Genomic DNA, 41,805 nt, shown 5'->3' with positions numbered 1-41,805 from the left:
ACCAATATCTATTTCTATACGGTGACCTACCACGCCATTCGCGGCTCGAACCTGCTTGCGGTCGAGCGAGGCCAAAGCTTCAAGGGCTTCGAGAATTCGAAATACGCTTCCGGCGAATATTTCGACAAATACACGAACCAGGAATGGAAGCCGGCGACCGGACGTGTGGCCGAAATCTTTGAGAAAGCCGGTATCGCTATCCCGACGCAGGAGGATTGGCTTGCGTTAAAGAAGGCCGTCATGGAAGGCGGGCTCTATAACCAGAACCTCCAGGCCGTGCCGCCCACGGGCTCGATCTCCTATATCAACCACTCGACCTCCTCGATCCATCCGATCGTTTCCAAGATCGAGATCCGCAAGGAAGGCAAGATCGGCCGCGTCTATTACCCGGCCGCCTTCATGACGAACGACAATCTCGACTATTACCAGGACGCCTACGAGATCGGGCCGGAAAAGATCATCGACACCTATGCGGCCGCGACCCAGCATGTCGACCAGGGCTTGTCGCTGACGCTGTTCTTCCGTGACACCGCAACCACGCGCGATATCAACAAGGCGCAGATCTACGCCTGGAAGAAGGGCATCAAGACCATCTACTACATCCGGCTTCGCCAGATGGCGCTCGAAGGCACGCAGGTTCAGGGCTGCGTTTCCTGCACGCTCTGAACCCTTGAAGGACGATGACAATGAACATGCAATTCAAGCCGGCAAGCCGCGTTCGCGCCATCAACTGGAACCGCATTGAAGACGATAAGGATCTCGAAGTCTGGAACCGCCTGACCGGCAATTTCTGGCTGCCGGAAAAGGTGCCCTTGTCGAACGACATTCAATCCTGGGCGACACTGAAGCCTGAGGAGCAGCAGCTCACCATCCGCGTCTTCACCGGCCTGACGCTGCTCGACACGATCCAGAATGGTGTCGGCGCCGTAAAGCTGATGGCTGATGCCGTAACCCCGCATGAAGAAGCGGTGCTGTCGAACATCTCCTTCATGGAAGCGGTGCACGCGCGCTCCTATTCCTCGATCTTTTCGACGCTCTGCCTGACGCCCGATGTCGATGATGCCTATCGCTGGTCGGAGGAGAACGAATTCCTACAGAAGAAGTCTACGCTGATCATCGAGCAATATGCCTCTGGCGATCCCTTGAAGAAGAAAGTCGCGAGCGTCTTCCTTGAGAGCTTCCTGTTCTATTCCGGCTTCTATCTGCCGATGTTCTGGTCGAGCCGCGCCAAGCTCACCAACACAGCCGATATGATCCGCCTCATCATCCGCGACGAAGCCGTGCATGGCTATTACATCGGCTACAAATTTCAGCGCGGGCTTGAGCGGCTTTCGGACGAGCAACGCCAGGAGATCAAGGACTTTGCCTTCGATCTTCTGCTGGAGCTTTATGACAACGAGGCTAAATATACCGAAGCGCTCTATGACGGCGTCGGGCTAACAGAAGACGTCAAGAAGTTCTTGCATTACAACGCCAACAAGGCGCTGATGAACCTCGGCTACGAGGCGCTCTTCCCCGCCGAAGCCTGCAAGGTCAACCCGGCCATCCTCTCGGCGTTGTCGCCGAATGCGGATGAGAACCACGACTTCTTTTCTGGCTCGGGCTCGTCCTATGTGATCGGCAAGGCGGTCGCCACAGAGGATGAGGATTGGAATTTCTGAGCAGCGCTTTAAGTCCGCCATCCAGTCGAAGGTTGCATCGATCAAGCAAATTGAGGCGGGATATTTCGATTTACCGATGAATCGGCGGATCCAGGACAAGGGAGACTATGGTCCTCTTGGCCCGTTTTCGCGATATAGCGTGACCGGCCACACAAGGGTGAGCGGCCGGTCGCACGTTTCAATGAATGGCCAAACGACCCGACGCGCGTGATGTCGGAACAATGCGCTCGACGACTGCGCCGAACACAAGGCCTAATGTGCCCCACATCAGTATCTGAGCAACCATCGACGCGACGCGGAACTTCCAGAGCAAATCGGCCGGGAAGCCTTCCGGAACTTCATTGATCCCTGGCAGAAGCTGTCCAGCGAGAAAGACAACCGCAAAGTAAACGGCGGTTACGATAAACGTCGCATTCCAGGCTCCCCAACGAGCTATCAAGCCGCTGCGAAGTTTTGCTGCGAAGATCATGCTGATGACGGAGATCAGGATCATGCCGAAGTAAAGTTCGGTTCGAGGAGCGATCGTTTCAGGATTGCCGATCGATGGCGGATTTGCCGGATACTTGATATTCGGCACGAGATAGACCGAAATGAAACCCGTCAGGGCAACCAGGGCGGCAGAAACCCGTGGGGAGGCCGTGCCACCAAAGCGTCCGTAGGAAAACGCGAAGGTCAGTGCGAACAATCCGCCGAAAGCCGTGCAGTAGACCATGACGCCCGTCAATAGGCCCCAACTGGCCTGCATCGGTCGGCTGACGAGTTCCGGCTCTTCAGATGGCATGGCCATGCCCTTAGCCATCTCTTCTTTCGCCTTTGCCTCATCCATCTGCGATTCAAAAGCGATCGCACGGTCTACCTGCGGTTCTCCGTAGAGCTTCAAAAAGCCAAAACTGATAAGTCCGGCGATGATGCCGACAAGCATCCCGCGAACGAGTAAATCTCTTACCATTTAAAGGTCCCTCTTAGTGGCAGGGAAAACCGAGCAGATGGCGACCGTCATGCACCCATTCATGGACATACATGCCATGGATGATTGACGTTGCGCCTTCTTCGGCGCCGACAAAGTAAATCGCCAGCAGGCAGAGAAGGCCAGCAAAAATTGCCCACGGGACAATATCCCGCAATGGTATGGGAAGAGCAGGTGAAACGGTTGGTGCGAAAGCAGCGCTTGTCATGGTGAACTCCTGGGGATTGCGCGTCCTGGGTTGGTACATGCCTATTCAGGTTGAGGGTCTGGCTCGCGATACAGCCCCATAGGGCCGCATCTCTTACAGTGGCGCGACCGCGCCGGATTTTCACCGGCTTCCTCGACCTTGAAGATGCAAGACCACCATGAGACCAAGGCTGGCGGAGTGTCAATATCGGCAGCTTAAGAAGGGCGCTTGTAGTATTGGGCAGAGACGCTGTACGCCATTGATTTTCTAATTTTGCGCGCGTCCGCATTGCCGCGTCGGATTGGATTTTTGCCGGAAGCTGCGATATAAATCGTCATCGACGTTTCATCGGGTGACTCGAGATGATCAACCGCCGCCAGTTTCCGCTACGTGCCTCCGCGCCGGCCTTTGCAGCTGCCTGGGTACTGATCATCGCCGGTGCCAGTGTCGCCCTCAGCACGGTTTTTGCCTGCATCACGCCTTTTGTGGCATTGGCTACTGTCTCAGTAATCATGCTGCCGCGCCGGATGGCTTTCACTGCTGTGCTGCTCGCCTGGTTAGCCAACCAGATGGTTGGGTATTTTATTCTTGGCTATCCGCGTAATTGGGACAGCTATGCATGGGGCATCGCCATCGGCTTCGCAGCCCTGGCGGCGTTCCTGGCAGCCACGCTTGTCGCGCGGGTCAAATCTGCAGCTTCCTCGCTTGGGCTGCGGCTTTCGCTGCCGCACTGGTCGCTTACGAAGGCATCCTTTTTGCCGCCACGGCATTTCTTCCTTCTGGAGACGGTGCCTTTTCCTTATCCATCATCGCAAAGGTCGTGCTGATCAATCTAGTGGCTGCCGCCGGCTTGGTGTGCTTGAACGGCGTTGCGGCGATTGCCCGCATTCTCGTCGTCAGGCCGGTGTTACATTTGGCGCGCTAGCAAGCCGCGAACATCTATCGTTTGATTTCTCCCGGCGGTGCTTGCGCCCGGCCAACCGGAAATGCGGCTCCTGCCACTTGATCGAGCGGAATAATGTTCCATTGATCGGCACGGCCAACGGCATTCCTCTTAGAGCGCAGGATTTCGCACTAATCTTGTTCTGTCCCCAAGAAGTCTGATCGGCCGCGTTCGCGCGGAGTGAACGGGTTTCACCCTTTAAGGAAGATCGAGAGCTCCCGAGCCACCGTTTCCGGATCCTCCCGCTGTGGGAAGTGCCCGACGTTCTGAAGGACAATCCGGTCGAAGGGACCGGAAAACTTCTTGTGCAGATCTTCTGACAATTCCGGCGGATTGACACCGTCATCCATGCCCTGAAAATAAACCGTGGGGAGAGAAAGGGATCGCGTCTCCCTGATACGGTCTTCGAGCCAGACGCTTTGCGGATCGGGCTCGGCTTCGCCCCACCTAACTCTGTAGCTGTGGAGGGTAATGGCTACCCAGTCCGGATTGTCGAAGGATTTCGATACGGCGGCGAACGTCTCCTCGTCGAACCAGCCGTCGGGGCTCCAGTTTTCCCATTGAAGCCGCGCGAAGCCGTGCGGATCCTTCTTGATTGCGTCGGCGCCGCGCTTCGTTGCCATGAACCAATGATACCAATAGCGCTGCGCCTGCCGGAAGGGCGGCATCTTCAGTCCGCCCATGCGCGGTAGCGAGGAAAGAAGCGCCATCCTATCGACCCGGTCCGGCCATCCAATGGCAAGAGCTTCGGCGATATTCGAGCCCCAGTCGTGACCGACGACGGAGAACCTCTCGATGCCGAGACCGTCCATGAGGGCGATCGCATCCATTGCGAGAACCGCGCCGTTCGCGGTGCGCAACGCCTTGTCGTTCCGGAAAACGGTTCCGCCGAAGCCGCGAAGGTAAGGCGCAATGAGGCGAAGGTTTCGGTCCTGCAGGTTTGACGACACAGCCTTCCAAGTGGAGGCGTCGTCGGGCCATCCATGCAACAGGAGAACGGGATAGCCGCCGCGTGCTCCGGATTCGTCGAACGCAATCTGCAGGTCGCGAATGTCGAGGTGCGGCATGACGATACTCCTGGTTCGACTAAGCAACACATAGGGCCGGCGCTTGGTTCCGGTGAATGGAACATTACAGCGCCACCTTGGTTGATGCCCTGGGCGGTGACGCCCGCACGTCGAAGGCCGCAGCCATGAAATTCCAGCACCGATTTCCGATCAGCCGACGATCCGTACTTGCGGAAGCAAGCGCGACGCTCGCGGCGCCGGTCTTTTCAAGCGTCGTCTGGTCGATTTCGAACATGCAGGAGGACACGCAAATGGACGATCCCACAACGAAGTACCCGAAGCCGCCGTTCCAGAAGCAGAGCCAGCCGTTTCCCGGCCTTGCCGGCAAGATGAACCCCAAGCCGGATCATGGCGAGATATCCTATAAGGGCTCCGGCCGTCTCGCTGGGCGCAAGGCGCTGATCACCGGAGGCGATTCCGGAATGGGACGCGCCGCAGCCATCGCCTATGCCCGCGAGGGCGCAGACGTCGCCATCAACTATCTGCCCGACGAGGAGCCCGATGCGAAGGAAGTCATCGCCCTCATCGAGAAGGAAGGCCGAAAGGGCGTGGCGTTGCCCGGTGATCTCCGTGACGCCGCCTTCTGTGAAAAACTGGTCGACGATGCGGTCAAGGCGCTGGGCGGTCTCGACATCCTCGTGAACAACGCCGGGCGACAACAGCAGGCTAAGTCGATTGACGACATCACCTACGAGGCCTTCGACGCGACGATGAAGACTAACATCTATGCGACGTTTCTTCTGACGAAGGCTGCCCTCAAACACATGAAGCCAGGTGCGACGATCATTCAGACGGCGTCGGAGCAGGCCTACGACCCGTCGGAGAACCTCGTCGATTACGCGATGACCAAGGCGGCAATGATGAACTTCACCAAGTCGATGGCGAAGCAACTCGGTCCGAAGGGCATTCGCGTTAACGGCGTCGCGCCCGGTCCGATCTGGACGCCGCTTCAGGTCAGCGGCGGAGCGACGATGGAAAAGCTCGAAAAGTTCGGCGGCGACACACCGATGGGCCGTCCCGGTCAGCCCGCGGAACTTGCATCGATCTACGTGCAGCTCGCAGACCCCCAGGCGAGCTACGCCACGGGACAGGTTTACGGCGCGGCGGGCGGCGGCGGCCAGCCGTAAACTCACCTGCTTCACCGAAACGCCGATCGATGCGTGGCCGTCTACGACACCGAGGAATGACGGTGGTCGGTGGGGCTCCCGACCTTCACTTCATTCGTAACTACCAGCCGTCCACCGACGCATGCGAAGCCGAACCCTCGTCATCCTTCGTCTACAGACCTGGCGTTACCATCACGCCCACGGCGGCGAGAGCGAATACCGGTTTCGATACGGCCAAGGGAGCAGCCCTGATCGGCGCTCGTCTCGCCGATGCCGTCGCCTGTGGGGTGCTGTTTCTCGCCAATCCCGACCTCGTCGCGCGGTTCGCAGATGACAACGAGCATTTCAACAGACCCGATCCGTCGACCAAGGAACGTCTCGCTCCATGATAAGCCAATCCACGTGGTCCACCGCACTTTCTCATCAACCTAGCTGTCGCGCTTGGCCGCCCATATCAACAAGGCATCAAGTGCCGGGCACAGATCTTGGCCCCAACTGGTCAGGCTGTATTCGACCTTGGGCGGAACCTGATGGTGGACGATGCGGCGGACAACTCCATCCGCCTCAAGCTGCCGCAGTTGCTGGATGAGCATTTTCTGCGAAACATCTGGAATCGCGCGCTCGAGATCAGAGAAACGCAGCACCTTGCCCCCGAACAGATGGAAGAGAATTACCAACTTCCAGCGTCCCTCCAGTATCTTGAGGGTTTGCTCCACATCCTCGGCAGCAGATACCGGCGTGTATGCTTCCCTACTTTTCGGTGGGTACCTTACTTTTTTGTCCGTTCTTGTCATTACGATACCATACACATAGCTTTCTCCCGAGCAATGAGGCCGAAGGCCAACTGTGTTCAGATAGAGAGGTGTTTCATGACGATAAAGCTGCCAACGCCGATATCGGCATACTATGAGGCGGACAGGAACGCCAAGAAGGATGTAGCAGATTGCTTTACCGAGGACGGTGTCGTCATCGATGAAGGGAATACATACGTCGGCCGAGATGCAATTCAAGAATGGAAGGAGACCTCGGCGAAGAAGTACAAATACACCGCGGACCCCTTTGCGGTCGACGTAAAAGAAGGGCGGACGATCGTAACCGCTCACTTGGTTGGCGATTTTCCCGGGAGCCCGTTGGATCTGCGATACGCTTTCACTTTGCGGGGTGATAAGATCGTATCGCTGGAGATCACCCTGTGACTTTCGACCTTGGACTTGTTGGACATCGGGCGTTTGTGACGGGCGGCACCAAAGGGGTGGGGGCGGCGGTTGTCGAGACGCTGCGAATTGCGGGTGCAAGGGTCGTTGCCACCGCGCGTTCGGCTCCCGATGCGTTTCCCGACGGTGTGAGCTACGTCGCAGCGGACCTGACAACTGCAGAAGGCTGCCAGATGGCCGCGCAGGCGGCACTCGATCGGCTTGGCGGCATTGACGTCGTAGTCAATGTCATTGGTGGATCAGAAGCTCCTCCTGGAGGCTATGCTGCGCTAAGCGACGAACTATGGCAGACCGCGATTAACTTGAACCTGATGACTTCTGTGCGGATAGATCGCGCGCTGCTGCCCGCAATGTTGGAACAGGGTGCGGGCGTCATTGTCCATGTCACGTCTATTCAAAACAAACTGCCGCTTCCCGAATCGACCACGGCCTATGCAGCTGCTAAGGCAGCGCTTTCGACTTATAGCAAAAGCCTCTCCAAAGAGGTGACGCCTAAGGGCGTGCGCGTGGTCAGGGTGTCGCCGGGCTGGATCGAGACCGAAGCGGCCGTTCGTTTTGCCGAAAGACTCGCAGAGCAGGTCAAGACTGACTACGAGGGAGTGAAGAAGATCATCATGGACTCGCTCGGAGGAGTGCCGCTCGGCCGTCCAGCGAGACCGCAGGAGGTTGCCGATCTGATCGCCTTTCTTGCATCTCCTCGAGCCGGATCGATTACAGGGGCCGAGTACGTCATTGACGGGGGAACCGTCCCGACAACGTAACGAACCAGCCATTTCGATCCTGCGTCCGCTCACCAGCGGCTCAAACTGGCGCGCGGTCGGTGTCACCTAAGCCATCCAGGTGTTTGGGACAAAAGCTGAGATTGCCGCTTCCCGCCCCAGTCGAATCGCAGGCGCGGCGCGAACGCTTGGTCAACTTCAAAAGTGCGCTTGTCTGGGCACAAAAGGAGCAAGGTGTCTGAGTGTTCACCCACCTCCCACACATTCCGATACAACGGGACCGGCTGTGGCGATCTACGCCGCCATTGCGGACAGCTCAGCGCCACTTAAATACCGCTAAGCAGCCGGTAACTCGATCAGGGGGCGGTAGTTTGTTTGTGATGCCCTCGATCGTCGTCTCGAAAGGCATGCTTTTCTCCACCAGCCTTATCGTTTCACTCAAATGGCACCCCGTCCGGCCTCTTTCTTCCTCTCAAATCATGCAAGTATGCTCGGGGCGCTTTTCGTCATTTTTGTCTGCGTTGACGGCCATTGAAGTTTCTTCTCTTGGTTAACGACGGATTGGTTTCCTTAGGGCGAGCCTGTTGCAAGGACATTTCCTTGGTCAGATCGTCGAAGGAAAAAATCTTCCACTTCGCTGCCATGAGCAAATCAAGCTCGACAGAAGAGGGGCCGAACCGCACGAACAGGTCTTCGGCCGTCGCGTCATCGAGTCCGTATTTCTTCTGGAAATCCGCGAGAGAATAGGCAGCACCTCTTATCGGCCGGTGCCGTGCGAAAGGCCGTTGTGTTTCCATATTTGATGATCTCCCAATTTCGATCCAAGCAACTCGATTGGCGAGCTGAAAGTTCCTTTGAGGATGAAATATTCAGGGAAAGGCAGCGGCTAACTCGTGATGGCTGTCGATGGTAACTGAAGAGGAACATTTTGATGGTTGAGCAATTCTCCTTTCAGCTCACAAGAGCTCGCATTAAAGGAGAATGCTATGAGAACGAATCTTATTGTTTCAGCCGCCGCTTTCGGCCTTCTCGCTGGTTCAGCCTTCGCGCAGTCTTCCACAGTCACAGGCGCCGCCGGTGGTGCCGTGACCGGAGCAGTCGTAGGTGGCCCCGTCGGCGCTGCAGTCGGGGGCGTCACCGGCGCGATTGTCGGCAGCGCGATCGACCCGCCCCCGCAAAAAGTCGTCACTTACGTTCAGGAGCAGCCCCTGCCTTCCACCGAGGCTGTCGTGCAAGACCAAATCGTCGTGGGTCGCGCGCTGCCGGAAGCGGTTGTCGTCACACCGGTCCCCGACAACCCGACCTACGCCTATGCCGTCGTGAACCACAAGCGCGTCATCGTCCAACCACAGACGCGTAAGGTCGTTCGCATCCTAGAATAGTGCCGAGGGGCCTCCGGAAGAGGCCCCTTCATTCCATGCGAATCCGACGCGCTATGCGGCCAGCAACGGTAAACTTGCGCTCCGCCGGGTGCGTCTCCCATGCTACATTTTCCTAACATCGATTTGAAACGCCGATGCCGATCGTGGCCACGAGATTGGGATAGAGTTCGTGCAGCACTGACAATTGGTCAATTGTTCGAGAAGCCCAGGCGCGCAACTAAAACGATACAATGCTGAGAGTGACGGCAATTTAAAAGCGTGCCAGTAAGTCACACTGACGAACCGATCCGGAATGATGAAATATAGAAGAGCTTAGGGTCCGATCCCATACCAACGCACCCGTTCATTTGCGGGTGCTTGGGACGACGTCGATCTCTTTGGCGGCTTCCCGCCATTGAGACATTGACGCGACGCAACCCTCGGAACCCATCCCACAGGCGCCTTCCTTTACGTAGCCCGACCCTCTCTGGCTCACACTCCGATGAAGCCCTTTCCAAGCCGATGCAAAGCGCCCCAAACGGAGGGAACATTCTAGCACCCGAGGTGTTGTCTCTGCGTAGTCGAAACTCGACATGAAACCGGAGGAACTCCATGAAAATATTGGCTTTTACCGTAGCCGTCGCATGCCTTGCAGCCCCTTCGGCATTTGCGCAAAGCCAGACGCCCACAACGTCTCAGACGACCCCTGCGGTATCTAGCTCAGGTGAGACAAACCCGGGGGCACCCGTTGCCGGCAAGAACAGCTTCACCGAGGCACAGGCGAAGTCGCGAATGGAAGATGCAGGCTATAAGGACGTTTCCGGATTGAAACTGGACGACCAGGGCGTGTGGCGGGCAACGGCCACCAAGGATGGCAAGCAGGCGAACGTCTCGTTGGACTTCCAGGGCAACGTCGTGATGGCAAATTGATCGCAGCCGCGATCCGATCGAGACAACAACGAAGAGGATACACCCATGAAATATGTCAGCGCACTTTATGACAGCTATGATGACGCAAGATCGGCCGTGAAAACCCTAGAAGATTCGGGCGTGCCCTCCGACCATATCAGCATCGTTTCCCGCAAGGACGGGAAGCAGGAGGTTGAGGGCCAGGGCAACAATGCCGCTGAGGGCGCCGGAACCGGTGCCGGCATCGGCGCAGTTGCGGGTGGCGCCGGCGGCCTGCTTGCAGGACTTGGAATGCTGGCTATCCCAGGCGTCGGTCCGGTCGTCGCGGCGGGGTGGCTGGCGGCGACCGCCGCAGGTGCGGTCGCCGGCGCCGTGGTCGGTGGAGCGGCTGGCGGCATCGTCGGCGCGCTGATCAACGCCGGCGTTTCGGAGAAGGATGCCGAGATCTACGCGGAAGCGTTGCGTCGCGGCGGCTCGGTCGTGATTGCCAAGGTCGAGGACGACATGGCCGTCCCATCGCAGACGATCCTCAACAATCTTCGCCCTGTTGTCCTCGAGGACCGTCGGGCGAAATACGTCGCCGAAGGATGGTCGCGTTTCGACGAAGCGGCCGATCCTTACACGCCCGATCAGATCGCCGCCGAACAACGGCGCTATCGCAACGATCCGCGCATCTGAGCGCACGAGAGGGGCGGTCCTCATGCCGCCCCCTCTTTTCTCGAAAGGCAAGGCGGCGGAAGAGACTTTTGTCCATGCTCGCCAGTCGCGAGCGGGGCCGCCTCGGTGCAAGACCCGGCCGCCCACGGATAGACGATCGGCACATCTGGCCGCAGATGAGGCAGCTTCACCCTCCTGACTTCGCTCAGATGAACGAACCCTCCTGGCCAGTCAGGCGCCACAAAGCCGTGGCCCCTTACTCATCTTGAACCACTTGACTTTGCCCTCTCGCGATAATGTTTCCCCTTTGTCGACTTGCGGCTATACATCGCGATCAGTCTGCGGGATTGGCTTTACTCGCATAAAACTCGCTTGTGGGGTTAAGGCGCTGCTGCATGTCCTTTCCCGCCTTGAAAAACGGGACCCATTTCTCCTCGACAAAACCGACATGCTCGTCTTGGGATTTCTTCCTGATTTGGACCGGCGATAGCGCACGCTGAAGGTACCGAAGCCTCGGACTTCAACCCTGTCGCCGCGCATCAGCGCCTGAGGCGGATTGATCGCCTTGTTGCTGACGTTGGAGAACCATAGATGGCATCCGAGAAGACTTTGAACGATCTCTTTCTGGAAACTTTGAAAGACATCTATTACGCCGAGAAGCAAATCCTGAAGGCCTTGCCCAAGATGGCGCGCGCGGCACAAAACGAAGAAGGCAAGCAAGGCTTCCTTCATCACCGCGACGAAACCCAAGCTCATGTCGAACGCCTGGAGCAGGTATTCGAGCTTCTCGGCAAGCCTGCGCGCGGAAAAACCTGCGAAGCAATCCAGGGCATCATCGCCGAGGCCGATGAGATCATCGAGGAATTCAAAGGCACGGCAGCACTCGATGCTGGCCTGATCTCCTCGGCGCAAGCCGTCGAGCATTACGAGATCGCGCGCTATGGCACGCTCATCGAATGGGCCAAGCAGTTAGGACTAAAGGAGGCCGCCACGTTGCTGCAGCAGACGTTGCAGGAAGAGAAGGCCATCGATCAGAAGCTGACGAAGCTTGCGGAAACCGCCGCCAATGCCAAGGCGACGGTGGCGTAAGGCACGGCGTTTCTCCGGTGCGTTGCGGACGCAGCGCACCGTTCAGTCAGCCCCGACGTTGGACCCTTCTCGTTGTCCAGGACGCGCGACGAAATTTTCAGCACGATATTCGGGCCAGAAGGGTTCCATTTCCGCTCGATGAAACCATGGAGCGAGCCCACCGGCGCCCGTTCAGGGGATCCGAACCCTCCAGGACCTTCAGGCGGCCCCAGGACCGATCAATAGAGCGTGGACCGGAAACGGTCCATGCCTTAGAGAAAGTAGGCGCCGCCCCGAGAGCCTCATGGAGGACAGCGAATGCGCGCCGCAAGTCATTCCTTCTACGCTCTGGCAACCAGCGCTGCGCTGTAGGATGCAGGCGTACAGACGGCTCTTCATCGTTCATAGATCAAAAGAGTGTGCTGAACGCGTCAGAGGATATGACTGACAATACAGGTTACGCTTATGGGGCGCGCCTCGTTGCCATCAAGTTTACGATGCCTGCATATTGTCCGACCATAACGAACTAAGCGTTGGAACTTTCTCGCGTCTGCCAAGTTTATCGAGGTTAACGAAGGCGGGCACGGATGCGCACTGAGAAAGTGGGGGGCGCCGACGGCTTCTGCGATTTTCCTTTCGCAGAGGCTTGGAGGAGCGCTCCGGAGATCATTGAGAGGCTACCCATTGCAGTTTACGCCTGCGATGCGAACGGACGAATACTGTGGTTCAACAGGCGCGCCGTGGATCTATGGGGGCGAACGCCGCTACCTGATCATGAAGGCGAGCTCTATTGTGGCGCTTACAGGCGCTTTTTTGGCAGTCGCCTGATCCCGCGCGAGGAGACGCCGATGGCGGCGGTCCTGCGCACCGGAGTTCCAGTTCGCGACGCTGAAGCAAAGATCGAGCGGTCGGACCTTACCTCGATATGGGTAGCGATCGATATAGAGCCGATCCTGGATGAGGACGGTCAGGTCCTCGGAGCCATCAATTGCTTCCGCGACGTCACCGAGCAGCGTCGGGTGGAAGAGCGTGTTCGCCAGCGCGATCAACGGCTCGCAACGACCTATGAGCGTGCAGGAATGGGTATAGCTGAGGTGAGTGCTGGGGGCAAATTCGAACGTGTGAACGAGCATCTCTGCGATCTGCTGGGCTATTCGGCGGAGGAGTTGGTGGGGAGATCGATCTTTGATCCCGCTTTGACGGAGGACGTGGAGGCCGACCGCCAACAGTTCGAGCGGCAAGTTCGCGGCGAGATCGAAAGCTACGTTCACGAGAAGCGTTTCATCCGCAGAGACGGGACAAAAATCTGGGCGGCCGTCACCTCATCCAGCGTCCGCGATGCTCAAGGCCGCTTGCTGCGCGCAGTGCGCGTCCAGCAGGACATCACGAAACAGAAGGAAACTGCGGCCGCTCTCGTCCAACACCTGGAACAGCAGGAAGCGCTCTACGAATTTACGGATAGGCTCCAGCGCACCGCCGCCCTTGAGGACGTCTATGAGATAGCCATCACGACCATAAGACGAGCGTTAAAGGCCGACCGCGCCTCCATCGTTCTCTATGACGGCGAAGGAGACCTTCGCTTCGTTGCCGCTCATGGGCTGTCGGAGGCTTACTGCAAAGCGGTGGCAGGGCATTCTCCCTGGTCTCGCGATATGTCAGATCCCCCTCCTGTAGCGATCGAAGATATCGAACAATGCGACATGCCGGACGCCTTAAGAGCTTCCGTTCGCGGCGAAGGTATCGCAGCTCTCGCTTTCGTCCCCATCACGGCGCGGGGACAACTGCTCGGCAAGTTCATGGCCTATTTCGATCGCGCGCATGCCTTTGCTGACACGGAAATCCGGTTTGCGCAAACGGTGGCGCGGCAACTCGGGTTTGCGATCGAGCGGCTAACGATCGAAGCCTCCCGCCAAAAAACCGAACGCGCCGCGAGACAACTCGTCGCCATCGTCGAATCCTCTCACGACGCGATCGTCAGCAAGGATCTCAATGGCACCATCGTCTCGTGGAATGCGAGCGCGGAAAGGCTGTTCGGTTATAAGGCAATAGAGGCGATCGGCCAAAACATCACTCTCCTCATTCCAGATGACCGGCTGGAAGAAGAACCGGAAATCATTGGCCGGATCAAAAGGGGCGAAATCGTCGACCATTTCGAGACCGTGCGCCGCCGCAAGGATGGCAGCCTTGTCGACATTTCATTGACGATCTCACCAATTCGGGACATCCAGGGCCGCATCATCGGCGCCTCGAAGATCGCGCGCGACATCAGCGACCGTAAGGCCGCCGAGGCCAAGCTGCGCGCGAGCGAACGCCAGATGAAAGATCTCCTGGCGGCCATACCGGCGGCGATTTATACGACCGACGCTGAAGGCAAGATCACCTTCTTCAATGAGGCCGCCGTCGAGCTCTCCGGACGTGTGCCCCAGCTCGGCACCGACGAGTGGTGCGTTACCTGGAAGCTCTATTGGCCCGATGGTACGCCGCTGCCGCACGACGAGTGTCCCATGGCGATCGCCCTCAAGGAGGGTCGCGCCATCCGCAATGTGGAGGCGGTCGCGGAGCGTCCTGACGGAATCCGCATCCCCTTCATCCCCTATCCAACACCGCTGCGCGATGAGAACGGCAAAATCGTCGGCGGCATCAACATGCTGGTGGATGTCAGCGAACGTAAACAGGCCGAAACCCAGCAGCGGCTTTTGTTCAACGAACTGAACCATCGGGTGAAGAACAACATGCAGATGCTGCAGTCCCTACTCAGTATGGCCGGCCGCAAAGCTGCGAGCCAGGAGGCACGGGAGGTCTTACGTGAGGCCGGCAATAGGGTCGCGGCCATGGCGGCTGCGCAGCAGACCCTCTACGGGACGGTTAACTCCACCCATTTCAACGCGCGCAATTTTATCCGCGCAGTCTGCGAAACGATCCGGCAAACGTTTCCGAACAATGTCAAAGTTCAATCCGATGCCGAAGACGTCGAGATTTCCAATGATTCGGCAATGCCGCTGGCGCTCATCCTCAGCGAGCTTCTGACAAACGCGGTCAAATACGGAGTTGCCGGAGGAACCGTTCGCGCTGGTCTTCAGCGCGACGGCGAAGCTCTCGAACTCTTTGTCGAGAACGATGGGCCTGGGTTCGACCTTGCTTCCGTTCGCGACCGCTCGTCGGGGCTGAAGCTTGTCCAAGGGCTCGCACGACAACTCCAGGGCGAATTGACCGTCGCTACAAATCCCAGAACTCGCTGCGGCATTCGATTTGCAATAGGCAATTCAGCATTACATGCCGATCAACGTTCCGGAACTTATCCTCATGACTGAAATCGCTGCTCCATCGCACAACGACTCCTCACCTCCTAACAACATCCTCGCATCAGAGCCGCTGGACACAGCGCTGATCGGACGGATCCTGGTCGTCGAGGACGACTACCTGATTTCAATGGAAATCGAGAATACCTTGACCACGGCAGGATTTGATGTCGCGGTTGTTGCCTCGGGCGAAGAGGCGCTTCTCGTCGCAGCAGCGGAACGTCCGGCTCTTGCGGTTATGGATATCCGCCTCGCCGGGCGGATGGACGGTGTCGACACCGCGCTCGAGCTATTCCGCACTCACGGTTTGCGCTCGATATTTGCGAGTGCCCATTCCGATGCTTCCACTCACGCGCGTGCGGCACCGGCAGCGCCGCTTGGCTGGCTGGTAAAGCCCTATACCCCGGGATCGCTGCTGGCAGCAGTCCGTGCCGCGTTCCGATCTCTCCAGCCGCCGCCCTGAGGCCAACGCGGGCAAGATAACGGAGCGGCCGAGGCTAGCTCCTTTCTGTTCGGGTGAAAGGCGAGGTGTCCATAACGCGGGCGAAATCCAGCTAACGGGGAAACTGTATTCGTCGAGGAAAGATGGGTACCGCTTTTCAAAGCAGGCAGAGAAATACTTAGCCGATTGATAAGCGCCGCTAGATTTCATGGCAGGTGCAACGGTTGCGCCCGCTGCAGTGCCTCCTGATCAATTCGAACAGCCGGGCTGCGGATCTGCGCTCCACGCCGTCTCGTTGGCGGTCACGCAATAGTAACGCCCCAGCAAGGACCCGTGAATGATGGCTGCTGCCCGCGGGGCTGAAGACCAGATCGCGTTGCTGGAGGACAATGCGGCGCGGAAAGAGCAAATGTCTGACTTTCAAGGTTCCCGAGGTCGATCCCGGGCAGCCTTGGCTATGGCGCCATCCATGTCGAAGCTAAACCGCGAGCAGGATGTGCTGTCGAGCTGGAGGAGGAGGGGAGAGGGCGATCATAGCCTTGGCTTGCGCCCCCTCGACTTTTGCGCTGGCGGAGTGCTGCCGCCATATTCTTCCCACCAAGCCGCCAGGGCGGCCATCATCGGTCCGAGTCCGCGAGCCTTTTCGGTCAATTCGTATTCGACGCGCGGAGGCACCTCGGCGAACACGGTCCGGGTGACCAGTCCATCTGCCTCAAGCTCTCGAAGCTGCGCCGTCAGCATATGCTGTGTGATCCCGGCAATGCCCTTGCGAAGCTCGCCAAAGCGATACGTTCGCTGATGGAGAAGCCACATGATCTCCAGCTTCCATTTTCCGGAGAGCATGCCGAACGCCCGGCGCATCTCGTCCTGCATGGTGAAGTCATTATCAGCCATAGTATGTTTTTCCATACTTAGTGTCTATATTTCATCCTACTTGAGTTATTTTATCAAGCGCATAAATTTTCATACAAGCTCTTGGTGATGATGCCAATGAGCAAATGTTGAAGCGCAAAAGCAGCCAACCCGCCCACGGGGTGCAATGGCCGGAAGAGAATATGACCTCTACAGTAGTGTACTGGATCAGCACGGGCTTGTTGTCGCTGCTCTACCTCAGCTCGGCGTTCCTGTACGTGATCAAACCAACTTGTGTCCGACAGACTCTTCTCGAACTCAACTACCCAGCGCCTTACCTCGTGCCGTTAATGATCGCAGTGAAGGTGCTCGGTCCGGCCGCGATCCTTTCGCGTATCAGCGTGCCTTTGAGCGATCTCGCTTACGGCGGCATGTTCTTTCACCTGTTGCTGTCCGGGTCGGCTCATCTCCGTGTGCAGGCCAAAAGGTGCGCTCCCCGCCCTGATCGGGCTCGCGCTTCTAGCCGCGTCATTCAGCACACAGAACGTCGCCCGCGGCGTGCCGTCGCCTTACTCACAATTCGCCATGCGCTGACGCATGGCTGAGCCCTCAACCCAACTGGAGATTAAGATGGGAAGACTCAACGGAAAGATCGCGCTCGTAACCGGCGCAAGCCGCGGCATCGGCCGTGCAACCGCCAAGCTGTTTGCGGCAGAAGGCGCCAAGGTCGCGGTGCTGTCGCGGACTGTTGCCAATGTCGAGGCGGTCGCGGCCGACATCAAAGCCGCCGGCGGCACAGCTCTCGCCGTGCCCGCCGATGCTGGCGATGCCGATCAAATCAAGGCTGCTGTCGATAAGGTGATCGCAGCCTTCGGTGGGCTCGACATCCTTGTCAACAATGCGTTCGATCCAACCGTTAGCTATTCGTCGATCGCTGATCTTTCGACTGACCAGCTCCAGCGGAATTTCGACATCGGGCCGATCAGTTATCTGCGATTTATGCAGGCTGCCTATCCGCACCTGAAGGCCAACGGTGAAGGCCGCGTCATCAATTTCGGCTCGATGGCTGGCGTCACCGGTTTTACCGGCATGGGGCCATACAACATGGCCAAGGAGGCGGTGCGGGCGCTGACGCGAACGGCGGCGCGCGAATGGGCGACCGATAAGATTACGGTCAACAGTGTGCTGCCCGTGGCGGACACGCTCGGACCGGAGGGAAACCTTCCTCCACCGACCAATCCGCTCGGCCGCTATGGATCGCCGGAAGAGGACATCGCGCCTGTCGTGCTCTTCCTGGCCAGCAAGGATGCTCAGTTCCTAACCGGCTATTCTCTGACCCCCGACGGCGGGTTCATCATCGATAGCGCCCGCTAACACGACAGGCGTCACCCACTTCTCTGCTCGCCCCCGTCGCTGCGGCGACCGCATTGGGCCTGGCAGAGCGGTGGCCGCGGTAACGTCCCTTCCCTGCACCAAAAAGGAATTGAACATGAAAATTCATGCAATCACCATTGACACAGCAAATCCTCAGAAACTGGCAGCCTGGTGGTCCGAAGCCCTGGGGATCGAGGTCGAGGCCGATTATGGCATGATAGTCCAGTTGGCGGCCTCGACTGCTTTCCCACAGATCCAGTTCCAGAAGATTGAAGATGTGCCAACGCAGCGGAATCGCGTCCATGTCGATATCAAGACGCCTGATCTCGACGGGGAAACCACTCGCCTCGCAGGGCTTGGGGTCACGGTTGTACAGAAGTTCGACCTGCCGCAAATTCGGTATACGACCCTGACTGATCCTGACGGCAACAAGTTCGATCTCGTCGCAGAATAGCTCTGCAACGCGAAAAAGCGGGGCGACGCTCATTAAGCGGCGCCGCTCCGTTCTCCGCTGTAACGGCATGCCGGCGCCCGCCCGTATCCCCTATCTCATCTCATTGGCGGCAAGCTTTGCTGTTACAGTTACCGGCGATGCCAGTGATATTGAAGGGCCGATCGAATAGCCGCTTCTCGGCGAGTGTCTGCTTGCGGCTCGAGAACGCCGACCTCTCACGACCAGCCCGACAAGCGCCCGCCGGTGGATTTCCAGCGGCTTCCAGGAAGAAGATACATCGGCTCGTAGTCGATTGAATTCTGTCGTCTGTTGGCGATGTCCAACTCCAGAAGAGGTAAGTGGCAATTGCCGACACAACCGTGTCAGAGAATGCCGACCGCCAAACCTAACTTATTGAAATATTTTGAAGTCGTCGAAGGGGTCGTCAGTTCAGATCTCATCAAGAGCATCATTTTGCTCTTCATGCAGGCAAAGGCGTTCCCTGACAGCAAGATTTCGATTGACCGTCGGCCGATAGCTCAACTTCCTCACGCTTGTCCAAGACGGTCCATTGCTATCTGCAGCGGCTCAAGGGAGACCCTTATGATGCCGGCGTAGGGGTTTGCCATGTCGGAAATGACGAAGATCGCGCCCGCGACGGACAAGGCCGAAACAAGGATGACAGTCAGGACTGTCTTGTTCGGCGGCGCCTGAAGGCCGAATGTTGCGAACAGAAGTGCGAGCCAGGAGATCATGACCACGAAGAATGGCCACGGCAATCCTTCCGAGCCGGAATCGATCTTCAACCAATGCCCTTCCGCGATCATGCCGCTGACCTCAAGCGCTCGTGTTCGCACGAGGTTTTGTGCCTGGTCGGCGGGGACCAATCGTCGCAAATCGTCTTGCACGGCTTCGATGTCGCGGTAGGCTGGGGTGCTTTCCTTGGAACCGTCGTCTTGCGAGAAGGTGGACCAGCCGCCATCAAGACGCTGTTGCACCAATTCGCGCAGTCGCTTGCGATCGGCGTAGGTTTCTGGACCATAGTGAGCAAGTAGACGGTCGAGCAGCAGGACGTGCCCCGCGGTCGCTTCCATCTCGGAATAGGCATTGTCGAAAGTGGTCTTCGCCGAAGCGATCAACAAACTGAGCGCCAAGGCGGAGAGCGTTCCCACAACCGCCGTCGCCAACCGGATCACCTCCTTGGACTCCAGGCTGAGATGGTGAGCGGGCAGGCGGTCGCGAACAACAATGCCGCATAGGACCGCAGCGACCAGAATGACGAAGACCATGGTTCCAAGCAGCATTGATGTCATGGCTGTTCGACCCCCTCACGTTGCAAGGTTTCCGCGATCGGCTCACGGGCAACGCAATCGCTCTGAGGGGGACGACCAGCAAACCGATCCGCCATCCAATCGACCGCCTGATCCGCGGTGTCGCGGGCAATAAAACCGTGACCAACCCTGGGGATGGTCAGGAAGGTCACCCTGTTGCCGTTCTGGCACAGGCGGCGGACGTAGGAAGCGGTAACCTCCGGACGGACGATATCGTCGTTCATTCCTTGCGCAATGAAGACGGGATAAGCAGGCGGTACCGGTGGGGGAGAGTTCTCCGCAAGGAGCCTGTTCCATGGCTCGGCTGCCGTCGGATCCGAAATCGTCAGGAAGGTCTTGCCGAGCGGCCGCTCTTCCATGCGTCTTGCAAGGAGATCGAAGATGGTTTCGATGCAGCCGTTCGCGAGACGGTCCATCGTCGGCAGAGCTGCCGGAACGACCAGGGAGTCCAGCGGGATGTCGAAGACGCGCGACCAGGACCAAAGGGTCAGTGCCGTGAGGCCTTTGCCGCCGCTCGTCGCAAAGTCATCCTTCATCAGCGTGCGAAGGTCGGTCGCCGGAGCAGCCGCTGCAACACCCACGAGATCGAGATCCGGCGCGTAGGGGCGGGCAAGCAGTCCGGTATAGAGTGCCGCCTGGCCGCCCTGAGAATGGCCCCACACCGCAAATCTCGGCCTCTCCTGGCCGAGCAGATGTCCTGCGGCGCGAACGGAGTCGAGAACCGCGCGACCTTCGCTGTCGCCGATCAGATAGGGATGGACGCCTGGGCCTCCGAGGCCGGGATAATCGGTGGCAACGACCGCGAAGCCCTCCGAAAGCATCCGGTTCAGGCCCTGGACCTGGCGGAAGACGGAGTTGCGCAACGAAGGCGCGCATTGCGTCGCGACGCCGGTCGTTGGATGCGCCCAGGCAACGATCGGTCGGCTCTGGTTATCGCCCTCCTGCGGCACTATAAGGACGCCGGAAACCGCGATCGCCTCGCCATGCAGGCCCCTCGACCGATAGAGGATTCGATAGGCATTCGTGCCTTGCGGTGAAAATGGCATCGGTTCGGATCTTATGATCGTCCCCGGGCGCCCATCGATCGCTTGAGGATCGGCAAGGTAGAATGAACCGGCGGCCTGTTCCTGGCCTTCGGTATCGAAGGCCAGGACGAGCGAGAGCGCGGATGATACGGCGAGCAGGGCTGCGATTGCGACGCCGGCGCGCAGATACCAGGGCGCGCGCCGGCGCCCCACATAGCGGATAGTGGTCATGATCGTTCTCTGGGATGTCAATTTTGGGGAATCGGCCGACCGCAATTGGGTCGGCCATATTGCTCGAAGCCGGGAGGTCTACTGCCAGGCACCGTTCGGCAAACGTCCGTGATAGGGCGTGTCGCGGCAATGACCCCAGGGGCCAATCCAGTACCCGGGAGGGCAAGGGGCGGTTTCGACGACCGGCGGATAATAATAGGGGTAATAATAGGCTGGGTAGACGGGATGGCTGGCGGCGGCAGCCCCAATCACTGCACCCGTTGCCAGCCCGACGCCATACCATGCGCCGCCGTGCCAACCGCGCCAATGATCGATAAAGAGGGCAGCCGGACCTGCGCCCGACAAGCTCCCCTCCAGAACGTTGACGTCGAAGGTCAGCGTCGTTCCATCGAACTTCGGAGACTTCAGGGTTACAACGGCATCGCTGACGTCGTGTCCTTCACCGAGGACGGAAATGGTGGCATTCGGCGGGTCTTTGTCGAAGCTGTCCGGTCCCTCGGACCATTGCCCGATGAGTTCATCGGTCGCCAGATGACCGGCCGCTCTGACCGGCCGATCGGCAAAGACGATCGCGTTCCTGGCGACGCCCGTCAGGATGAGCTTGTCGCCATCCAGCCTGGCATTCTCGGAATTGATGATGAGCAGCGAAGCAATCGGATTCTGTGTCGATGGCTGGCCGATGGTTTTTTGCAGTGGAACGTGCGGCGCATTCGCCTCGGCAGCGAAGGAGCCGCCGGGCTGCAAGGCGTAAAGTGCGCCCGCTACAAGAAGATGAACGGCAATTGAGGTTTTCATGATTGTCTTGTCCTTTGCGTGAAGCTTTTTTGATTGCTCGGGGATTTTCGGCCGATTTTGTCGTCAGCCGCCGCCGTGAGTGGCCGCATAATCGATTCCGGCCTGCACCTCGGCCATGGCCGCTTCGATGAGCTGCACAGCTCGCGCCTTGTGGCCGCCCTTGTTGGACGTCGCGCGATGAAGTGACTGAAGGGCGCTATTCAAGGCGCGCATGGCGGCTTCCATATTGCCCTGCTCGGCATGGGCGGGAGCGGCAATCAGTGCGGCCGCGGGCATGATGGCGGCGCCAAGTGCTAGAGACGCCACAAGTGGGGTTCATTTTGATTTCCTTTCAACAGGGCGCGTGCGGGCTCGGGCCTCTTTGAGACCCCGAAACCGATCACGCCTTTTTGGCGTCCAACTGGACTTGAGAAAATTCTGACACGGTCGTTCGCATCCGCGATGCGATCGGCCCTGCCCGGCGATATCGTCTCTCGATCGGTATCGCGAAAGGATGTTTACAGTGGTAAGTTACCATTGTCAACATTGTTTGCAATTTTTTTGAAGAGCGCGATTTTGCGAGCCGCGCACTATTCGCTAGGCTACTCGATGCATGAAGAGCCTTGACGGCCGGGCGCCTGAGGAGGCACGGCGGTCAATTCGTTCGGTGGGTTGGTGTTGGCAGATCTGCGGACAAGCAGTCCGTCGCCCGCACAGGGCTTTACGATGCGGGAGAATGTTGCGAAGAAGCCTAGTCGATGCCCGCGAAGGAAAGGCTGTCCATGACCGCGTCAAGCAGGGTTTCCGCATTTGCTCCCGGGACAGACGCCATTACGCCGCGAAGGCGGTTTTCGAGAAGCAGCACGACGAAGCCGTGTATCAGGGATCTAACTGCGACCACGCGCGCGGCCTGCGCCAGGGACGAAACATCGTCCAATTCTCCGGTCCTTGCCGAAACTGCCTGTTCCACAGCCGAGCGCGAGACGGCAAGAGCGTCGTGTAGAGCCGGGCGGCTCGTATCGAGCTGTTCAGATCTGAACATGAGAGTAAACAGGCCAGGGTGGGTGATCGCAAAGCCAAGATAGGCGCGGCCCATTGCACGCAGGCGGGCACGCGGATCGTCTCCTGCTGCGTCGGCGCCTTTTCGCAGTGCGTCTGCAAAGCGTAGATAGCCGGCTGCCGCCAATTCGCTCAAGAGACCCGTCATGTCTCCGAAGTGATTGCGGGGCGCGGTATGCGACACGCCCACCCGCCGGGCAGCTTCGCGAAGCGAGAGCGCCTGGATTCCATCCTCTTCAAGGATGAGTTCCGCGGCTTTCAGCAGGGCTTTCTTGAGATCGCCATGGTGATAAGATTTGGTCGCTGCGTCTTCATTCTTCTTCATATTTTTCCCGCTGAAACCTTCGGCAACCAGGATGTAAACCAGGCAGCGGCTGCAAGCGCGGCAATGATGACCGCTGTGCCAAGACCTGTGGTAACGCTAGGCAGATAACTCATTGCAGCGTCGGCGGCAACGATAACGGCGAATGCCGCAGCCCAGGCAAGAGCGATGCGTGTTGCCGTTTTTCGGAAGCGCGCTGTCGAGGCGATTTCCGGCGAAACTCGTTCGCGCGCATATTGTAGCGTGAAGGGCTTGCCGACGGCGATCGAACCCGCGACGATCGCCAGCAGTCCGATATCGACGAACAGGCGCACTTGGACCACCGACGGCGCAAAGGCCGTAAAGATCGTTGCGCCGCCAAGGGCGCCAAACAACACAAGGGAGCCGACCTCAAGGATCTTTGGAGGCTTTTTTAAGATCAATTGGTCTCGCAGGACGATGGCGAGCGAAGCCGCAGCCGCAGCGATCAAGGCGGGAGATGTTCCGATCCGCTGATCGAGCACGGCAAAGAGCAGAAATGGAACGAAGGCCAGCAGCATGTTCTTACTCCATAAATGTTTACGTCGGTAAGTTACCATTGACAACATTGCTGTCAAGCTTTATCTACGTGGAAATCTTAACCCAGCCTGTCGCCAACGGCCTCGATCTGACGACAGCACGATCGAAGGTGAGTTGGATGAGCACGATCACGATCAATGCCGGCGGTGAAGCGGACCATCAGAGCCAGTTCCCGTTTTTCCCCGACAACATACAATTCTGGTACGAGACCAAGCGAGCCTTTGGCGCGAGCAGCTACGGCGGAAGCGAGTTCGGCGAGGTGATGGCGACGGTCATGCGCATCCGTTCCGGGGACTTCGATAGCTGGTATGACGAATGGAACGCGAGTGCCACTCGCGTGGCGGCGGAAGCAGAGGACCAGCTCAGGCGAGGACATCGGGTGAGTGCCCGCGACAGTTTCCTGCGCGCCTCCACATATTATCGCGCCTCGGAATTCTTCCTGCACGAAAACCCCGAGGATCCGAGAATCTATGCTGCCTATGAGCGATCGATCCAGACTTACAAGAGTTGCGCCGCTCTTTTCGATACGCCCATTCTCCCGGTCGAAATCCCATATGAGCATACGTCGCTGCCGGGCTATTTTCATCGTGTCGACGATTCTGGCCGGCCTCGGCCGCTTTTGATCGCTCACTCCGGCTTCGACGGTTCCGCCGAGGAACTTCATGCCGAAGGAGCACGTGCGGCAGTCGAACGCGGCTACAATGTTCTTGCCTTTGACGGACCTGGCCAATACGGCCCCCTTCATCGAGAGCGTCTGACTTTCCGCCACGACTGGGAAAATGTGATACGCCCGGTTGTTGACTTTGCCCTGACGTTGGACGGTGTCGATCCCGATAAGATTGCGCTTATGGGGATCAGCCTGGGTGGACTGCTTGCTCCACGGGCTGCCGCCTTCGAGAAACGTCTATCGGCTCTGATTGCCAATGACGGCGTCTATGACTTTGGCGCAGCCGCCCTGTCGGCCTTTCCCGCCGACAAGCGTGCGGCGGCAAGGCAAGCCCTTCTCGCAAAGGAGGCGCCCGAACTGGACCGTATGCTCGGCGAGGCGATGAAGCGATCGCCGACGGCAGCCTGGTCAAACACTCACGGAATGTACGCCATGGGTGTGCCGACACCCCGGGCCTTTCTAGCCCGAATGTTGGACTTCCATCTTCGCGATGGCATTGCCGAGGCGATTTCATGCCCGACACTGGTATGCGAGGCAGAAGAAGACATGTTCTTCAGCGGCCAGCCTCGCGAGCTTTACGACCGGCTCACCTGCCGCAAGACGTTCTTGCAGTTCATGGTAGCGGAAGGCGCCGGGGCGCATTGTCAGGTCGGTGCCTTTCGTCTGGCATTTGCGCGAATGTATGATTGGCTGGATGAAACCTTCAACTACGATCGCCAATCGCCAGTCGCCCGATGATTTCAATTCTCAATGAAGAAGGGCGACGTAACGCAGGACTACGGTTTTGCTCGACCCGGTCGATTGAAGGAATTTCGGTTGTGACCCGGCTCGGCTCGGCGAAGGCAAAATCTCGCGGAGCGGTAATGTCATGACACAGGATACAATGAGGGAAGAAACCGAGAGGGCACCGCCCTTGTCGCAAGCGGGCCGACGCCGGTTACGGCGTCTGGTACTGGGCATATCGTTCATCGCCGCGCTTTTCGCGCTCTGGCAAGTCCTGACGACGGTGTTCGCCTATACTGACGATGCCTATGTCACCAGCGATCTCATCCCGATAGCCCCGCAGGTCGGCGGTGTCATCGTTTCGCTGGATGTCGCCAATAATCAGGCGGTACGCAAAGGCGATCTCCTCGCGAAGATCGACGACACCCCCTTCCTCCTGGAATTGGAGAGCCGAAAGGCCGCGCTGCAGGCCGCCACCGCTGCCCTCGCAATCGACCAGGGCAATCCTCCGGTCTTGGCCGGTGGTAAGAGTCTCCCGGGGCAAATTGCAGGGGATCCGGCAATTGCGGAACACGTGTCCATGGGAATTGCCCAAGTCGTACGAGCTGCCGCCGTTGCCGAGGCACAGGCAGCATTCAAACTGGCCGAATGGCGCCTATCGCAGACCGAAATCCGGGCACCGGCCGATGGCATCGTCAATAATCTGACTGTGAGCGTCGGAGAAATGGCAAGCGCTGGCAAGCCGCTGATCGGCATCGTGAAGTCAGATGCTTGGCGGGTTATCGCCAATTACAAGGAAAATTATGTCGATAGCCTGAAGTCGGGAGAACGCGCCTGGGTCTGGATCGACACTCATCCCTGGCGGCTTTATCCTGCCCGGATCGAAGGGGTTGCGCGCGGAATTGGCCGCAGCCCTGACGAGACGGGCCTCTTACCCTATGTCGCTCCGACCACCGGCTGGATCCGGCTGAAGAGGCGATTTCCTGTGACGCTTTCACTTGTCGATCCACCTGCGGATCTGACCTTGTATATGGGCGCTGATGCACGCGTTCTGGCTCTTCCATGAAGGGGATGCTGATCGGCCTTGCGCTGGCCCTGCGCGATGAGATGGCAGAGCTCAGCCTGGATGGACCGCGCGCTCGGCTCGCCGCCAACGCGGCTCTCCCGGTCGGCGCGGCAACATTACTGGCACTGTTGCTGAGGCTTGAAGATCCCTTCTGGGCGGGTATCAGCGCCTTTGTCTGCACCCTGCCGGGCAGGCCACAAGTGCTGCGAAAGGGTGCATTTCGTATCGCCGGCACTTTTGGCGGCGCTGCGCTCGGTTTCACGCTCGCCCCGCTTGCCGCCTATGATCCCGCGGCGACGATGCTGCTGCTCTATCTGGCCGGCACGCTTGCCATCCTCGGATCGCTGTTGAGCCCGCATGGCTATGCCTGGCTTCTTGGCGGCATTACCGCCGTCATGGTAGTTCTCGGCGCTCTCGATAATCCGCTGATGGCCGAGCAAGTCGCCTTTTACCGCCTGGCGGAGGTCGTCGTGGGCACCCTCGTCGCCATGATGACGGGTTGGCTATTGGCGTCGCCGGAGGGTCAGCCGCAGTCTCCTGCGCCCGGTTGGGGGAGCCTGTTCGACGCCAACTGGCATATGCTGTCGCATGCGACCCGCGCCGGCACGATCATTGCCCTGGTGCCGCTGATCTGGCGACAATTCGAGCTGCCCAATCTTAGCCAGATGGCTATCTCCATCGCCGCGGTGATGGCAGTTCCGGCGCTCACTGGCCTTTCCGATCGCGATCAGGCGACTATTACCAGGCGCATGGTCGAGCGCGCTGCCGGTTGTGCGCTGGGCGGCACCGTGGCGATCCTGTTTCTCGTCATGCCTCTGACCCAGCTCTTTCTGCCATGGCTTGTGACGTTGATAGCGGGGACAGGGTTCTTCCTGCAAATGCAGAGCGGCCAACACGGCCTTTCAGGGCTCTCAACGCAAGCTGCGGTCGCCTTTATCCTGACGCTCGTTCACGATTGGGGGCCGCCATCCAGTCTAGTCCCCGCCATCGAGCGGCTCGCAGGCATGCTCGGTGCGATCATCTTGCTTCTGCTGATCAACCTGACGATGGGGCCTCCTGTCGGTGCCGAGAAATCCGCGTCTGCGTGATAGAGATCGCGGTAAGCAAGATTGGGGCCGTTGTGGAAGGCACGCGGCACGAAGGAGCGCAGTCAATCAGAGCGGCGTGCCGAGCGGATCTCGTCCCAAGCGGATAATTTGTCTTTTTCATTTTTGTATCTTTACACTGGAAACTTTACACTGTAAACATTCGTCCAGTCGAGAGGCGACGAAAAACTTCGCCTTCACATGAACTCGGTTTCGTTGCCTGTTTTGCGGCCTCTCTGTTTCAAGCGCAGCGGCATCCATGGCCCCTCGAACACGTTCATGCGCTCAGATTGAAATTCCCGATCGGCGGACGCTTTCGAAGCGGACGTAGAAGCGTTCGGTCGTAGGTGCCTGTCTGGGCGGCGCGATCTTGAACGGGCAAAACCACTGAGGTTCATCATGATGCAAAGAACATCCTTTTTGTCTCGCCCCCGACCTCCGTTTTCGGCCGCACGTTCCCGTTTGGGAGCGCTCGATGGGGTCCGCTTTCACCATCCTCGTCAAGTCATCCGAAAGAAATCCCAATGACTGCTCACGCATTGTCTCCTGCCCATGTACATCGCTTCATGCGCGAGGAATGGTTTCTTCCCATTGTCGCTTTCAGCGGTCTCGCTTTCATGTTTCTCGATGGAGCCCTGTTTGCGGCGTTGTCGAATCCCTTCGGGTTCGCCTTTATCTTCATTTGGCTGTTCGCCTCGGTACTTGGAGCGGCTCTCTGCGTCGTGCGACACGCCGACCACCTGGCGGAGCAACTGGGTGAACCTTACGGAACCTTAATCCTTACCTTGACCATCACGTCCATCGAGGTGATTGCGATCTCCGCCGTCATGATCCATGGCGGGAACAATCCAACACTTGCCCGCGACACGCTTCTCGCCGTGGTCATGATCATTCTCAACGGGATGGTTGGCCTCTCGCTTTTGATCGGCGGCTGGAAACGGCGCGAGCAGTCGCACAATATGCAAGGGGCAAACGCCTATCTTGGTGTCATCGTACCGCTTGCGACCCTCGACCTGATCCTACCCTCATTTCTTCGCTCCGACGGCAGCGAGGCTTCCGGTCTAAGCCAAATGATCCTGGCTGTCGTTTCCGTCGTTCTCTACGGGATCTTCCTCACATTGCAGGCCGGCCGGCACCAGCACTTCTTTGCGGAGGAAGGCGGGCAACCGCTCGCGACAGAACGCACGACGGCGCGCTCCTCGATCCTGCTGCACTCGCTGCTGCTCTTGGCCTATATGGCGCCGGTCGTCTTCCTCGTCGAGAAGCTCGCAGTTCCTGTCGACTACGTCATAGAGACGGTGCATGCGCCAGCCGCCCTCGGCGGCGTCATCATGGCCGTGCTCGTGGCGACGCCGGAAGCAATCAGCGCGGTGCGCGCCTCCATTGCCAACCGTTTGCAGCGTGCCGTCAACATCTCCCTAGGCTCGGTGCTGTCGACGATCGCCATCACAGTGCCCGCGATGCTCTTCATCGGCCACATCACCCAGCATCCGCTGACGCTCGGGCTAACTGGCAGCGATCTTGTGATGCTCATTGTGACGCTCGCTGTCAGCATTATCACTTTCGCCAGCGGCCGCACCCACGTCATGCAGGGCGCCGTTCATCTCGTGCTCTTCCTCGCCTACGCGCTGCTGATCTTTCAGCAATAGCTCAGTGGCAGGCGCTTTCCGCAATTTGGAGAAACCTATGCAATCTCAACGATTATCATCCCCTGCGACCATGCGGTCACGGGCCGGTGGCAAGAATGGACCAGCTTGCCGAGCACTGCGCTATGGCGCGCTTCTGTGCCTTACTCTTCTGGTATCTTGCGACAGAGAAGGCAATACCTACGCGCCGCCGCCGCCTGCTAAGGTACGGGTCGCGCGGCCTCTGCAGAAGGACGTGACACGATACTTCGAACTGACCGGGAATACTGCCGCGCTCAATTCGGTCAATATCGTGGCCCGCGTCCAAGGCGTGGTTGAGAGCATTGACTACACGGATGGGCAGAGCGTCGCCAAGGGTACGCCGCTCTTTCGGATCGAGGATGACATCTATCGGGCGCAGGTCGACCAGGCACGCGCGACGCTGGCCTCAGCTCAGGCCGCGCAAGTCGGGGCCAGTCAGGAATACACTCGTCAGCTAAACCTAAGCGCACAGCAAATCACCACGCAGACCGCCGTGGATAACGCGAAAGCTACACTCGATCAGGCGAACGCGACGATTCTGAGCGCGCAGGCGAGCTTGGATCTCGCGAAGATCAACCTTGGCTACACGACCGTGGTTGCTCCCTTCGACGGCACCGTCACAGCTCATCAGATAGACGTTGGCTCCCTCGTCGGTGTCGGTGGCCCGACGACGCTTGCGAGCATTGTTCAAACCGATCCGCTTTACGTTAATTTCAGCGTCAGCGAAACGCAGGTCCTGATGATCAAGCAGCAGCTTGCGGCTCAGGGAAGAAGTTTGAAGCAGGCCGACCTTCCATCGATCCCGATAGAGATCGGGCTTCAAAGCGGGAACGATTATCCGCGTAAGGGCCACCTCGACTATGTCGCGCCGCAAGTCGACCCCGCCACCGGAACCCTTAGCGTGCGAGGTGTCGTCGACAACAAGGATCATGCACTTCTGCCCGGTCTCTTCGTACGTGTGCGCGTGCCCGTCGGCCATCAAGACAAGGCGCTGCTCGTCCGTGATGACGTTGTCGGAACCAGCCAGCAGGGCAGCTATGTACTGGTGGTCGACAAGGACGACGTGGTCGAGCAGAAGTTGGTGAAGACCGGTCAGAGGGAGGGCCATCTTCGGGTCATCGAATCCGGCCTCACCGCCGGCGATCTTGTCGTCACGGAGGGGATACAGCAGGCCATTCCCGGCAACAAGGTCGCGCCACAGATGGTCACCATCGATCCTTCCGCCGCAAATGCTCGCGAAGCCATATCGTCAGCCACTGGCAAGCCGTGAAGACGCAGCTGATCAGAAACACTCACCGAAGGAAGAAATCATGATCTCCCGCTTCTTCATCGCTCGGCCAGTGCTCGCAAACGTGCTCGCCCTTGTCATTATCCTCCTGGGCGCGGTTGCGCTCCTAAAGCTACCGGTCGCGCAATACCCGAACGTTGTCCCGCCAACGGTCCAGGTCACCACACGCTATCCCGGCGCAAGCGCCAGGACGCTAATCGATACGGTAGCACTGCCGATCGAACAGCAGGTCAACGGCGTCCAGAACATGCTCTATATGCAGTCGACGAGCGCGAGCGACGGCACCTATACGCTGACGATTACCTTCGCGATCGGCACCGATCCGGATCAGGCGCAGGTGCTCGTGCAAAATCGCGTGGCGAGCGCCATGTCGTCGCTTCCGCAGGCGGTCCAGCTCCAGGGCGTCAACACCCAGAAGAAGTCGACCTCCATTCTGCAGTTCGTGACGCTTACCTCCACCGACGGGCGATATGACAGTCTTTTCCTGTCGAACTATGCCGTCATCAATCTCCAAAACGAGCTTTCACGGATACCGGGCGTCGGAAACGTCTCCGTCTTCGGCGCGGGGCAGTATGCCATGCGCATCTGGATGGATCCGAATCTATTGCAGGCCCGTGGGCTGACGCCGCAGGACGTCGTGAACGCGGTTCAGCAGCAGAGCCAGGAGGTGACGGCCGGACAGGTGGGAATTCCACCAGTCCCTGGTGGCCAGGATTTTCAGTACACGCTTAACGTCAGCGGACGGCTCAGCGATGCGACGGACTATGAAAACGTCATCGTCAAAGTCGACAATGAGAATGGCGGACGCATCACCCGGGTCCGCGACATCGGGCGAGTGGAGCTCGGAGCCCAGACCTATAGCCAGTCCTTCATGGAGAATGGCCGCCCGGCGGCGGGTATCGCGATCTTCCAGCTCCCGGAAGCGAATGCTATCGACGTCGCCAAGGCCGTTGACGCCAAGATGTCGGAGCTTTCAAAGAACTTCCCGCAGGGCCTTGCGTATCAGGTACCGTTCGACACGACCAAGTTCGTAAAGGCCTCGATCGATGAGGTCTACCTTACGCTTGTCGAAGCAGGCGTGCTGGTTCTGATCGTCATCCTGATCTTCCTGCAGGACTGGCGGGCGACGCTCATTCCGGCGACAACAGTGCCTGTCACCATCATCGGTGCCTTCGCCGCGATGGCTGTCCTTGGCTTTACGGTCAATCTCTCGACCCTGTTCGCGATTGTGCTCGCCATCGGTATCGTCGTCGACGACGGCATCGTCATCGTCGAAGGCGTGTCGCGTTATATCGAGGCGGGATTGTCGGGCAGGGCGGCGGCCGAGAAAGCCATGGACCAGCTATTCGGACCGGTGGTCGGCATTACGCTGGTGCTTATGGCCGTGTTCATTCCCGCAGCCTTCCTGCCCGGCCTTACCGGGCAGCTCTATAAGCAGTTCGCGCTCGTCATCGCTGCGACGGCATTGATCAGCGCCATCATCGCCATGACCCTCACTCCAACACAGGCGGCGCTCTGGCTCCGCCCGCCCGTGCCGATGGAGAGGAGGAACCTTTTCTACCGCGGCTTCAACAAGCTCTATCAAGGCGTCGAGCGCTATTACGCCAAAATGATCGGCGGCATGGTTCGCCATAGCGGCTCGGCTGTAATTGTCGCCCTCGTTCTCATCGGACTTTCGGCATGGGGCCTCACTCGCCTTCCGTCGGCTTTCTTACCGTTAGAGGATCAGGGATTCGTCCTCATCAGCGCGCAGCTTCCTGACGGAGCCTCCAAGGAGCGTACCGACGCCGCAATGGCGCAAATCAGCAAGATCGCGCAGCAGACACCGGGCGTCGATCAGGTGCTGACGATCAGCGGCATTTCCGTGCTCGACAACAGTGCCAGCCTGCCAAATGCGGGGGTGGCTTACGTCGTGCTTAAGGATTGGAACGTTCGCGGCAAGACGAAGGGAGAAGATCTGCTTTCGATATACAAGCATCTGAATAGCGCGCTGGCGGACGTCCTTCAGGCGAAGACGCTGGTGATTGTCCCGCCGCCGATCCAGGGCGTCGGCAATGCTAACGGCTTTACGATGCAAGTCGAAGCCAGAGACGGCAAGTTCGACTACTCCATGCTGCAAAAGGCGACGGACGCCGTCGTCAGCAACGGCAACGCGCAATCGTCGCTGCAACGACTGAGCACGTCGTTCCGATCCGACGTTCCCCAGCTTTCGGTGTCTGTCGATCGCGTCAAGGCCGAGACACTCGGCATCACCACCGGACAGGTCTTCTCCGCCCTATCGGGCTATGTCGGATCGAGCTACGTTACTCAGTTCAACAAGTTCGGCCGCACCTTCCAGGTCTACGCGCAAGCTGCACCCGAATTCCGCATACGTGCAGATGACATCCGCAACTTGAAGGTCAAGGCCGGCGACGGCACGATGGTGCCGCTCGGCACTGTGGTGGATGTACAGGAGACGCAGGGCCCTTCGCTCATAAGCCTCTACAATCTCTATCCGAGTGCCACTATTGTCGGCGGGGCGGCGGCGGGCTTCAGTTCGGGGCAGGCGCTGGATGTCATGGAGCAGATCGCCTCGCAGACCCTGCCACCGGGAATGGGCTATGAGTGGACGGGACTTTCCTTTCAGGAAAAGGCCGTCGGCGGACAGATCTATTTTGTCTTCGGACTTGCCATGTTGCTGGTGTATTTCGTGCTGGCAGGTCAGTACGAGAGCTGGATCCTGCCGTTTTCGGTGCTCCTGGCTGTGCCGCTCGCCCTTTTGGGAACAGTCGGCGCGCTCACCGCCGCAGGCGTTGCCAATAATCTTTATACACAGATCGGTATCATCCTGCTGATCGCGCTCGCCTCGAAGAACGCAATCCTGATTGTCGAATATGCGCGGGAGAGGCGACGGGAAGGGATGGAGCTTCTGGAGGCTGCAGTCGAGGCCGCGAGACTGCGCTTCCGGCCGATCCTGATGACCTCTTTCGCCTTCATCCTGGGCGTTCTGCCGCTCGTGCTCGCGAGCGGCGCCGGGGCTTCCGCCCGGCAGTCGATCGGCATATCGGTCTTCAGCGGGATGATCGCCTCGACCTGCCTGGCAGTGGTGTTCGTTCCGTCCTTCTGCGTCGTCCTGCAGCGCCTCGAAGAATACCACGAGCGTCGGAAAAAATCGGAACTCTCCTCGGCAGCTCCCACCCCGCTCAAAGAAGGTTGATCGAAATGCGAATAAAACGAAGCGCAGATATCGAGCCCCTGTTGCCGCTCTACGTCGTCACCTTCGTCGGCTTCTGTGGCTATTCCTTGATGATAACGCTGTTCATCCCGATGTTGATGGGAAACAACGGCTTTCTCGACCCAGGTGCGACGGCTGGCCCACGCAGCGCGGTTATCGGCGGCCTCCTTGCCATTTACCCGCTGGGTCAATTCCTGGGGTCGCCGGTGGTCGGTGCATTGTCCGACCGGTACGGGCGCAGGCCCGTGCTCCTGATCTCCCTGTTCGTCACGATAACCGCCTACGTCCTCATTTCCGTCGGCATCGAATGGCGCTCACTTACGTTGCTCGCGGCCGGCTGTTTGATCGGTGGGTTGGCCGAGTCCAACATCGCGATCGCGCAGAGCGCAATCTCCGATGTTACCGGACCGGGCGAGCGGCCGCGTCTGTTTGCCTGGGTATATTCCGCTTCAAGCCTCGGCTACATCGCCGGCCCCGTCGCCGGAGGACAGATGGCACTTTATCTCGGCTGGAGCGCGCCGTTCTGGCTGATGGTCCTGCTGCTGACGTCAACCGTGCTCTGGACCTGGCTCAGTTTCCGCGAGACGGCCCAGCCGGGTGCGGGCCAGCAGTTCAGGATCCTCGCCGCTCTCGTCAATCTCGGCACCGTATTCACCGACCGTCCGATCCGGCTACTCTACCTGATCAATTTCCTGATCTATCTCGGCCTGTTCGGTTATTTCCGCATGGTCCTCGTCTACATGGTTGACCGCTGGAATACGACGGTGGACCAGACGACGCTGATTTACTCCGGTCTGGCCGCTATTTCGGCGATCGCCAGTTTTGGAGCGATGGAGCCGATGGCGAGATATATAGGCTTGCATCGGTTGGCTGTCGGTGCGGCAATGATGGCGGGTTTGACCATGATGTCGGTCACTCTCCCTGCGGGTCTCGATTCGATTTGGATCACCGGCGGACTGACCACCTTCATGGGTACGCTTGCGCTTGCCTCATGCCCGACGCTGCTTGCAAACGCTGCCTCCGCCGAACGGCAAGGCCGCGTGATGGGCAACAACCAGGCACTGCAGGTCGGCGCGGAATCATTGAGCGCAGTCATTGGCGGTGGATTGGCCGGATTATTGATCCCGCTTCCACTTCTTGCATTTGGGATATTGCTCGTCGCCGCCGCAGCACTTCTGGCGCTCGTTCCGGCTTCGACCTTGAAAGGTGTCGAATTACTGGAGCATTCGTAAGCCCGGGCCGCGTTGTCGCTGAGCATCAAATGGGCGGTTTTCCGCGAAATCGCAATTATCGCTTTCAGCGAGGCTCACCTGTGGTCACAAGGGGAAACGCAAGAAATTCGCCTAATTGTGCGATAACATTTCTGTCATGACGTTCGAATGATCACCCGACGGCGGTAAGGGGCTGGCCGACGTGCGTGTTCGCTGGTGGACATTGAGCGGCCCAGCCGCTTTAAAAATAAGCAAATAGCCATTCACGCATTCCAAGGCAGGTTTGTCGAATTATGAGTTGCTGCAGTTTTGATGCTAAATCGAGTAAGGGGGCTACCTCAAGTCATGAGGTCGCTGTAGAGAGAGCTATCGCTCCTCCGCCTTGCGATACCCGGGAGATACCTGGGGGCCGGGCGTTCGTGGGCACGCGCAAGCCCCTACTTCCCTTCGATGGTGAGGGACCGATCCGCACGGTGCAAATTCGCGATTTTCGCCTTTCGGTTGGGGCTGTGACCAATGCCGAATTTGCTCGATTCGTGCATGAGACCGGATATGTGACGGAGGCGGAGCGGCTCGGCTGGTCCTACGTCTTCTACAAGTTCGTTGACGGAGGCATCCCGACTACAGGGGTAGTCGGCGCAGAGTGGTGGAGGAGGATCGAAGGAGCGAATTGGGCTGCGCCGTTTGGCCCGCAAACATCTGCTTGCGACGAGATGCCGGTAGTTCATGTCTCCTGGCAAGATGCGACGGATTACGCGCGTTGGGTCGGAGGGCGCCTGCCGACGGAAGCGGAGTGGGAACACGCCGCACGCGGCGGTCTCGAGGAGCCGATCTATCCCTGGGGCGATGAACATCCGACCGACGCCTTCACGCCTTGCAATATCTGGCAGGGGGATTTTCCGCGGCACAATTTGGGTGCCGACGGCTATGTCGGGCTCGCCCCAGCCATCTCGTTCGAACCAAATGGCTACGGCCTCCACAACATGTCAGGCAATTGCTGGGAGTGGACCGCCGACCCTTTTCGCATCCGCTCGATGCGCAAGGAGGCTACCGTTGCAAACAAGGCTTCCAAGGAGGAGGGAAAGAAGCTTCTTAAGGGTGGTTCCTATCTCTGCCACGCCTCGTACTGCCACCGCTATCGCATCGCCGCCAGAATGGGCACTACGGGCGATTCCACCACCGGTCACATTGGTTTCCGGGTGGCATTCGATCGAAAGTGACTCAACGTATTGACAAGGGCGCCTCGCCCAAGTTAATCAATTAACCAGAGTAAGTTAATCAATTAACTTGCGGGGTGTCGGGCGTTCCGGAGGAGGAGCGTCAGCGCCGATCATCGGGCTTCTGTAGGAGGAGGACCAAATGAAGCTGACTCGTTGCATCACTGCGACCGCACTCACTCTCGCACTCTACGCTCCCGCCAATGCCGAGACCCTGAAGGTCTATTGGAATGCGGGTCACGCATATCCGGCATATGCCGATGTGATCAAAAAATTCGAGGCGGATCATCCGGGTTGGACTGTCGAGTGGGGCAGGTTCCAATGGCCGGACATGCGCACAAAAATCGTCGCGGACATGTCCGTCGGCAACGTGCCTGATCTTGTCGCCGATCCAGGCGGCTGGGTCCCGGAGTTTGCTCTTCAGGGAAAGATACTGCCTCTGAACGATTACGTCGCCAAGGACGGAAGCGCGATGGGCTATCCGGACGATTGGCAGGATTTCTCTGTCTCGAGAAACTCGATAGATGGCAAGTATTATGGGGTACAGATGCACCTCACATGCGCCTCCCTTCTCTATAACGTCGATCTGCTAAAGGCGGCGGGCATCGACAAGCCTCCGGCAAACTGGGAAGAGTTCCGAAACGCCGCCATGGCCGTCGCGAAAAACGGCAGAATTGGATTTGCTCCAAACCAGGTCGCCACCTACTTCGTTCCGTGGATCTATCAGAATGGCGGCACCTTGTATCACAAGGCTTCCAACAAGGTCGCATTCGATAGTCCTAATTCCGCGAAGGCGCTACAGTTCGTGTCGGATTTGATCCATAAGGACAAGGCCGCGATCCTCCCGGTGGCTGGTGCCGACTACGAGGGACCGCAGAAGCTCTTCACATCGGGTCGCGCAGCCATGATACTTACAGGCCCCTGGGACGTGGCTCCCATCAAGACTGGAAACCCGAAGCTCCATTGGGAAGTCGCACCCTCTCTCACCGAAAAGAAGCAGGCCACATTCGCTGGTGGCGTCAGCCTGTTCATTCCGAAGGAGGCGAAGCACCCAGCGGAAGCCTGGGATTTGCTGAAGCGCTTCGTCGCGCTTGATACCGAACTGGCTGCCTCCCTGGCGAATGGCATGACGATGCCACGCAAATCCTGGGCAGCGGATCCAAAGGTGAAGGCAGATCCTGTTCTGAGCAAGTTCAGCCAATGCCTGCCTTATGCGGTCGATCCGGCTGCAGACCTTGCCCTGACAGGCAAGAACGCAACGGTTCAGGATCTCTTCAAGGCGGCGGTCCAGGACATCCTCTACAACGACAAGCCGGCACAAGAAGTTCTCTCGGACTACGCGGCGAAGTCCAACGCTGAGCTGTCGAAGAAGTAAGCCCACCTGAAAACCGGAGATGGTCGGTATGAACTATGCTCGAAGCCGAAATGGCAGGCAGGCAATCTTTGCCTATATCGTCCTTTCGCCGGCGATCCTCTATTTCGCCGTGTACTTTTTCTATCCAATTGCGGTCGAGTTCTGGGCCAGCTTCTTTCGTGGTCAACCCCTGATTGGGGATTCGCAGTTCACGGGCCTCGACAATTACATCAAGGCACTCACGGATTCGCGCGTCCGAGACGCGTTCATCCGGACGGTCGTGTTCGCCGTCTGTGGGACTTTGGGCACTCTGGTTCCGGCTCTGTGTCTGGCAGCGATCCTCTCCGGCCCGATCAAGGCCGCCACCACGATCCGGGCCGTCATCTTCTTTCCGTACATCATCTCATTCGTCATCGTCGCCCTGATGTGGAAGAGTATCCTCGACCCTTACACGGGCATGCTCAATGCGGTCCTGCTGCCGTTGGGGCTGCCGACGCAGAACTGGCTCAGTACTCCTTCCACGGCATTGCCGACGATCATTGCAGTCACGGTCTGGAAGGACATTGGCTACGCGATGCTCATCTACATCGCCGCCATCCAGTCGATCCCAAAGGACTTGTACGAGGCGGCTGAAATCGACGGTGCGTCGCGGATGCAGAAGTTCACTAAGATCACCATTCCGCTTCTAACGCCAACGACCCTTTTTTTGGCCGTGATCAGCATGATTGCTCATCTCCAAGATCTTTCCGCCCCATATCTTCTCACAAGCGGCGGGCCGGCCGAAGCAACGCGGCTGTATGCCCTGCACGTGTTCGAAACCGCTTTTGTGGAACTCGACATCGGATATGCGTCAGCGCTCTCGTTTCTGATGCTGATTGTAATTCTCATCGTCACTGCGCTGCAGTTCCGCTTCCTTAACCGCGAGGTCGCGTATTAATGGCTCCCGCGACTCAGACCTCAAAAGGCGTTCTGCTGATCACCTATGTCGTTCTCGCCATCTTCGTGATCCTCGCGCTCTTTCCGTTCTTATATATGGTGTCGCTTTCACTCCAGAGCGATGCTGACCTGCTCAGCGGGGAGCCAGTGCTGATCCCATCGGTCCTGGAGTTCTCCAATTACGTGACAATCTGGGAAAAGGCGCCGTTTGCCCGCTTCATCGTCAACAGCTTCATGATTGCGGGCGGGATCACTCTACTTCACCTGCTATTCGATCCGCTCATCGGTTATGTCTTCGCAAAGCTCGAATTCCCGGGGAACCGGATTATGTTCGGTGCACTGCTGTCGACCCTGATGCTGCCGTTCTTTATCCGTATGATCCCTCTGTACATCCTGACGGCGGAACTTGGCTGGCTCAATACCTATCAGGGCCTGATCATGCCCTTTGCCATGAGCGCATATGGCATCTTCATGATGCGTCAGTTCATTCGGCCGATTCCGATAGACCTCCTTGACGCAGCGCGTCTGGACGGCGCCTCGGAATGGAGAATCTACAGGTCAGTCGTCTTGCCGCAACTCGGCCCGCCGATGGCGACTCTTGCTCTCCTGACCTTTGTGTTCCAGTTCAACGAGTTTCTATGGCCTCTTGTAGCCGTAAGTTCGGTTGAGATGCGACCGATCACCACCGGGCTGACACTCTTCAACTCGGAGTTCTTTACTCAGTGGAATCTGACGGCAACAGGCGGGGTCATTCTCTTCCTCCCGAGCTTGCTGCTGTTCGTCTTTATGCAGCGATATTTCGTCCAGTCGGTCATGACGTCCGGTATGAAATAGGAAGAAGAGGCATCTTATGAGCAGTTCGCCAAACGTTATCGTTTTCTTCACCGACCAGCAGCGATGGGACAGCGTTGGTCTCCATGGCAACCCCTTGAGCCTGACCCCCAACTTCGACCGCCTGGCCGCGGAAGGAATGTTCGTTCCCAACTCGTTCACGTGCCAGCCGGTCTGCGGTCCTGCCCGATCGGCCCTGCAGACGGGCCGCTATCCAACGACCACAGGCTGCTTCCGCAACGACATCCCGCTTCCGGCGGGACAGAAGACTCTGGCTCACCATTTTGCAGCAGGCGGCTACGAGACAGGCTATATCGGGAAGTGGCATCTAGCCTCGCAGGATCCCGTGCCACCGGCACAGCGCGGTGGCTATCAGCATTGGCTCGCGTCGAATATTCTCGAGTTTACGTCCTATGCCTACGACACCACGATGTTCAACGATGCCGAGGAAGCAGTAAAACTGCCCGGCTATCGCGTCGACGCGCTGACCGATGCTGCCATTCGCTACGTCACCAAGCCCAAGGACAAGCCCTTCTTCCTTTTCCTCTCTTTCCTCGAGCCGCACCATCAGAATGAATTCGACGATTACCCGGCTCCCGTCGGCTACGAGGATCGTATCCGGAAGAACATGCAGTTGCCGCCCGATTTGCAGGCGCTGCAGGGTTCTTCCAATGAGCACTATCCCGGTTACATGGGCATGGTTCAGCGCCTCGACGAGGCACTGGGACGGCTGATCGATTCCCTGATCAGTTCCAAGCAACTCGACAATACGATCATCCTATTCACATCTGACCACGGGTGCCATTTCAAGACCCGCAACAGCGAATACAAACGATCCTGCCACGAAGCCTCCATTCGCGTCCCGACGTTCTTCCACGGGCCGGGCCTGATGAATCGCGGCCCCTACGACGGACTCGTCAGCCTCATCGACCTGCCCCCAACACTTCTGGACGCCGCAGGCTTGCCAATTCCCACCGAGATGCAGGGCCAGTCGATCTTGCGGCGGACATCCACCCCGGACGACAACGTGTTCATACAGATCAGCGAGCATCATGTCGGGCGAGCTCTCCGGACATGGCGGTGGAAATATGAAGTCACTGCCGGAGACCTCAGTGGATCGGCTGACATGAATTCTCCGCGCTACCAGGAAACCTACCTTTACGACCTGGAGAACGATCCGTACGAGTTGGAAAACCTCTGTGATCGCCAGGACTATGCGGATGTGCGGAATGTCCTGCGGGCCGAACTTCTGCAGCGGATCATTGATGCGGGCGAGCCGCGACCTGAGATTACATCGACATGAGCAAAGATACGCGTGAATCTCAGAATGCCGAGGCTATGGTGGTCGAGAAATCGGCGACGGTCAGCGATGTCGCGCGGCTGGCGAACGTTTCGACCGCCGCGGTTTCCATGTACTTCAGCGGTCGCGCCGAGCACCTCAAACGAGTGGGCCCCGACGCGCGCGAGAGAATCCGGGCCGCCGTCGAAGAACTGGGCTATGTGCCGAACAAGATTGCCCGGCACTTCAGGCGGCAGAAGAGTGAGAGGTTGTGTGTCGTCTTGCCAAAGCTTGGGATCCCCTACGCAGACAGGATGATCGACGGGCTGGGGAAAGCCGCTCTTGAACGCGGATACCTGCCGATCATATCGACCGCTTCCAACATCAAGGAACTGGAATATATCCTCGGTGAGGTGGAGGCCGGACTGGCGGATGGTGTGGTTGCCGAAGTCGACTATTTGACCGAGGTCGAAGTCGAGAAAGCCTTCTCATCGATGACCAAGCACTGCCTGGTCATCCACTCGACCGCCAGGCCGGGACGCTTCAGCGTCTTGAACAACGGCCTGACGGCAGCACTGGAGAGTGCCTTCGAAGACCTCGTGGTCAAGGGTCATCGCCATATTGGTTATGTTGAGAACACCTTTCCGGGACCGAACCCTCGTCTCGATTCGGTGATCCGCAGAAGGGAGCAACTGGGCGTAGACGTGACGATCTCAGTGCTGACGGGTGCCAGCGAAAGATCAGCGGCGGCAGATTGCGCCCGTCAAATCGCTGAATGGGAACGGCGTCCGACAGCCGTGATTGTCGAGTCTGACTTCACGGCCGTGACCGTCATCGAGGAGCTCTCGCGCTTCGGCATCGCCGTGCCCGACCAAATCGCCGTCGTCGGCTGCGGCAACGCGGAAGAAGGGTATTACTGCCGACCGCGCCTGACGACGATCGGCCCGGAATGGGCAGCGTTCGAAGAGGCCGGCCGGTATCTCATCGACGGGCTGAACTCGAGCAAGACACCTCCAGCCCGGAGGTTCTACTCGCCTTGGAACTACATTCCACGCGACAGCGCCTGACCTGCTCACAAGATTACAATCTCTTTAACGACCGGTTCGCAGAACCTATGGGAGGAATCATGTCTGAAATCGAATTAAGAAGTGTCGGTAAAAGCTACGGCGCACTCTCCGTGCTCTCGGACATCTCGTTGAACATGAACAGCGGTGAGTTCGTGGTGCTGGTCGGGCCGTCCGGTTGCGGCAAGTCCACGCTGCTTCGAATGATCGCAGGTCTCGAGGACATCAGTACCGGTGAGATCAAGATTGGCGGAACAGTCGTCAATCAGATACATGCGAAGGAGCGGGACATCGCAATGGTGTTTCAGAGCTATGCTCTATACCCTCACATGACCGTCGCTGAGAATATGAGCTTCTCTCTGAAGCTGGCAAAGGCTCCGAAAACGGAGATTGAGCGCAGGGTTCACGACGCTGCGGCAATCCTTGGATTGGACAAACTGCTCGATCGGTATCCGCGTCAGCTCTCGGGCGGACAGCGTCAGCGCGTGGCAATGGGGCGGGCCATTGTCCGGAATCCCAAGGCTTTTCTATTCGACGAGCCGCTTTCGAACCTTGATGCAAAGCTGCGCGTAAAGATGCGCAGCGAAATCAAGAAGCTTCATCAGCGATTGGGCAGGACCACGGTCTACGTTACGCACGACCAG

The 41,805-nt window shown here is 58.6% G+C and carries 39 protein-coding genes, 4 pseudogenes and 1 riboswitch; of the genes and pseudogenes, 30 read left to right on the top strand and 13 right to left on the bottom strand.

The window, feature by feature from the left end; genetic code table 11:
- Window positions 1-666, top strand: a pseudogene (locus tag AC13QY_RS31420) (class 1b ribonucleoside-diphosphate reductase subunit alpha); the annotation flags it as partial.
- Between the two features lie 20 nt (window positions 667-686).
- Window positions 687-1,661, top strand: coding sequence for a class 1b ribonucleoside-diphosphate reductase subunit beta (gene nrdF / locus AC13QY_RS31415; RefSeq protein WP_488494537.1), 975 nt, complete (start codon window positions 687-689; stop codon window positions 1,659-1,661).
- 178 nt (window positions 1,662-1,839) lie between these two features.
- On the opposite strand, the gene AC13QY_RS31410 is transcribed toward nrdF, so the two are convergent.
- Window positions 1,840-2,610 (bottom strand): CbtA family protein, encoded by a 771-nt coding sequence (locus tag AC13QY_RS31410; protein WP_488494536.1) that lies wholly within the window; start codon window positions 2,608-2,610, stop codon window positions 1,840-1,842.
- 13 nt (window positions 2,611-2,623) lie between these two features.
- On the bottom strand, window positions 2,624-2,836 hold the full coding sequence (locus AC13QY_RS31405; protein WP_145636956.1) for a CbtB domain-containing protein: 213 nt from the start codon (window positions 2,834-2,836) through the stop codon (window positions 2,624-2,626).
- A 32-nt stretch (window positions 2,837-2,868) separates the two neighbouring features.
- A riboswitch (cobalamin riboswitch) is annotated at window positions 2,869-2,992 on the bottom strand.
- A 185-nt stretch (window positions 2,993-3,177) separates the two neighbouring features.
- On the opposite strand from AC13QY_RS31405, the pseudogene AC13QY_RS31400 reads away from it, so the two are divergent.
- Window positions 3,178-3,740: pseudogene (locus tag AC13QY_RS31400) on the top strand (hypothetical protein).
- Between the two features lie 209 nt (window positions 3,741-3,949).
- Here AC13QY_RS31400 and AC13QY_RS31395 read toward each other — a convergent pair.
- Window positions 3,950-4,825 carry an alpha/beta fold hydrolase gene (locus AC13QY_RS31395; RefSeq protein ID WP_488494535.1) on the bottom strand — a complete coding sequence of 292 codons (876 nt, stop codon included), beginning with the start codon at window positions 4,823-4,825 and terminating at the stop codon, window positions 3,950-3,952.
- Window positions 4,826-5,058: 233 nt separating this feature from the next.
- Between AC13QY_RS31395 and AC13QY_RS31390 the strand changes: the two genes are divergently transcribed.
- A complete protein-coding gene (locus tag AC13QY_RS31390) occupies window positions 5,059-5,952 on the top strand; it encodes an SDR family oxidoreductase (protein WP_488494542.1) in 894 nt (297 codons plus the stop codon).
- A gap of 56 nt (window positions 5,953-6,008) precedes the next feature.
- Window positions 6,009-6,320: a hypothetical protein gene (locus AC13QY_RS31385; protein ID WP_488494534.1), complete on the top strand. Its 312-nt coding sequence runs from the start codon at window positions 6,009-6,011 to the stop codon at window positions 6,318-6,320.
- Window positions 6,321-6,359: 39 nt separating this feature from the next.
- Here the strand turns inward: AC13QY_RS31385 and AC13QY_RS31380 are convergent, their stop codons facing one another.
- The gene (locus AC13QY_RS31380) at window positions 6,360-6,725 is read right to left on the bottom strand and encodes a winged helix-turn-helix transcriptional regulator (protein WP_488494541.1); all 366 of its coding nucleotides are present in this window, start codon (window positions 6,723-6,725) and stop codon (window positions 6,360-6,362) included.
- Between the two features lie 75 nt (window positions 6,726-6,800).
- On the opposite strand from AC13QY_RS31380, the gene AC13QY_RS31375 reads away from it, so the two are divergent.
- A complete protein-coding gene (locus AC13QY_RS31375; protein ID WP_488494533.1) occupies window positions 6,801-7,127 on the top strand; it encodes a nuclear transport factor 2 family protein in 327 nt (108 codons plus the stop codon).
- Complete coding sequence (locus AC13QY_RS31370; RefSeq protein WP_488494532.1) at window positions 7,124-7,906, top strand: SDR family oxidoreductase; 783 nt, start codon at window positions 7,124-7,126, stop codon at window positions 7,904-7,906. Before AC13QY_RS31375 ends, AC13QY_RS31370 begins: the two co-directional genes overlap by 4 nt.
- A 464-nt stretch (window positions 7,907-8,370) precedes the next feature.
- Here the strand turns inward: AC13QY_RS31370 and AC13QY_RS31365 are convergent, their stop codons facing one another.
- Window positions 8,371-8,661 (bottom strand): hypothetical protein, encoded by a 291-nt coding sequence (locus tag AC13QY_RS31365; protein WP_488494531.1) that lies wholly within the window; start codon window positions 8,659-8,661, stop codon window positions 8,371-8,373.
- Window positions 8,662-8,850: 189 nt separating this feature from the next.
- On the opposite strand from AC13QY_RS31365, the gene AC13QY_RS31360 reads away from it, so the two are divergent.
- From AC13QY_RS31360 to AC13QY_RS31350, 3 genes are all read left to right on the top strand, one after another.
- Window positions 8,851-9,246 (top strand): DUF1236 domain-containing protein, encoded by a 396-nt coding sequence (locus tag AC13QY_RS31360; RefSeq protein ID WP_488494530.1) that lies wholly within the window; start codon window positions 8,851-8,853, stop codon window positions 9,244-9,246.
- Between the two features lie 591 nt (window positions 9,247-9,837).
- A complete protein-coding gene (locus AC13QY_RS31355) occupies window positions 9,838-10,155 on the top strand; it encodes a PepSY domain-containing protein (RefSeq protein ID WP_488494529.1) in 318 nt (105 codons plus the stop codon).
- 45 nt (window positions 10,156-10,200) lie between these two features.
- The gene (locus tag AC13QY_RS31350) at window positions 10,201-10,812 is read left to right on the top strand and encodes a general stress protein (RefSeq protein ID WP_488494528.1); all 612 of its coding nucleotides are present in this window, start codon (window positions 10,201-10,203) and stop codon (window positions 10,810-10,812) included.
- 313 nt (window positions 10,813-11,125) lie between these two features.
- Here the strand turns inward: AC13QY_RS31350 and AC13QY_RS31345 are convergent.
- Window positions 11,126-11,439: pseudogene (locus AC13QY_RS31345) on the bottom strand (HU family DNA-binding protein).
- Between AC13QY_RS31345 and AC13QY_RS31340 the strand changes: the two are divergent.
- The 3 genes from AC13QY_RS31340 to AC13QY_RS31330 all read left to right on the top strand — a co-directional run bounded on the left by AC13QY_RS31340 (window position 11,383) and on the right by AC13QY_RS31330 (window position 15,621).
- Window positions 11,383-11,880, top strand: coding sequence for a YciE/YciF ferroxidase family protein (locus AC13QY_RS31340; protein WP_488494527.1), 498 nt, complete (start codon window positions 11,383-11,385; stop codon window positions 11,878-11,880). The pseudogene AC13QY_RS31345 and the gene AC13QY_RS31340 overlap by 57 nt on opposite strands.
- 566 nt (window positions 11,881-12,446) lie before the next feature.
- Complete coding sequence (locus tag AC13QY_RS31335; RefSeq protein WP_488494526.1) at window positions 12,447-15,170, top strand: PAS domain S-box protein; 2,724 nt, start codon at window positions 12,447-12,449, stop codon at window positions 15,168-15,170.
- Window positions 15,163-15,621 (top strand): response regulator, encoded by a 459-nt coding sequence (locus tag AC13QY_RS31330; protein WP_488494525.1) that lies wholly within the window; start codon window positions 15,163-15,165, stop codon window positions 15,619-15,621. The genes AC13QY_RS31335 and AC13QY_RS31330 overlap by 8 nt, the downstream gene beginning before the upstream one ends.
- 510 nt (window positions 15,622-16,131) lie before the next feature.
- On the opposite strand, the gene AC13QY_RS31325 is transcribed toward AC13QY_RS31330, so the two are convergent.
- Window positions 16,132-16,509, bottom strand: a complete 378-nt coding sequence (locus AC13QY_RS31325) for a winged helix-turn-helix transcriptional regulator (RefSeq protein WP_488494524.1) — start codon at window positions 16,507-16,509, stop codon at window positions 16,132-16,134.
- Window positions 16,510-16,655: 146 nt separating this feature from the next.
- On the opposite strand from AC13QY_RS31325, the pseudogene AC13QY_RS31320 reads away from it, so the two are divergent.
- From AC13QY_RS31320 to AC13QY_RS31310, 3 genes and pseudogenes are all read left to right on the top strand, one after another.
- Window positions 16,656-17,046, top strand: a pseudogene (locus AC13QY_RS31320) (DoxX family protein).
- A 36-nt stretch (window positions 17,047-17,082) separates the two neighbouring features.
- Complete coding sequence (locus AC13QY_RS31315; protein ID WP_488494523.1) at window positions 17,083-17,826, top strand: SDR family NAD(P)-dependent oxidoreductase; 744 nt, start codon at window positions 17,083-17,085, stop codon at window positions 17,824-17,826.
- 115 nt (window positions 17,827-17,941) lie between these two features.
- Entirely contained in the window at window positions 17,942-18,280 is a 339-nt protein-coding gene (locus tag AC13QY_RS31310) for a VOC family protein (protein WP_488494522.1), read from the top strand.
- A 527-nt stretch (window positions 18,281-18,807) separates the two neighbouring features.
- Here the strand turns inward: AC13QY_RS31310 and AC13QY_RS31305 are convergent.
- From AC13QY_RS31305 to AC13QY_RS31280, 6 genes are all read right to left on the bottom strand, one after another.
- Window positions 18,808-19,572: a bestrophin-like domain gene (locus AC13QY_RS31305; RefSeq protein WP_488494521.1), complete on the bottom strand. Its 765-nt coding sequence runs from the start codon at window positions 19,570-19,572 to the stop codon at window positions 18,808-18,810.
- Window positions 19,569-20,846, bottom strand: a complete 1,278-nt coding sequence (locus AC13QY_RS31300; protein ID WP_488494520.1) for an alpha/beta fold hydrolase — start codon at window positions 20,844-20,846, stop codon at window positions 19,569-19,571. The genes AC13QY_RS31305 and AC13QY_RS31300 overlap by 4 nt, the downstream gene beginning before the upstream one ends.
- 78 nt (window positions 20,847-20,924) lie before the next feature.
- Window positions 20,925-21,224 (bottom strand): hypothetical protein, encoded by a 300-nt coding sequence (locus AC13QY_RS31295; protein ID WP_488494540.1) that lies wholly within the window; start codon window positions 21,222-21,224, stop codon window positions 20,925-20,927.
- Between the two features lie 480 nt (window positions 21,225-21,704).
- Complete coding sequence (locus AC13QY_RS31290; RefSeq protein ID WP_488494519.1) at window positions 21,705-21,947, bottom strand: hypothetical protein; 243 nt, start codon at window positions 21,945-21,947, stop codon at window positions 21,705-21,707.
- 424 nt (window positions 21,948-22,371) lie between these two features.
- Window positions 22,372-23,004 carry a TetR/AcrR family transcriptional regulator gene (locus AC13QY_RS31285; protein ID WP_488494518.1) on the bottom strand — a complete coding sequence of 211 codons (633 nt, stop codon included), beginning with the start codon at window positions 23,002-23,004 and terminating at the stop codon, window positions 22,372-22,374.
- Window positions 23,001-23,540 (bottom strand): hypothetical protein, encoded by a 540-nt coding sequence (locus AC13QY_RS31280; RefSeq protein ID WP_488494517.1) that lies wholly within the window; start codon window positions 23,538-23,540, stop codon window positions 23,001-23,003. The genes AC13QY_RS31285 and AC13QY_RS31280 overlap by 4 nt, the downstream gene beginning before the upstream one ends.
- A 137-nt stretch (window positions 23,541-23,677) precedes the next feature.
- Between AC13QY_RS31280 and AC13QY_RS31275 the strand changes: the two genes are divergently transcribed.
- From AC13QY_RS31275 to AC13QY_RS31210, 14 genes are all read left to right on the top strand, one after another.
- Window positions 23,678-24,964, top strand: a complete 1,287-nt coding sequence (locus tag AC13QY_RS31275; protein ID WP_488494516.1) for an alpha/beta hydrolase family protein — start codon at window positions 23,678-23,680, stop codon at window positions 24,962-24,964.
- Window positions 24,965-25,094: 130 nt separating this feature from the next.
- The gene (locus tag AC13QY_RS31270; RefSeq protein WP_488494515.1) at window positions 25,095-26,015 is read left to right on the top strand and encodes an HlyD family secretion protein; all 921 of its coding nucleotides are present in this window, start codon (window positions 25,095-25,097) and stop codon (window positions 26,013-26,015) included.
- Complete coding sequence (locus AC13QY_RS31265; RefSeq protein WP_488494514.1) at window positions 26,012-27,103, top strand: FUSC family protein; 1,092 nt, start codon at window positions 26,012-26,014, stop codon at window positions 27,101-27,103. Before AC13QY_RS31270 ends, AC13QY_RS31265 begins: the two co-directional genes overlap by 4 nt.
- A 521-nt stretch (window positions 27,104-27,624) precedes the next feature.
- Window positions 27,625-28,749, top strand: coding sequence for a calcium:cation antiporter (locus AC13QY_RS31260; protein ID WP_488494513.1), 1,125 nt, complete (start codon window positions 27,625-27,627; stop codon window positions 28,747-28,749).
- Window positions 28,750-28,819: 70 nt separating this feature from the next.
- Window positions 28,820-30,037, top strand: a complete 1,218-nt coding sequence (locus tag AC13QY_RS31255; protein WP_488494539.1) for an efflux RND transporter periplasmic adaptor subunit — start codon at window positions 28,820-28,822, stop codon at window positions 30,035-30,037.
- 40 nt (window positions 30,038-30,077) lie between these two features.
- Entirely contained in the window at window positions 30,078-33,251 is a 3,174-nt protein-coding gene (locus AC13QY_RS31250) for an efflux RND transporter permease subunit (RefSeq protein WP_488494512.1), read from the top strand.
- A 5-nt stretch (window positions 33,252-33,256) separates the two neighbouring features.
- Complete coding sequence (locus tag AC13QY_RS31245; RefSeq protein WP_488494511.1) at window positions 33,257-34,501, top strand: MFS transporter; 1,245 nt, start codon at window positions 33,257-33,259, stop codon at window positions 34,499-34,501.
- Between the two features lie 272 nt (window positions 34,502-34,773).
- Window positions 34,774-35,700: a formylglycine-generating enzyme family protein gene (locus AC13QY_RS31240; protein ID WP_488494510.1), complete on the top strand. Its 927-nt coding sequence runs from the start codon at window positions 34,774-34,776 to the stop codon at window positions 35,698-35,700.
- 139 nt (window positions 35,701-35,839) lie between these two features.
- A complete protein-coding gene (locus tag AC13QY_RS31235; protein WP_488494509.1) occupies window positions 35,840-37,072 on the top strand; it encodes an extracellular solute-binding protein in 1,233 nt (410 codons plus the stop codon).
- A gap of 28 nt (window positions 37,073-37,100) precedes the next feature.
- Window positions 37,101-37,988, top strand: a complete 888-nt coding sequence (locus AC13QY_RS31230) for a carbohydrate ABC transporter permease (protein ID WP_488494508.1) — start codon at window positions 37,101-37,103, stop codon at window positions 37,986-37,988.
- Window positions 37,988-38,821, top strand: coding sequence for a carbohydrate ABC transporter permease (locus AC13QY_RS31225; protein ID WP_488494507.1), 834 nt, complete (start codon window positions 37,988-37,990; stop codon window positions 38,819-38,821). Before AC13QY_RS31230 ends, AC13QY_RS31225 begins: the two co-directional genes overlap by 1 nt.
- 16 nt (window positions 38,822-38,837) lie before the next feature.
- Entirely contained in the window at window positions 38,838-40,121 is a 1,284-nt protein-coding gene (locus AC13QY_RS31220) for a sulfatase family protein (RefSeq protein WP_488494506.1), read from the top strand.
- Window positions 40,118-41,164 carry a LacI family DNA-binding transcriptional regulator gene (locus AC13QY_RS31215; protein ID WP_488494505.1) on the top strand — a complete coding sequence of 349 codons (1,047 nt, stop codon included), beginning with the start codon at window positions 40,118-40,120 and terminating at the stop codon, window positions 41,162-41,164. The genes AC13QY_RS31220 and AC13QY_RS31215 overlap by 4 nt, the downstream gene beginning before the upstream one ends.
- Before the next feature lie 59 nt (window positions 41,165-41,223).
- Window positions 41,224-41,805: ABC transporter ATP-binding protein (locus AC13QY_RS31210; RefSeq protein WP_488494538.1), on the top strand; the 582-nt coding region annotated here is incomplete at its 3' end.

The organism is Martinezella sp. CNPSo 3795, assembly GCF_057784475.1.
Note: the sequence above shows the minus strand (reverse complement) of the source record. Positions and strands in the feature narration are given on the sequence as shown.

What these genes read in the sequence shown, in the direction of transcription:
- nrdF (WP_488494537.1), top strand. Translation starts at nt 687, where the DNA reads ATGAACATGCAATTCAAGCCGGCAAGCCGCGTTCGCGCCATCAACTGG.
- AC13QY_RS31410 (WP_488494536.1), bottom strand. Translation starts at nt 2,610, where the DNA reads ATGGTAAGAGATTTACTCGTTCGCGGGATGCTTGTCGGCATCATCGCC.
- AC13QY_RS31405 (WP_145636956.1), bottom strand. Translation starts at nt 2,836, where the DNA reads ATGACAAGCGCTGCTTTCGCACCAACCGTTTCACCTGCTCTTCCCATA.
- AC13QY_RS31395 (WP_488494535.1), bottom strand. Translation starts at nt 4,825, where the DNA reads ATGCCGCACCTCGACATTCGCGACCTGCAGATTGCGTTCGACGAATCC.
- AC13QY_RS31390 (WP_488494542.1), top strand. Translation starts at nt 5,059, where the DNA reads ATGCAGGAGGACACGCAAATGGACGATCCCACAACGAAGTACCCGAAG.
- AC13QY_RS31385 (WP_488494534.1), top strand. Translation starts at nt 6,009, where the DNA reads ATGACGGTGGTCGGTGGGGCTCCCGACCTTCACTTCATTCGTAACTAC.
- AC13QY_RS31380 (WP_488494541.1), bottom strand. Translation starts at nt 6,725, where the DNA reads ATGACAAGAACGGACAAAAAAGTAAGGTACCCACCGAAAAGTAGGGAA.
- AC13QY_RS31375 (WP_488494533.1), top strand. Translation starts at nt 6,801, where the DNA reads ATGACGATAAAGCTGCCAACGCCGATATCGGCATACTATGAGGCGGAC.
- AC13QY_RS31365 (WP_488494531.1), bottom strand. Translation starts at nt 8,661, where the DNA reads ATGGAAACACAACGGCCTTTCGCACGGCACCGGCCGATAAGAGGTGCT.
- AC13QY_RS31360 (WP_488494530.1), top strand. Translation starts at nt 8,851, where the DNA reads ATGAGAACGAATCTTATTGTTTCAGCCGCCGCTTTCGGCCTTCTCGCT.
- AC13QY_RS31355 (WP_488494529.1), top strand. Translation starts at nt 9,838, where the DNA reads ATGAAAATATTGGCTTTTACCGTAGCCGTCGCATGCCTTGCAGCCCCT.
- AC13QY_RS31350 (WP_488494528.1), top strand. Translation starts at nt 10,201, where the DNA reads ATGAAATATGTCAGCGCACTTTATGACAGCTATGATGACGCAAGATCG.
- AC13QY_RS31340 (WP_488494527.1), top strand. Translation starts at nt 11,383, where the DNA reads ATGGCATCCGAGAAGACTTTGAACGATCTCTTTCTGGAAACTTTGAAA.
- AC13QY_RS31335 (WP_488494526.1), top strand. Translation starts at nt 12,447, where the DNA reads ATGCGCACTGAGAAAGTGGGGGGCGCCGACGGCTTCTGCGATTTTCCT.
- AC13QY_RS31330 (WP_488494525.1), top strand. Translation starts at nt 15,163, where the DNA reads ATGACTGAAATCGCTGCTCCATCGCACAACGACTCCTCACCTCCTAAC.
- AC13QY_RS31325 (WP_488494524.1), bottom strand. Translation starts at nt 16,509, where the DNA reads ATGGAAAAACATACTATGGCTGATAATGACTTCACCATGCAGGACGAG.
- AC13QY_RS31315 (WP_488494523.1), top strand. Translation starts at nt 17,083, where the DNA reads ATGGGAAGACTCAACGGAAAGATCGCGCTCGTAACCGGCGCAAGCCGC.
- AC13QY_RS31310 (WP_488494522.1), top strand. Translation starts at nt 17,942, where the DNA reads ATGAAAATTCATGCAATCACCATTGACACAGCAAATCCTCAGAAACTG.
- AC13QY_RS31305 (WP_488494521.1), bottom strand. Translation starts at nt 19,572, where the DNA reads ATGACATCAATGCTGCTTGGAACCATGGTCTTCGTCATTCTGGTCGCT.
- AC13QY_RS31300 (WP_488494520.1), bottom strand. Translation starts at nt 20,846, where the DNA reads ATGACCACTATCCGCTATGTGGGGCGCCGGCGCGCGCCCTGGTATCTG.
- AC13QY_RS31285 (WP_488494518.1), bottom strand. Translation starts at nt 23,004, where the DNA reads ATGAAGAAGAATGAAGACGCAGCGACCAAATCTTATCACCATGGCGAT.
- AC13QY_RS31280 (WP_488494517.1), bottom strand. Translation starts at nt 23,540, where the DNA reads ATGCTGCTGGCCTTCGTTCCATTTCTGCTCTTTGCCGTGCTCGATCAG.
- AC13QY_RS31275 (WP_488494516.1), top strand. Translation starts at nt 23,678, where the DNA reads ATGAGCACGATCACGATCAATGCCGGCGGTGAAGCGGACCATCAGAGC.
- AC13QY_RS31270 (WP_488494515.1), top strand. Translation starts at nt 25,095, where the DNA reads ATGACACAGGATACAATGAGGGAAGAAACCGAGAGGGCACCGCCCTTG.
- AC13QY_RS31265 (WP_488494514.1), top strand. Translation starts at nt 26,012, where the DNA reads ATGAAGGGGATGCTGATCGGCCTTGCGCTGGCCCTGCGCGATGAGATG.
- AC13QY_RS31260 (WP_488494513.1), top strand. Translation starts at nt 27,625, where the DNA reads ATGACTGCTCACGCATTGTCTCCTGCCCATGTACATCGCTTCATGCGC.
- AC13QY_RS31255 (WP_488494539.1), top strand. Translation starts at nt 28,820, where the DNA reads ATGCGGTCACGGGCCGGTGGCAAGAATGGACCAGCTTGCCGAGCACTG.
- AC13QY_RS31250 (WP_488494512.1), top strand. Translation starts at nt 30,078, where the DNA reads ATGATCTCCCGCTTCTTCATCGCTCGGCCAGTGCTCGCAAACGTGCTC.
- AC13QY_RS31245 (WP_488494511.1), top strand. Translation starts at nt 33,257, where the DNA reads ATGCGAATAAAACGAAGCGCAGATATCGAGCCCCTGTTGCCGCTCTAC.
- AC13QY_RS31240 (WP_488494510.1), top strand. Translation starts at nt 34,774, where the DNA reads ATGAGTTGCTGCAGTTTTGATGCTAAATCGAGTAAGGGGGCTACCTCA.
- AC13QY_RS31235 (WP_488494509.1), top strand. Translation starts at nt 35,840, where the DNA reads ATGAAGCTGACTCGTTGCATCACTGCGACCGCACTCACTCTCGCACTC.
- AC13QY_RS31230 (WP_488494508.1), top strand. Translation starts at nt 37,101, where the DNA reads ATGAACTATGCTCGAAGCCGAAATGGCAGGCAGGCAATCTTTGCCTAT.
- AC13QY_RS31225 (WP_488494507.1), top strand. Translation starts at nt 37,988, where the DNA reads ATGGCTCCCGCGACTCAGACCTCAAAAGGCGTTCTGCTGATCACCTAT.
- AC13QY_RS31220 (WP_488494506.1), top strand. Translation starts at nt 38,838, where the DNA reads ATGAGCAGTTCGCCAAACGTTATCGTTTTCTTCACCGACCAGCAGCGA.
- AC13QY_RS31215 (WP_488494505.1), top strand. Translation starts at nt 40,118, where the DNA reads ATGAGCAAAGATACGCGTGAATCTCAGAATGCCGAGGCTATGGTGGTC.